49 protein-coding genes (1 of these 49 only partly in view) are annotated in these 57,293 nt (G+C 57.5%); 21 read left to right on the top strand and 28 right to left on the bottom strand.

Features of this window, described 5'->3' with window-relative positions:
- The first annotated feature begins 165 nt into the window (after nt 1–165).
- The gene (locus KO499_RS10680) at nt 166–567 is read left to right on the top strand and encodes a nuclear transport factor 2 family protein (protein ID WP_215983724.1); all 402 of its coding nucleotides are present in this window, start codon (nt 166–168) and stop codon (nt 565–567) included.
- A gap of 71 nt (nt 568–638) precedes the next feature.
- On the opposite strand, the gene KO499_RS10685 is transcribed toward KO499_RS10680, so the two are convergent.
- From KO499_RS10685 to KO499_RS10695, 3 genes are all read right to left on the bottom strand, one after another.
- Complete coding sequence (locus KO499_RS10685; protein WP_215983725.1) at nt 639–1,619, bottom strand: isopenicillin N synthase family dioxygenase; 981 nt, start codon at nt 1,617–1,619, stop codon at nt 639–641.
- Between the two features lie 27 nt (nt 1,620–1,646).
- Nucleotides 1,647–2,357 (bottom strand): SDR family oxidoreductase, encoded by a 711-nt coding sequence (locus KO499_RS10690; protein WP_215983900.1) that lies wholly within the window; start codon nt 2,355–2,357, stop codon nt 1,647–1,649.
- Nucleotides 2,358–2,444: 87 nt separating this feature from the next.
- Nucleotides 2,445–3,164, bottom strand: a complete 720-nt coding sequence (locus tag KO499_RS10695; protein WP_215983726.1) for a GntR family transcriptional regulator — start codon at nt 3,162–3,164, stop codon at nt 2,445–2,447.
- Between the two features lie 228 nt (nt 3,165–3,392).
- On the opposite strand from KO499_RS10695, the gene KO499_RS10700 reads away from it, so the two are divergent.
- The gene (locus KO499_RS10700; RefSeq protein WP_215983727.1) at nt 3,393–4,145 is read left to right on the top strand and encodes a GntR family transcriptional regulator; all 753 of its coding nucleotides are present in this window, start codon (nt 3,393–3,395) and stop codon (nt 4,143–4,145) included.
- A 94-nt stretch (nt 4,146–4,239) separates the two neighbouring features.
- Here the strand turns inward: KO499_RS10700 and KO499_RS10705 are convergent, their stop codons facing one another.
- The gene (locus tag KO499_RS10705) at nt 4,240–5,610 is read right to left on the bottom strand and encodes an NCS1 family transporter (RefSeq protein WP_228339873.1); all 1,371 of its coding nucleotides are present in this window, start codon (nt 5,608–5,610) and stop codon (nt 4,240–4,242) included.
- Nucleotides 5,611–5,734: 124 nt separating this feature from the next.
- The gene (locus tag KO499_RS10710; protein ID WP_215983729.1) at nt 5,735–6,484 is read right to left on the bottom strand and encodes an aspartate/glutamate racemase family protein; all 750 of its coding nucleotides are present in this window, start codon (nt 6,482–6,484) and stop codon (nt 5,735–5,737) included.
- Nucleotides 6,485–6,772: 288 nt separating this feature from the next.
- On the opposite strand from KO499_RS10710, the gene puuE reads away from it, so the two are divergent.
- Genes puuE through KO499_RS10725 form a run of 3 tightly spaced genes read left to right on the top strand, consistent with a single transcriptional unit; the run spans nt 6,773 to nt 9,066 of the window.
- Nucleotides 6,773–7,705, top strand: coding sequence for an allantoinase PuuE (gene puuE, locus KO499_RS10715; protein ID WP_416240390.1), 933 nt, complete (start codon nt 6,773–6,775; stop codon nt 7,703–7,705).
- The gene (locus KO499_RS10720; protein ID WP_215983731.1) at nt 7,705–8,553 is read left to right on the top strand and encodes a bifunctional allantoicase/(S)-ureidoglycine aminohydrolase; all 849 of its coding nucleotides are present in this window, start codon (nt 7,705–7,707) and stop codon (nt 8,551–8,553) included. The genes puuE and KO499_RS10720 overlap by 1 nt, the downstream gene beginning before the upstream one ends.
- Nucleotides 8,554–8,574: 21 nt before the next feature.
- Nucleotides 8,575–9,066: an ureidoglycolate lyase gene (locus KO499_RS10725; protein ID WP_215983732.1), complete on the top strand. Its 492-nt coding sequence runs from the start codon at nt 8,575–8,577 to the stop codon at nt 9,064–9,066.
- On the opposite strand, the gene KO499_RS10730 is transcribed toward KO499_RS10725, so the two are convergent.
- From KO499_RS10730 to KO499_RS10765, 8 genes are all read right to left on the bottom strand, one after another.
- Nucleotides 9,067–10,755, bottom strand: a complete 1,689-nt coding sequence (locus tag KO499_RS10730; RefSeq protein ID WP_215983733.1) for an AMP-binding protein — start codon at nt 10,753–10,755, stop codon at nt 9,067–9,069. It lies immediately after the preceding gene.
- A 53-nt stretch (nt 10,756–10,808) separates the two neighbouring features.
- Nucleotides 10,809–11,384, bottom strand: a complete 576-nt coding sequence (locus tag KO499_RS10735; RefSeq protein WP_215983734.1) for a peroxidase-related enzyme — start codon at nt 11,382–11,384, stop codon at nt 10,809–10,811.
- Between the two features lie 60 nt (nt 11,385–11,444).
- Nucleotides 11,445–12,353, bottom strand: a complete 909-nt coding sequence (locus tag KO499_RS10740) for a hydroxymethylglutaryl-CoA lyase (RefSeq protein WP_215983735.1) — start codon at nt 12,351–12,353, stop codon at nt 11,445–11,447.
- Nucleotides 12,353–14,347: an acetyl/propionyl/methylcrotonyl-CoA carboxylase subunit alpha gene (locus KO499_RS10745; protein ID WP_215983736.1), complete on the bottom strand. Its 1,995-nt coding sequence runs from the start codon at nt 14,345–14,347 to the stop codon at nt 12,353–12,355. The genes KO499_RS10740 and KO499_RS10745 overlap by 1 nt, the downstream gene beginning before the upstream one ends.
- A gap of 5 nt (nt 14,348–14,352) precedes the next feature.
- Nucleotides 14,353–15,156 (bottom strand): enoyl-CoA hydratase-related protein, encoded by an 804-nt coding sequence (locus tag KO499_RS10750; protein WP_215983737.1) that lies wholly within the window; start codon nt 15,154–15,156, stop codon nt 14,353–14,355.
- 14 nt (nt 15,157–15,170) lie between these two features.
- On the bottom strand, nt 15,171–16,778 hold the full coding sequence (locus KO499_RS10755) for a carboxyl transferase domain-containing protein (protein ID WP_215983738.1): 1,608 nt from the start codon (nt 16,776–16,778) through the stop codon (nt 15,171–15,173).
- 207 nt (nt 16,779–16,985) lie between these two features.
- Complete coding sequence (locus KO499_RS10760; protein WP_215983739.1) at nt 16,986–18,152, bottom strand: isovaleryl-CoA dehydrogenase; 1,167 nt, start codon at nt 18,150–18,152, stop codon at nt 16,986–16,988.
- Nucleotides 18,153–18,177: 25 nt separating this feature from the next.
- The gene (locus tag KO499_RS10765; protein ID WP_215983740.1) at nt 18,178–18,621 is read right to left on the bottom strand and encodes a MerR family transcriptional regulator; all 444 of its coding nucleotides are present in this window, start codon (nt 18,619–18,621) and stop codon (nt 18,178–18,180) included.
- Between the two features lie 104 nt (nt 18,622–18,725).
- Between KO499_RS10765 and KO499_RS10770 the strand changes: the two genes are divergently transcribed.
- From KO499_RS10770 to KO499_RS10780, 3 genes are read left to right on the top strand one after another with little or no spacing between them, the layout of a single operon-like run.
- A complete protein-coding gene (locus KO499_RS10770) occupies nt 18,726–19,487 on the top strand; it encodes a 3-hydroxyacyl-CoA dehydrogenase (RefSeq protein ID WP_215983741.1) in 762 nt (253 codons plus the stop codon).
- A gap of 24 nt (nt 19,488–19,511) precedes the next feature.
- The gene (locus tag KO499_RS10775) at nt 19,512–20,663 is read left to right on the top strand and encodes an acyl-CoA dehydrogenase family protein (protein WP_215983742.1); all 1,152 of its coding nucleotides are present in this window, start codon (nt 19,512–19,514) and stop codon (nt 20,661–20,663) included.
- Nucleotides 20,664–20,679: 16 nt separating this feature from the next.
- Nucleotides 20,680–21,861: a thiolase family protein gene (locus KO499_RS10780; RefSeq protein WP_215983743.1), complete on the top strand. Its 1,182-nt coding sequence runs from the start codon at nt 20,680–20,682 to the stop codon at nt 21,859–21,861.
- A 95-nt stretch (nt 21,862–21,956) separates the two neighbouring features.
- Here KO499_RS10780 and KO499_RS10785 read toward each other — a convergent pair whose 3' ends face one another.
- From KO499_RS10785 to KO499_RS10815, 7 genes are read right to left on the bottom strand one after another with little or no spacing between them, the layout of a single operon-like run.
- Entirely contained in the window at nt 21,957–22,748 is a 792-nt protein-coding gene (locus KO499_RS10785; protein ID WP_215983744.1) for a sulfite exporter TauE/SafE family protein, read from the bottom strand.
- A 49-nt stretch (nt 22,749–22,797) separates the two neighbouring features.
- Entirely contained in the window at nt 22,798–24,372 is a 1,575-nt protein-coding gene (locus tag KO499_RS10790; protein ID WP_215983745.1) for a gamma-glutamyltransferase family protein, read from the bottom strand.
- Nucleotides 24,369–25,094, bottom strand: coding sequence for a GntR family transcriptional regulator (locus KO499_RS10795; RefSeq protein WP_215983746.1), 726 nt, complete (start codon nt 25,092–25,094; stop codon nt 24,369–24,371). Before KO499_RS10795 ends, KO499_RS10790 begins: the two co-directional genes overlap by 4 nt.
- Nucleotides 25,091–26,788: a dipeptide ABC transporter ATP-binding protein gene (locus KO499_RS10800; RefSeq protein ID WP_215983747.1), complete on the bottom strand. Its 1,698-nt coding sequence runs from the start codon at nt 26,786–26,788 to the stop codon at nt 25,091–25,093. Before KO499_RS10800 ends, KO499_RS10795 begins: the two co-directional genes overlap by 4 nt.
- A gap of 33 nt (nt 26,789–26,821) precedes the next feature.
- Nucleotides 26,822–27,715, bottom strand: coding sequence for an ABC transporter permease (locus KO499_RS10805; RefSeq protein WP_215983748.1), 894 nt, complete (start codon nt 27,713–27,715; stop codon nt 26,822–26,824).
- A 1-nt stretch (nt 27,716) separates the two neighbouring features.
- The gene (locus KO499_RS10810; protein WP_215983749.1) at nt 27,717–28,745 is read right to left on the bottom strand and encodes an ABC transporter permease; all 1,029 of its coding nucleotides are present in this window, start codon (nt 28,743–28,745) and stop codon (nt 27,717–27,719) included.
- 22 nt (nt 28,746–28,767) lie between these two features.
- Nucleotides 28,768–30,387, bottom strand: a complete 1,620-nt coding sequence (locus KO499_RS10815; RefSeq protein ID WP_215983750.1) for an ABC transporter substrate-binding protein — start codon at nt 30,385–30,387, stop codon at nt 28,768–28,770.
- Nucleotides 30,388–30,679: 292 nt separating this feature from the next.
- On the opposite strand from KO499_RS10815, the gene KO499_RS10820 reads away from it, so the two are divergent.
- Complete coding sequence (locus KO499_RS10820; protein WP_215983751.1) at nt 30,680–32,017, top strand: sodium-dependent transporter; 1,338 nt, start codon at nt 30,680–30,682, stop codon at nt 32,015–32,017.
- On the opposite strand, the gene KO499_RS10825 is transcribed toward KO499_RS10820, so the two are convergent.
- Nucleotides 32,004–33,920 carry a sigma 54-interacting transcriptional regulator gene (locus tag KO499_RS10825; RefSeq protein WP_215983752.1) on the bottom strand — a complete coding sequence of 639 codons (1,917 nt, stop codon included), beginning with the start codon at nt 33,918–33,920 and terminating at the stop codon, nt 32,004–32,006. The genes KO499_RS10820 and KO499_RS10825 overlap by 14 nt on opposite strands.
- A gap of 299 nt (nt 33,921–34,219) precedes the next feature.
- Between KO499_RS10825 and KO499_RS10830 the strand changes: the two genes are divergently transcribed.
- From KO499_RS10830 to cynS, 4 genes are read left to right on the top strand one after another with little or no spacing between them, the layout of a single operon-like run.
- Entirely contained in the window at nt 34,220–35,641 is a 1,422-nt protein-coding gene (locus KO499_RS10830) for an ABC transporter substrate-binding protein (RefSeq protein WP_215983753.1), read from the top strand.
- A 2-nt stretch (nt 35,642–35,643) separates the two neighbouring features.
- Entirely contained in the window at nt 35,644–36,471 is an 828-nt protein-coding gene (gene ntrB, locus KO499_RS10835) for a nitrate ABC transporter permease (protein WP_215983754.1), read from the top strand.
- Between the two features lie 55 nt (nt 36,472–36,526).
- On the top strand, nt 36,527–37,423 hold the full coding sequence (locus tag KO499_RS10840) for an ABC transporter ATP-binding protein (RefSeq protein WP_215983755.1): 897 nt from the start codon (nt 36,527–36,529) through the stop codon (nt 37,421–37,423).
- Between the two features lie 27 nt (nt 37,424–37,450).
- Nucleotides 37,451–37,894 carry a cyanase gene (cynS, locus tag KO499_RS10845; RefSeq protein WP_215983756.1) on the top strand — a complete coding sequence of 148 codons (444 nt, stop codon included), beginning with the start codon at nt 37,451–37,453 and terminating at the stop codon, nt 37,892–37,894.
- Nucleotides 37,895–38,006: 112 nt separating this feature from the next.
- Here cynS and KO499_RS10850 read toward each other — a convergent pair whose 3' ends face one another.
- Complete coding sequence (locus KO499_RS10850; RefSeq protein ID WP_215983757.1) at nt 38,007–38,285, bottom strand: ACT domain-containing protein; 279 nt, start codon at nt 38,283–38,285, stop codon at nt 38,007–38,009.
- A complete protein-coding gene (gene ilvG / locus KO499_RS10855; RefSeq protein ID WP_215983758.1) occupies nt 38,282–39,982 on the bottom strand; it encodes an acetolactate synthase 2 catalytic subunit in 1,701 nt (566 codons plus the stop codon). Before ilvG ends, KO499_RS10850 begins: the two co-directional genes overlap by 4 nt.
- Before the next feature lie 312 nt (nt 39,983–40,294).
- Here ilvG and KO499_RS10860 point away from each other — a divergent pair, with 312 nt between their 5' ends.
- Both KO499_RS10860 and KO499_RS10865 read left to right on the top strand, forming a co-directional pair.
- The gene (locus KO499_RS10860; protein ID WP_215983759.1) at nt 40,295–41,377 is read left to right on the top strand and encodes an efflux RND transporter periplasmic adaptor subunit; all 1,083 of its coding nucleotides are present in this window, start codon (nt 40,295–40,297) and stop codon (nt 41,375–41,377) included.
- A gap of 5 nt (nt 41,378–41,382) precedes the next feature.
- A complete protein-coding gene (locus KO499_RS10865; protein ID WP_215983760.1) occupies nt 41,383–44,466 on the top strand; it encodes an efflux RND transporter permease subunit in 3,084 nt (1,027 codons plus the stop codon).
- On the opposite strand, the gene KO499_RS10870 is transcribed toward KO499_RS10865, so the two are convergent.
- Nucleotides 44,463–46,088, bottom strand: a complete 1,626-nt coding sequence (locus KO499_RS10870) for a methyl-accepting chemotaxis protein (protein WP_215983761.1) — start codon at nt 46,086–46,088, stop codon at nt 44,463–44,465. The two genes, KO499_RS10865 and KO499_RS10870, sit on opposite strands and share 4 nt — an antisense overlap.
- Before the next feature lie 142 nt (nt 46,089–46,230).
- On the opposite strand from KO499_RS10870, the gene KO499_RS10875 reads away from it, so the two are divergent.
- Entirely contained in the window at nt 46,231–46,974 is a 744-nt protein-coding gene (locus KO499_RS10875) for a pseudouridine synthase (protein WP_215983901.1), read from the top strand.
- Here the strand turns inward: KO499_RS10875 and KO499_RS10880 are convergent.
- Nucleotides 46,959–48,815: a sensor domain-containing phosphodiesterase gene (locus KO499_RS10880; protein ID WP_215983762.1), complete on the bottom strand. Its 1,857-nt coding sequence runs from the start codon at nt 48,813–48,815 to the stop codon at nt 46,959–46,961. The genes KO499_RS10875 and KO499_RS10880 overlap by 16 nt on opposite strands.
- 273 nt (nt 48,816–49,088) lie before the next feature.
- On the opposite strand from KO499_RS10880, the gene KO499_RS10885 reads away from it, so the two are divergent.
- On the top strand, nt 49,089–49,697 hold the full coding sequence (locus tag KO499_RS10885) for a methyltransferase family protein (RefSeq protein ID WP_215983763.1): 609 nt from the start codon (nt 49,089–49,091) through the stop codon (nt 49,695–49,697).
- Between the two features lie 21 nt (nt 49,698–49,718).
- Here the strand turns inward: KO499_RS10885 and djlA are convergent, their stop codons facing one another.
- Nucleotides 49,719–50,498, bottom strand: a complete 780-nt coding sequence (gene djlA / locus KO499_RS10890; protein ID WP_215983764.1) for a co-chaperone DjlA — start codon at nt 50,496–50,498, stop codon at nt 49,719–49,721.
- Nucleotides 50,499–50,640: 142 nt separating this feature from the next.
- Here djlA and alkB point away from each other — a divergent pair, with 142 nt between their 5' ends.
- Nucleotides 50,641–51,291, top strand: a complete 651-nt coding sequence (gene alkB / locus KO499_RS10895) for a DNA oxidative demethylase AlkB (protein ID WP_215983765.1) — start codon at nt 50,641–50,643, stop codon at nt 51,289–51,291.
- 6 nt (nt 51,292–51,297) lie between these two features.
- On the opposite strand, the gene KO499_RS10900 is transcribed toward alkB, so the two are convergent.
- The gene (locus KO499_RS10900; RefSeq protein ID WP_215983766.1) at nt 51,298–52,578 is read right to left on the bottom strand and encodes an MgtC/SapB family protein; all 1,281 of its coding nucleotides are present in this window, start codon (nt 52,576–52,578) and stop codon (nt 51,298–51,300) included.
- 165 nt (nt 52,579–52,743) lie between these two features.
- Here KO499_RS10900 and KO499_RS10905 point away from each other — a divergent pair, with 165 nt between their 5' ends.
- From KO499_RS10905 to KO499_RS10915, 3 genes are read left to right on the top strand one after another with little or no spacing between them, the layout of a single operon-like run.
- The gene (locus KO499_RS10905) at nt 52,744–54,231 is read left to right on the top strand and encodes a SulP family inorganic anion transporter (RefSeq protein WP_215983767.1); all 1,488 of its coding nucleotides are present in this window, start codon (nt 52,744–52,746) and stop codon (nt 54,229–54,231) included.
- Between the two features lies 1 nt (nt 54,232).
- Complete coding sequence (locus tag KO499_RS10910; protein ID WP_215983768.1) at nt 54,233–55,159, top strand: universal stress protein; 927 nt, start codon at nt 54,233–54,235, stop codon at nt 55,157–55,159.
- A gap of 7 nt (nt 55,160–55,166) precedes the next feature.
- Nucleotides 55,167–56,720: a phospholipase D family protein gene (locus KO499_RS10915; RefSeq protein WP_215983769.1), complete on the top strand. Its 1,554-nt coding sequence runs from the start codon at nt 55,167–55,169 to the stop codon at nt 56,718–56,720.
- Nucleotides 56,721–56,726: 6 nt separating this feature from the next.
- Here the strand turns inward: KO499_RS10915 and KO499_RS10920 are convergent, their stop codons facing one another.
- Nucleotides 56,727–57,293 carry the 3' portion of a GntR family transcriptional regulator gene (locus tag KO499_RS10920; protein ID WP_215983770.1) on the bottom strand. Its footprint extends 108 nt past the window's final position, so the window shows 567 of its 675 coding nt (coding positions 109–675); its start codon lies off the right edge, out of view — the gene reads right to left on this strand; it ends in the stop codon at nt 56,727–56,729.

Here is a 57,293-nt window from a genome sequence, read left to right on the forward strand (position 1 = left end):
CTTGAGTATGTATAAATATTGCTAGCAACATGGGTGCCACTATAATGTGTCAGTTATTCAGAGAAATTTAGTTTTTTGGCACTAAAAAAGCGCTTTATGGATATTTTTGCCCCGAAATAGAGCGGATATTGTTTAGAGAATGATCATCAAACAGGAGAGTTGAGAATGTCAGCTAAAGATGAAGCAATTAAGATTGTTAGCAATTTTCTTGAGGCGTCTATGGCGCCGGATCCGGAGCGCGCAGCTACCTTTATGGCGCCGGATGTGAGCATCACCTTCACCGGAGGGCGCGCCATGGAAAGTACCCGGGCCATTACTGAGTTCAACGGTGGGCGCTATGCCTGGGTCAAGAAGGAGTTGGGATCGTTCGACTGGACTGAGCACGTCGACCACACGGTGGTTTATTCCAACGGCACGCTTTATGGCGAATGGCCCGACGGTCGCCCGTTTGCTGGCAACCGTTATTTAGACCGTTTTGAGGTTCGTGATGGCCAGATCACTCGAATGGACGTATGGAATGACAGTGCCGAGTGGTTGCTGACGCCGGATTTGAATCGGGAATCCTAAAGCGTCTGAGCGGGCACTTCCCGGAGACCGGCTCCTTCTATGGCCGGTCTCCGGTTTCCCCAACGGGGGTGCTATTTGTTTTGAGTTGCCACATACAGGGCGCGCAGGTGGTCCCCGGAGGTGGTGGGAGGGTATTTTGCAGTTGTGTCCGGTATCAGATTGCTGATCGTAGCGTCGTAGTTCGGATTGTGGAAAAACACCAGTGACTGGCGCCGGGTCTCGGGGCCAGAGTTTGCGGGCGGGTTCACTACGCGATGCAGAGTTGAAACCCAGGTGTCGTTGGTCCAGCGAGCCAGCAGGTCGCCGATGTTTATGATGAAACAGTCGGGGATAATGGGAACGTCGACCCATTCGCCTTCGGCGTTGCAAACTTGCAGGCCTCCGGGGCGGTCCTCAGTGGCGAGAATAGTGAGGCTGCCATAGTCCGAGTGAGCGCCCGCACGAATCTGCCCCGGGGTGGGCTCCGTCAGTTGCGCCGGGTAATTACGCACGCGCAGACGGCTGATATGCCGGTCTATCAGAGCATCAAAGTGGTCTTCCGGAAGCTTCAGTGCCAGAGCAAAAACCCGCATCAGCAAGGCGGCAAGCTGCCCCATTTCCCGGTAGTAAAGAGTCCAGACCTCTTTGAGTTCAGCTGGCTGTTCAGGCCATATGTTGGGGGCAAAATGTTTGCCGGCGGCAGGGGCGTTAGCGTAGTCAGGGCCCGGTGTGTCGACAGGACCGATCATGAAGCTTTCGTTCAGATCGCTACCGGTTGCGTTCGGGTCCCGGGAGCGGGCAAGCGATTCCTCATCCACGCCTGTATAGCCCCGGGTGACGTCCATCGATGGCCTTGCGACCTTTTTCTTTTCTGAAAGTGGAAGATCAAAGAATTCACGGGATACCTTGCGGGCGCGGGCAATGAGCTCGGGACTGATGCCGTGGCCTCGGATGACCAGAAATCCGATATCACGGCAGGCCTGGTCGACGGCCTCAGCAACCTGCTTTTTATCGGCTTCGCTGCCGAGACGGAAAGGCTCCAGATCAATGACGGGTACGTTTAACAGTTTCATGGGAAGCTCCTGATGATTAATGAGGTGCTAGACCAGTGCATCGCCACCATCCACCAGCACGGTTGAGCCGGTGGTGGAGGGATTGGTCGCGACAAACAAGATGGCGTGGGCAATATCGTCGGCCGCGGCTACCTGCCCGGTGAGCAGTCGCTGGCGCATAGAAGTGAACTTCGCTTCGCGGCCCTCCGGGCCCAGGCGATCCCAGAGGGGCGTGGCGGTGGTGCTCGGTGACACGGCATTAACACGGATTCCCGCCGGTGCCAGTTCAAGGGCAAGTCCTCGCATAAGCCCTTCGACTGCCGCGTTGAGAGCGCCCTGGAGCACCGCATTGACGTTCGGTCTCTGGGCATAAACGCCGGAGACAAAGGTCAGTGAGCCACCCTTGCATATGAGTGCGCTGCGACCGACATGGTAGGCGCCCCAGAACTTGCTTTGTGTGCCGTCCTGAGCCTGATCAAGAGGAAGCGACTTGACGGTGCCGACCTGAGTGGAGGATCCCGCCAGAATAACGTGATTCCATGGCGCATGGCTTTTAAAGAAGCTGTCGACTTCGGATGCTGACCGGACGTCCAGTTCCTGTGTCAGGACGCCTGGTGGCAGACGTTGCAGGGCGGAGTTAAGGCGCTCGGGTGTGCGCGAGGCAATGGTTACTGCTGCGCCTGCATTGGCTGCACGGAGGGCGGTGGCCTCGCCAATACCCGAGCTGCCTCCTATGACCAGTACGCGTTGGTTTTTGATGACGTTGTCCTCACTGTAACGTTAGCAAAATATATAAATATTGCTAGCAAATAAAGTGCCACGTCTCAGTATGAGGGATCAGGAAGGTTATGCAGGTGTTTTTGCGTTTTCCAGGGCCAAAGCTTCACAGAGGTCTATAGCGGGTTTGCCCTCGTCTTCGAACTGCAGTTCACTTTCCAGATGGTTCAGATGGTCAAGCATCAGCTCGGCAGCCTTGCCGTTATCCCCCGCTTCCAGGGCGGCGAGGATTTCCCGATGCTCGGTGTGTTGGCAGGCCGGGATATCGTTGCGTTGATACAGAGCAACAATGAGCGAACTCCTGAGCATCAGGTTCTCAAGGATGCTGGAGAGCACCTGGTTTTCGGAAGCTTTTCCGAGTACTCGGTGAAAGTTGCACAGCTCACGAATGATTGCGCGCCGATCGTTGCCTGCCGTAGCTCCATGCTCCGATTGCATGTGTGCTTCGAGAATTTTCGCATGGCGCTTCATTTTTTCTGGCGTGATGCTTTCTACAAGGCCCCGTTCCACCGCCCTTCTGGCTTCGAACACATCCCGTGCTTCCTGTACCGAGGGCTCGGAGACGTGAGCGCCGCGATTTGGCTCAATGGTCACGATGCTTTGAAGTGCCAGCCGCTGGATGGCCGCCTGAACATGGTTTCGGTTGGCCCTTAGAGCCTTGACAATCTCTGCCTCAACCAGGCGGGTGCCCGGAGGAAGTGAATGACGGGCAATGGCGTTTGATAGTGCATCAAAAATTCGCTGAACTTCCTGTTGTTTGCTGGTATTTCTTTTTGAAGACGTTCCCATCAGATTGAGGTCACCATTGCTAGCACTGGAGAAGATTTACCGCAATTCTAGCACTTAAATTGAGCAGCCTGTCTAGTATCGGTGCGCACGCCAATGATCTGATGGTGCCCGCTCTCCAGATTCTCCCATTTTAGGTTTCCTGGCAGTTATTGATTACCCGGTCGCCGTGGCGCAGACATAACGTATACAATAACCGACAGAATTGGATCAGTAGCCGGGGAAAGCGTAATGAGTGGTAGCGGTCAGATGGCGGAATCGACCTCTGGTGACCAGAAGCAAGCGTCCGTTTCTGGGGGGAAGAAATCGGGGGATAAAGGCTTGGATGCTATCTATCAGTCTGTCTCTGACGCCATCATTGAGCACAGGCTCAAGCCCGGAGCCCGTTTGCGGGAGGATGCACTTGCTGATGTTTTTGGTGTCAGTCGCACCGGTATCCGCAAGGTCCTGCAACGGCTGGCACTTGAGCAACTGGTTACTCTAACTCCCCGCCGGGGCGCCAGTGTTACCCGTCCTTCGGTGGATGAGGCGAAAGATGTGTTCGAAGCGCGCCTGCTGGTGGAGTGTGCATTGATGGAAGCGGCGGCGAAACGCATAACTGAAGCTGATGTCGAGGATCTGCGCAACATGGCGAGCCAGGAGCAGAAAGCGCTCCGTAATCGTGAACAGCAGACGGCTATCAAACTCTCGGCTGCTTTCCATGCCCGCCTTGCCGAACTGTCCGGCAACCGCACTCTGGCGGGATTTGTCAGCCAGTTATGCTCACGTTCGTCCCTGATTCTGGCGGTTTACGGTCATTCCGGGCATCTGGGTTGTGAGTCTCACGATCATGAAAACCTGATTGATCTGCTGGCGACCGGAGAGGGTGTCAGAGCCGGTGAGTTTATGGCGCGACACCTGAAGTCGATTGAGTCGTCGTTGTCGATCTTTGAGGAGCCGGAGGAAACTCCGGATCTGAGGGATATCTTTGCGCTCAATGACTGATCGTTGACGTTGAGCGCCCCCACTGGCAAGCGTGGGGGCGTCGAATGGACACGGTGTCAGCGTGGTTTGTCTTTCACTTCTGACACCGCTGTGGTCAGTCGCAGAAGCGCTGACAGGCCGGCCAGTATTTCATCAGCAGATAGTAGCTCAGACCGGCGGGAATGAGACTGGCGTACCAGGACACTGCCGAGAAGCTCAGAGCAACGATAACCCCCAGAACGGTAGCCACCAGCGCTGCGTAGTTTACGCCCCGGTAGGGCCCTTGCGGGTTGTACAGGTGGTTCAGGTTCAGCTCCCGACCGCGGATCAGGTAATAGTCCACAACCAGTACGGCGAAGATCGGGCCAAGGAATGCCGAGTAGGTCTGCACGAAAATCTGCAGGCCCGCCGCGGATCCGTCTTTCACCAGTTCCCAGGGGAAGGTGGCGAATGCCAGAAGACCTACAATGATCGTTGCCTTTCGGAAACTCAGCTTGAAGACATCCATCAGTACGTAGGTTGGCGGCACCACGTTGTTGAGAACGTTAGTGGTAACCTGGGCGAAAGCAATAAACATCAGAGTGGTCATCAGCAGTGGTGTGTTGTCGACTGCGTTGGCGAAGACCTGAATCGGGTCGGCAACACCGGTGGCCTCGGAAACCATATAGCCGATCAGGCCCATGAACAGGGTGCATGGCAGGATGGACATGGAGTAGATGGTGGTCAGCAGGCCCGGGCCGGTGCCGTGCTTGTGTTCGCGGGCGTAGTCGCTGACGTTCAGGATCATGGTGCTGTAAATACCAAGGAACAGCATGGTTGCGCCCCAGAACGGCAGGCCCCAGGAGCCTTCCATCGTCAAAAGGTTGGCCGACAGGGTGTCACCGTAGCGTTGAACCGTGCTGTAGAACATGTACACGAGCGACGCGAGAATAAAAGCACTGCCCACGTTCTCCAGCCATTTGATGCCCTGGAAGCCGGTGACTGACAGGGCAATCTGCAGAAACTGGAACGCAATAAAGAAGAACACCAGGTTGTCGAAACCGAACAGGGTGGTGGACACCATATTCAGTGCTCCGGCACCAATCCAGCTCTGGAAACCATACCAGACAATGGCGGGAACGGCTCGCACGAGGCCGGGCAGGCGGGTGCCGGCGAAGCCGAACGAGCTTCTCGCCTGAACCATGAAGGGGATGCCATACTTGTAGCCGGCGGCTCCGTTCAGGGCCAGGGCTGTGCCGATGATGAAGCAGCCGATGGCGATGGCGAGAGTAGCCTGTAGAAGGTTCAGGGTGCCAACCACGCTGGAACCCATGGTAAAGGTGCCAATGGAAACGCAGCCGCCGAACCAGGCCAGCAGATAGGACAGTCGTCCCATGATGCGGGTGTTCTGGGGCGCCAGTGATTCCTCCCCGAGTGCCTTGGTGTCCACGTCGGATACTTCCTGATAGGAAGCGTGAAATTGGGTCTGTGTTTGAGGGTTGCTCATGCTAGGCCTCGTTGTGCATGCAGTGTCGTTGCCCACTCCGTACATCAGAGCAGATGTGGATGCCCCGGTGTGAGGGGCTTTATAGTTAGTTCTGCATCAGATCTATTGTTGTGTAGGTCTTGTTTTATTGGGTGTTCAGGTCAGAGAAACTCTCAAAGCGTCCGACAAACTGCTTCGGGCGCGGGAACGCCAGGTCACCGTGTTTGCTGGTGCCCAGGTTCAGGCCAGCCAGGGCTTCCGATAGCTTTACGGCTGCAGTAACGCCTTCAATGACGGGAAGGCCGACCGCCTCGGTCAGGTAATCCGTGAGATCCGCCATGCCGCCACAGCCCAGCACGATGGCGCCGATGTTGTCTTCTTCTTTTGCCCTGCGGCACTCCTCCACCAAGCGCTGTACCGCCAGGTCTGCATTGTCTTCCAGGTCCAGCACCGGTATTTCCGCAGCCCGCACTTTGCGACAGTGATGACGGAATCCGTAACTCTCGAGAAGGTGCTCGGCGATGATGCCGGTGCGCCCGAGCGTGGTCACGATGGAAAACCGGGTGCTGATCATGGTGGCAACGTGGAATGCTGCTTCCGCTATGCCAAGTACGGGGGCACGTGTGAGTTCACGGGCTGCCAGCAGGCCCGGGTCACCAAAGCAGGCAACCACGTAGGCGTCGACGGGGTCGTCGCCGCGCTCCCCTGCCAGGACTTCCTCTGCAACACCGACGGCGCTGATGGCTTCATCGAAATGACTTTCGATGGAAACCGGGCCACTGGCAGGTTGAGTGGCGCTGATGCGGGTGCCCGGAGATGCCACCTTTTCTGCCGCTGTGCCGATGGTCTCGGTCATGGAGCGGGTGGTGTTCGGGTTGATGATTCGGATATGCATGGTGCACCTGTTTGATAATTGTGGTGAACAAAACAATAAGTAATTGTACACAATTTAAAACCAGGTTCAGAGGAACTGCAAGTTTTCAACGCAGAAATACTGGCGTAAAGGTGTCTGTGCAGCAGTTGGGTTTCAAACTTAGGCGGTGTATTGGCCTGGCAGCAGCGATTGCGCTTGCATGATTGGTACAAAAAAATATATTTTCGTATACAATAAATTTTAACTTTGAATCGACTTACCTGCGTAATCCGCTCCCCCGGATTCTATTGAGGACGCGATGCTATGAGTATGACGCCGGAGTATCCCCGCGACCTGGTTGGCTATGGCCGCGCATTGCCAGAGGTCCGTTGGCCAGGGCAGGCCCGGGTGGCCGTTCAGTTCGTGCTCAACTATGAAGAGGGTGGTGAGAACTGTGTGTTACACGGAGACAGCCACTCGGAACGTTTCCTTTCCGAGATCGTTGGGGCCGAGGCTTTTCCAGACCGGCACATGAGCATGGAGTCCATCTACGAATACGGTTCCCGGGCCGGAGTGTGGCGTCTGTTGAGAGAGTTTGAGCGTCGTGGTCTGCCGTTAACGGTGTTCGGTGTGGCGATGGCTCTCCAGCGTAACCCGGAAGTGGCGCAGGCGTTCAGGGAGCTGGGTCATGAAGTGGCCTGCCATGGCTGGCGCTGGATCCACTACCAGGATATCCCCGAGGAGATTGAGCGCGAACACATGCAGCGTGCAATCGAGATCTTCCAGACGTTATATGGCGAGAAGCCGCTTGGCTGGTACACCGGTCGCGACAGCCCGAACACACGCCGGTTGCTGTTGGATGAGGGCAGCTTCCTCTATGACAGCGACTATTACGGTGACGACCTGCCGTTCTGGGTCCGCCAGAATGACTCCAGTGGCGAACCCCACAATCACCTTGTTGTGCCCTATACCCTGGATACCAATGACATGCGCTTTGCCACTCCGCAAGGATTCAACACCGGAGACCACTTCTTCGAGTATCTGCGGGATGCCTTTGATGTGCTGTATGAAGAAGGCAAGGATACGCCTAAGATGCTCTCTGTCGGATTGCACTGCAGGCTGATTGGTCGTCCTGGGCGTTTCAGGGGATTGCAGCGCTTTCTTGATCATATCGAATCCCGCGATCGTGTCTGGGTGACACGGCGTGTGGATATTGCCCAGCACTGGGCCAGTCACCATCCTTTTGATTCCGGAGCACTCTGATGACCAACAGGCAAACGCATTCTCCTTACTACGCGCCAACCGGCGGGCATCCGCCTCAGACGCAGCTGTTGACCGACCGCGCCGTGTTCACCGAGGCCTACGCAGTGATTCCCAAGGGCGTGATGCGGGACATTGTTGTGAGCCATCTGCCGTTCTGGGACAAGACCCGCCTTTGGGTTCTGTCGCGTCCGTTGTCGGGATTTTCGGAAACCTTTTCCCAATACATCATGGAAGTGGCGCCAGGTGGTGGAAGTGAACGTCCGGAAATCGATCCGGGTGCCGAGGGTGTGCTGTTTGTCGTGGAGGGTGAGCTGACCCTGACCCTGGCCGGAAAGACCTACGACATGACGCCAGGCGGATACGCCTTCATTCCGCCGGGCAGTGACTGGCAGGTGCGTAATACATCCGCTTCAGAGGTGCGCTTCCACTGGATCCGTAAGGCCTATGAGGTCGTCGATGGGGTTGATCTGCCAGAGCCATTCGTGACTAACGAAGCGGATGTCGAGCCTATCGAAATGCCGGATACCAACGGTTGCTGGGCAACAACCCGCTTTGTGGATCAAAGCGATATGCGCCATGACATGCACGTGAATATCGTGACCTTCCAGCCGGGCGGCGTTATTCCCTTTGCGGAAACCCATGTGATGGAGCATGGCCTGTATGTTCTGGAGGGCAAGGCCGTGTACCTGCTTAACAAGGACTGGGTAGAGGTGGAAGCCGGTGATTACATGTGGCTTCGCGCTTTCTGCCCTCAGGCTTGTTACGCCGGTGGCCCGGGACGCTTTCGCTACCTGTTGTACAAAGACGTGAACCGCCATATGAAACTTAATGGCTTTGGTAGCCGCTGAGTCCGTCTGAGGAAAATAAATATGCTGAAGCTGACTGCCCAGCCCCTGACCCCTGAGGCTTTTGAGCCTTTTGGGGACGTAATCGACAGCCGGAGCGCTGATAACTCATTCCCGATCAATGGCGGAAGGACGCGACGCTGCCATGACCTGGCGGATGTTGAGATTCTGGGTGAGGGTGGCCGAGCCCTGATCAGCATCTTTGTCAGCCAGCCAATCCGGGTACCCCTGGCCGTGGCCTGCATGGAGCGCCATCCACTGGGGAGCCAGGCTTTTATCCCGATGCACGGCGAGCGTTTTCTGATTGTTGTGGCTCCCCCCGGAGATGTCATCGATCCGCAAAGCGTGCGGTCATTCATCACCGATGGTCATCAGGGTATCAACTACCGGGCAGGCACCTGGCATGCGGTGCATTCGGTGCTGGATCAAGAGGGAGAGTTTCTGGTGGTAGATCGTGGCGGGCCAGGGCACAACTGCGATGAGCACCCCGTAGAGGTGCTCATCAGCATCGACTGATTATTGCTTCAGCCCCATCTCCTCAATGGAGATTTCCCGCATCTTGAATTTCTGGATTTTCCCGGTGACGGTCATCGGGAACTCATCCACGAACTTGTAGTTCTTCGGGATCTTGAAGTGGGCGATCTTGCCTTTGCAGAACGCCTGCAGATCCTCTGCCGTAACCGGCGCCGCATCGGGTGCCAGTTTGACCCAGGCGATCAGTTCTTCACCGTATCTGTCATCGGGGATTCCGGTTACCTGTACTTCCTCGATGGCCGGATGGGTGTAGAGGAACTCTTCAATCTCTTTCGGGTAAATGTTCTCCCCGCCGCGGATCACCATGTCCTTGATGCGGCCAACAATCTGAACGTAGCCGTCTTCGTCCATGGTGGCCAGGTCGCCGGTGTGCATCCAGCCGGCACTGTCGATGGCTTCTCGGGTTTTCTCTTCATTGTTCCAGTACTTGAGCATGACGCTATAGCCGCGGGTGCACAGTTCGCCGATCTCGCCACGCGGAACCACATTGCCCGTGCCCGGATCGACAATCTTTGTTTCCAGATGGGGTTGGGTGCGACCCACGGTGGTGACCTGCTTCTCGAACGGGTCGAGGGAGCTGGTCTGGGTGGAGACCGGGCTGGTTTCGGTCATGCCGTAGGCAATCTGAACCTCTTTCATATTCATTTTGCCATTGACCTTTTTCATTACCTCCGCGGGACAGATGGAGCCAGCCATAATGCCGGTGCGCAGGGTGGATAGGTCGTAGGTTTCGAAGTCCGGATCAGCCAGTTCGGCGATGAACATGGTAGGCACGCCGTAGAGTGCAGTGGCCTTTTCCTGATGCACGGCCTGGAGCACGGATTTCGGTTCGAAGCCTTCATCCGGATAGATCATGGTAGAGCCATGGGTGATGCAGCCCAGGTTGCCCATGACCATGCCGAAGCAGTGGTACAGCGGGACGGGGATAACCAGGCGGTCCTTTTCGGTGAACAGCTGGCTTTCGGCCACAAAATACCCGTTGTTGAGGATGTTGTGGTGAGTGAGGGTAGCGCCCTTCGGATTACCGGTGGTGCCGGAGGTAAACTGGATGTTGATGGGGTCATCAAACTGCAGCTCGCCCTGACGCTTTTCCAGATCCGCTTCGGACACATCGCTGGCGAAGCCGACGAACTCTTTCCAGGTCCACATACCGTCGTGTTTGTCTTCGTGCACGTTGATAACGGCACGCAGGTCCGGCACATGGTCGGCTTTGAGCTTGCCCGGGGCGCTGCGCTTCAGCTCGGGGGCGAGCTCGTAGATCATCTCGCGGTAGTTGGAGGCCTTGAAGCTGTCCGCCGTTACCAGCACGGTGATGCCGGCCAGGTTCAGCGCGTACTGAAGTTCGTGTACACCGTAGGCCGGGTTGATGTTGACGAGGATAGCGCCGACTTTTGCAGTAGCGAACTGGGTAACAGTCCACTCATAGCGGTTGGGGGACCAGATGCCTACCCGGTCGCCGCGCTTGACGCCGATGGCCATGAAGGCACGGGCGGCTTCATCAACCTTTTCAACGAATTCCCTGTAGGTCCAGCGAATGTCCTGGTGCAGACACACCAGGGCTTCGGTGTCGGGGTATTTTTCTGCGGTGCGGTCGAGCATATCGCCGATGGTCATGCCCAACAGGGGCACTTCGGCGGTTCCGCTGGTATAGCTTGGTAGAGTCTTGCTCATTTCTCTGCCTCCATTGTTTTTGTATTCGAGGGCGAGCAGGGTTGTTTGGCCTGCTAGCGACTCTGGCTGTGATACTCGGGGTTAGGTTGCATATCGCTGGCAATCGCCACGCGATTGGACATGTTGTAGAAACCAACCAGGTTGCTCAGATCCCAGATGCCGCGGTCGCTGAGCCCGGCATCCCGCAGGGCCTGGATGTCGTCTTCGGTGACGGTGGCCGGTGAACGGGTCAGATGCGATGCAAAATCCAGCATGGCCCGCTGGCGCTGGTCGAGTCTGGCGCTGCGGTAGTTCATCACCATGTGTTCTCCCAGCTGGGGGTCGCCGCTCAGTACACGCACGGCGGCACCGTGGGCGACCAGGCAGTAGAAGCATTTGTTTTCCGAGGAGACCACCACGGCTACCATTTCCCGCTCCAGTTTGGAGAGTTCCCCTTCGCCGAGCATGAGCTCGTTGTAGAGGCGGGTGAAGCCTTCCAGTTGTTTGAGGTTCTGGCTGTAGGCGGTGAGTACGTTCGGGATCATGCCGAGTTTTTCCTGGCAGATCCGGAAGTACTTCTGAGTGTCTTCCGGCATGTCTTTGATCTCCGGGATGGGGAGATCCAGGGCCACTACATTTTTATTGTTCATTCTTGGTTTCCAGTCTTCTTGTTTGGTGCTTTGGCGGACGGGTCCCGCCCGCCAATTCAATTATTGGCAGTTTCCGCCCAATGCCTGGCCTACTTTTGATCCGTTGTGACGGTTCAGCTGGCCGCTGATCCAGTCGCCGGTCGCGACAAGTTTATTCAGATCAACCCCGGTTTCTATGCCCAGACCGTTCAGCAGGTATAGCACGTCTTCGGTGGCGACGTTGCCCGAGGCGCCCTTGGCGTAGGGGCAGCCACCGAGGCCGGCGACGGATGCGTCGATCACACTGACACCTTCTTCAAGCACCGCGTAGAGGTTAGCCAATGCCTGGCCGTAGGTGTCGTGGAAATGCGCAGCCAAAAGTTCCATCGGCACATGGGCGGCGACGGCTTCGATCATGCGCTTGGCTTTGATCGGCGTGCCGACGCCGATGGTGTCGCCCAGGGAGATCTCGTGGCAGCCCATGTCGTACAGGGCCCTGGCCACGTGAGCTACCTGCTCGGGGGCGATGTCACCTTCGTAGGGACAGCCCATGACGGTGGAGACATAGCCGCGCACGGGAATGCCGTGCTTGCGGGCTTCTTCGACCACCGGAGCAAAGCGTTCCAGGCTTTCGGCAATGGTGCAGTTGATGTTCTTTTTGCTGAAGGATTCGGACGCCGCGCCGAACACCGCAACCTCGTCGACCTTCGCAGCCAGGGCACCTTCAAACCCTCTCAGGTTCGGGGTGAGGGCAGAGTAGCGAACGCCCGCCTTGCGGTTAATGCCAGCCATGACTTCGGCGGCGTCACCCATCTGTGGCACCCATTTCGGGGACACAAAGCTGGCGGCCTCGATGTGGCTCAGGCCGCTGTCGGCCAGACGGTCGATCAGCCCGGTCTTTATGGCGGTGGGGATGACGGCGCCCGGCTCGTTCTGGAGCCCGTCCCGGGGGCTCATCTCAACCAGGCGAACCTGTTTTGGAAAGGCCATCAACCTGCCTCCTCTTCACTGACTTCAATGGCAATAAGCTCTGCACCTTCGGAAACCTGATCGCCTTCGGCAAAGAAAATTTCTGTGACCACACCGTTGGCCGGAGCCTTGATGGCGTGCTCCATTTTCATGGCTTCCATGATCACCAGACTCTGTCCGGCGTTAACCTTGTCGCCGACTTTTGCTTGCACGGCCACAATGGCGCCGTTCATGGGTGCGGCCAGGCTGCCTTCTCCGGCCAGTTCCTCGAAGCCGTAGCTTTCCTTGTACACGGAGCAGTTAAAGGTGTCGCCCTCGTAGAACAAGACCAGCTGATCGTTATACAGATTTCCGTGGATGCTGATTCGGTGCCCGTTGATCACGGCCTGCAGGTAGTCGTCATCCAGTCGGGCCGTGAGGTTATACACGCTATCGCCCACGTACACCTGGTAGCGGTCATCCCGCTCCAGCACCTTGAGGTCGTGAATCTCCTCACCCACCTGCAGTTGCAGCGGCTGAGCGTATTCAGAATTCATGCGCCAGCTGTTCTGGCGACCGAACGGAGACCAGGGGTCAGTGCTGACTACTTCCCGTGACTTGCGTTGCTCCAGAACAAAGCCGGCAGCCAGAACCAGGGCTTTGTGGGCATCCAGTCTGGATTTCGGGAACAGCAGCTCCCGGTGATCCTCGATAAAGCCGGTGGTCAGTTCGGCTTCCCGGAACGGCTGGGCATCAGCCAGTGCGTGCAGGAACCGGATGTTGGTTCTCACCCCTGCGATGCGGTAATGCTCCAGTGCCTGAACCATGCGGTTGATGGCCTGGTCGCGGGTTTCATCCCACACGATCAGTTTGGCGATCATAGGGTCGTAATGAATGCTGATGTCGTCGCCTTCGGTGACGCCGGTGTCCACTCTTACATGGGCGCTTTCATCCGGTGTGCTCAGGTAACGCAGGTGGCCGGTGGCCGGCAGGAAGTCCTGGTCCGGGTCTTCAGCGTAGATGCGCGCTTCCAGAGCGTGGCCCCGGGTTTTTACCTGGGACTGTTCCAGTGGCAGGGGCTCACCCCAGGCCACTTTCAGTTGCCATTCCACCAGATCCTGGCCAGTGACCATCTCAGTGACGGGGTGTTCTACCTGCAGACGGGTGTTCATTTCCATGAAGAAGAAGGAGCCGTCCACGTCGTACAGGAACTCAACAGTACCAGCGCCCACGTAGTTGATGGCCTGGGCGGCTTTGACCGCTGCTTCACCCATGGCTTTGCGGGTCTGCTCGCTCAGTCCCGGCGCCGGAGCCTCTTCGAGCACTTTCTGGTGGCGGCGCTGAACGGAGCAGTCGCGCTCGGCCAGGTACACACCCTTGCCGTCCTGATCGCAGAAGACCTGGATCTCTACGTGCCGTGGTTGGGTCAGGTAGCGCTCAATCAGCATGTCCGGGTTGCCGAAGGCGTTCTGGGCCTCACGTTTCGCGGCCGCCAGGGCATCGTCAAATTCGGATATCTGTTCGACCACCCGCATGCCTTTGCCACCACCGCCGGCTACGGCCTTGAGCAATAGCGGGAAGCCGCATTTCCCGGCTTCGGCACGCAGGGTTTCTGCCGATTGGTCGTCGCCGTGGTAACCGGGCACCAGGGGCACGCCGGCTTTTTCCATGATGGCTTTGGCGGCGGACTTGGAACCCATGGCCGCAATGGCCGAGGAGGGTGGTCCGATGAACACCAGATCGTTGGCTTCGCAGGCTTCGGCAAAACCGGTGTTTTCTGAGAGAAAACCGTAACCCGGGTGAATGGCCTGGGCACCGCTCTGTTTGGCAATCTCGATGATTTTCTCGGCCCGAAGGTAGCTCTCGGAGCTGGGGGCGGGGCCGATGTGGAAGGCTTCGTCGGCCATGGCCACGTGCCGGGCATTGGCGTCAGCTTCTGAGTAGACAGCGACGCAGCGGATGCCCATGCGGTGGGCGGTTTGTATGATCCGGCAGGCGATTTCGCCCCGGTTGGCGATCAGAATCTTGCTGAACATTGTTGTTATTCCTCCGGAACCCAGTTGGCCTTGCGCTTGTTCAGGAAGGCGCTGAGCCCTTCCTGCCCTTCTTCACCCACCCGGATGTCCGCGATGCGGTGTGCCGTATCGTCAATCACATCGTCGCTGATGGGCTTGTGGCTGACAGCGAAGATCAGCTCCTTGGCGGCTTTCATGGCGTTGGGCCCGTTCATGGCCAGTTGCTGAAGCATGTCGTTACAGCGGGCTTCCATGGTCTCGACATCGTCGCAGACGATGTGCACAAGACCGTATTCCAGTGCCTGTGTTGCTGTGAATATCTCAGCTGAGATGAAGTATCGTCTCGCCTGGCGTTCGCCGATGGCCCTTACCACGTAGGGGCTGATCACCGCCGGAATCAGGCCGAGTTTCACTTCACTCAGGCAGAAACTGGAAGTTTCGGTGGCAATGACGATGTCACAGCAGGCGGCAAGGCCCACTGCACCGCCGAAAGCAGCGCCCTGAACCAGGCCGATCACCGGCTTGGACAGGTGGTTGAGCACGTTCATCAGCCGAGCCAGTTCCCGGGAATCATCCAGGTTTTCCTGGCGGCTGTTCTCGGCCATGCGGCGCATCCAGCCAAGGTCGGCCCCGGCGGAGAAGTGCTTGCCTTCGGAGCGCAGGATGACGACCTTCACGCTGTCGTTGGCATTCACCTCGGTGAGGGTGCTGATCAGCTGCTGGATGATCACGTCGTCGAAGGCGTTGCGCTTGTCCGGGCGGTTGAGAACCACCTCGGCAATGCCTTCGGAACGGTGTCTGAGCAGAACTGCGGATTCGTTGTCTGTCATATCAGTCTCCCCGATCACATCCGGAACACGCCGAAGCGTGTTGGCTTGGCAGGTCGGTTAAGGGTGGCAGACAGGCTCAGGGCAACCACTTCCCGGGTCTGGGCCGGGTCGATAACACCGTCGTCCCACAGGCGGGCACTGGCATAGTAGGGGTGGCCCTGGTGTTCGTAGGTGTCGATGATCGGTTTCTTGAACTCAGTCTCTTCTTCGGCGCTCCATTCCTGGCCTTTACGCTCCATACCCTCCCGGCGAACGGTGGCCATGACGCCGGCGGCCTGTTCGCCACCCATTACGGAGATCCGGGCGTTCGGCCACATCCACAGGAAGTCCGGGCTGTAGGCCCGGCCACACATGCCGTAGTTGCCTGCGCCGAAACTGCCACCAATCAGCACGGTGATTTTGGGTACGTTGGCACAGGCCACGGCCATAACCATCTTGGCGCCGTGCTTGGCAATGCCCTCGGATTCGTATTTCTGGCCCACCATGAAACCGGTGATGTTCTGCAGGAACAGCAGCGGGATGTTGCGCTGACAGCAAAGCTCCACAAAGTGGGCGCCTTTCTGCGCAGACTCACCGAACAGGATGCCGTTGTTGGCAATAATGCCCACCGGATAGCCGTGGATATGGGCAAAGCCGGTCACCAGGGTCTGGCCGTAGTAGCGTTTGAATTCGTCGAACTCGGAGCTGTCAACGATGCGGGCAATCACATCACGCACGTCAAATTGTTTGCGCAGGTCGGTGCCGACGATGCCGTAAATTTCGTCAGCGTCGTACAGAGGTGCCGTGGGCTTGCGGATTTCCACATCCGTTGGCTTGCGACGATTCAGGTTTGAGACGCTGCGGCGCGCGATTTCAAGGGCGTGGGCGTCGTTCTCGGCGTAATGGTCGGCTACACCGGAGATTTTGCAGTGTACGTCGGCACCACCGAGGTCTTCAGCGCTGACCACTTCACCGGTGGCGGCTTTTACCAGCGGCGGGCCGGCCAGGAAGATGGTGCCCTGGTTGCGTACGATAATGGATTCGTCAGCCATGGCAGGCACGTAAGCGCCACCGGCGGTACACAGGCCCATGACAACGGCGATCTGGGGGATATCGTCGGCGGACATGCGAGCCTGGTTATAGAATATGCGGCCAAAGTGGTCGCGGTCCGGGAAGACTTCGTCCTGCCGTGGCAGGTTGGCGCCGCCAGAGTCGACCAGGTAGATGCAGGGCAGACGATTCTGCAGGGCGATTTCCTGAGCGCGCAGGTGTTTTTTTACCGTCAACGGGTAGTAACTGCCGCCTTTAACGGTAGCGTCGTTGGCGATGATCATGCATTCGGTGCCGGAAACCCGACCCACGCCGGCGATAACGCCTGCTGCGGGGACGTCTTCACCGTAGACGTTGTAGGCGGCGAACTGGCCGATTTCCAGAAACGGGGAACCGTCGTCCAGGAGGCGATTAATGCGCTCCCTGGGCAGTAGTTTGCCCCGGGCAATGTGGCGCTCCTGATAGGAAGGGCCGCCGCCTTGCTGGATGGTGGAAACTTTGTCACGCAGGTCCGCTACGGCCTGGGCCATGGCTTCCTGGTTGGCCTGGAACTCTTCGGACCTGGGGTTAATCTTGCTTTGAAGTATTGTCATTTTATCGGGCCTCGAGGTTCGGGGCGGCGGGACTGGCGGACTGTCTTTCCGGGAACCGCTACGAGCACATCCTTGTGCACTTGACTGTGGCCATCCATGGCCACAGACATTCCCGGAAAGACACTCCGCCAGTCCCTCGTCTTACTTTGGGTGCAGGCCGTCCTGCGATCTTCCTGCTGTGGACGGCCTCTGGCTTGAAGCTGGGCTTTACTTGTTCAGATACAACTCGCGGCCAATGAGCATTCGGCGGATTTCAGAAGTTCCGGCACCGATTTCATACAGTTTGGCGTCACGCAGCAGGCGGCCTGTCGGGTATTCATTGATGTAGCCGTTGCCGCCCAGAAGCTGGATGGCGTCCAGGGCCAGTTTGGTGGCCATTTCGGCGGAGTAGAGGATGGCGCCTGCGGCGTCTTTGCGGGTGGTTTCACCGCGGTCGGCCGACATGGCGACCATGTAGACGTAAGACTTGGCGGTGTTCATCCAGGTGTACATGTCGGCGACCTTGCCCTGGACCAGTTCAAATTCACCGATGGCCTGGCCGAACTGTTTGCGTTCACGGATGTAGGGAACGACAACGTCCATGGCTGCCTGCATGATGCCCAGTGGGCCGCCCGAAAGAACCAGCCGCTCGTAGTCGAGACCGCTCATGAGGACTTTGGCGCCGTTACCCACCCCACCCAGGACGTTTTCCTTGGGTACTTTGCAGTCTACGAAGACCAGCTCACAGGTGTTGGAGCCGCGCATGCCGAGCTTGTCGAGTTTCTGATGGCGGCTGAAGCCCGGAGCATCGCGTTCTACGATGAAGGCGGTAACGCCCTTGGAGCCGGCCTGGGTATCGGTCTTGGCGTAGATGACGTAGGTGTTTGCGTCCGGGCCGTTGGTGATCCACATCTTGTTGCCATTCAGGATGTAGTGGTCACCGGCATCCTTGGCGCTCAGTTTCATGGAGATGACGTCGGAGCCGGCATTGGGCTCGGACATGGCGAGGGCGCCAATGTGTTCGCCGCTGACGAGTTTCGGCAGGTATTTCTGTTTCTGTTCTTCGGTGCCGTTGCGGTGAATCTGGTTCACGCACAGGTTGGAGTGGGCACCGTAGGAGAGGCCAACGGAGGCGGAGGCACGGCTGATTTCTTCCATGGCGATGACGTGCGCCAGGTAGCCCATGTCGGAGCCGCCGTATTCTTCGCTCACGGTGATACCCAGCAAGCCCATGTCGCCCATTTTTCGCCACAGGTCCATGGGGAACTCGTTGTTGCGGTCGATTTCCTCGGCACGGGGTGCGATTTCAGACGCAGCAAAGCCGTTGATCTGCTCGCGGAGCATATCCAGGGTTTCGCCGAGGCCGAAGTTGAGCTCTGAGTATTGTGATTTCATCGTTGGCTACCTTTGATTTCTGTTATTAGTTTTCAGCGGCCTGCCTGTTTTCATCGTTCGCAGGCGCTTGCTGTTTCTTTTTCTTTTGCAGTTCTGCCAGGGCTTCCCGACACCGGGCCTCGGCTGTATCCATTTCCATTTCTGCCTGGGCGATGTCGTTTTTCTGTTGTTCCAGTTGCGCCCGTTTGTTGCTCAGAATGGTCAGCATCTTGAGCAACTGTTTCTCATTGCCGCTGAGAGTCTCGTCCCACAGGTCAAACAGCTCTTTGGTTTCCGCGAGGGAGAAGCCCATGCGCTTGCCCCGGAGGATCAGTTTTAGCCGTACACGATCTTTCGAGCTGAAGATCCGCGTCTGCCCGCGCCGTGACGGCTTGAGCAGTTCCTGATCTTCATAGAAACGAATGCTCCGGGTTGTCACGTCGAACTCTTTTGCGAGCTCGCTGATGCTGTATGTCTGTTTAATGTCCATTGGGATTTCCTTTTTAGACTTAGGTTAGATAAAGTTTACGTAAACGTAAAGTAGTTTTAGGGTCCGATTTCTAACAAACAGAATCCTGAAAAGAGGGGTGAACGATGGAATTCAATAATGTGGCAGCCATTGTAACAGGCGGGGCTTCCGGACTGGGCGAGGGTGCGGCACGGGCGTTGGCTGCGTCTGGCTGCAAGGTTGCGGTGCTTGATTTGCAGCAAGAGCAGGGTGAGAAGGTGGCCGCAGACATCGGCGGCATTTTCCTGAAATGCGATGTGAGTTCCCCGGACAGTGCTGAAGCGGCTATTAATGCGGCGCGTGAGGTGCATGGCCCGTGCGGGATTGCGGTCAACTGTGCCGGCATTGCCACGGCCTCCAAGATTCTGGGGCGTGAGGGTGTGATGCCACTGGAGAGCTTCAGCAAGGTTATTCAGGTCAATCTCATCGGCACCTTTAACATTCTGCGCCTGGCGGCGGCGGATATGGCCCAGCGTGAGCCAAATGCCGACGGCGAACGAGGTGTCATCATCAATACGGCGTCGGTGGCGGCCTATGAAGGGCAGATTGGTCAGGCCGCGTACAGTGCCTCCAAGGGTGGCGTGGTTTCACTTACCCTGCAGTCAGCCCGTGAGCTGGCCCGGGAGGGCATCCGTGTAAATACGATTGCACCGGGCCTGTTCATGACACCCATGATGGCGGGTATGCCCGAGGAAGTTCAGGAGAGCCTGGCAGCCACGCTGCCTTTCCCCAAGCGCCTCGGCAAGCCGGAAGAGTTTGGGATGATGGTGGACCAGATGGTGCGCAATCCGATTCTCAATGGCGAAGTGATTCGTCTGGACTGCGCGCTTCGCATGGCGCCCAAGTGAAGCAATTAATTGCAGGAGGCATACATGACCATGTCTGTTGATAAAGAAGAACTGGCGATGTTCCGGGATTCCGTCGTCAAAGTCCTGGAAAAGGAAGTGACGCCGCACTACGAGACCTGGGAAAAGTCCGGGCTGGTGCCCCGCGAACTCTGGAACACGCTGGGCGATGCCGGGATGCTGTGTGTGGATGTGCCCGAAGAGTGGGGTGGTATCGGTGCGCCTTTCCAGTTCTCAGTGGTGGTGGGCGAAGAGCTTGCCCGAATGGGATTTGGCGCGCTGTCTACCAACGTGATGGTCCATTCGGACATTGTTGCGCCTTATCTGAGCCACATGGGTAACGACGAGCAGAGGCAGCAGTGGTTGCCCCGGCTGGTTTCGGGGGAGGCCGTTGGTGCTATTGCCATGACCGAGCCTGGTGCCGGCAGTGATTTGCAGGCGATCCGCACCAGTGCCGTGAAAGATGGCGATGAGTACATTCTGAACGGCTCCAAGACCTTCATTACCAACGGTCAGCATGCCGATATGGTGATTGTGGCCGCCAAAACCGATCCGAAAGCCGGTGCCCGTGGCATCAGCCTGTTTCTGGTGGACACCTCGCTGCCAGGTTTCAGCAAAGGGCGCAATCTGGACAAAATCGGCCAGCACTCCGGAGACACCTCCGAGCTGTTCTTCTCGGACATGCGCATTCCGGCGTCCGCGCTGCTGGGTGAGGAAGGCCAGGGATTTATCTACCTGATGCGCGAACTGCCCCGTGAACGTCTGGTGATTGGCGCTCTCGGGGTTGCTGCAGCCAGAGGCTCCCTGGATCTCACTATTGCCTACGCCCAGGAGCGGGAACTGTTTGGCCAGAAGCTGGCGCAGCTGCAGAACACCCGTTTTGAAATTGCCCGTATGGAAACCGACTACCGGATTAACAAGGCGTTTGTGGACCAGTGCATCGACCAGTACGACATGGGCGAACTCGATGCCCCGACGGCGTCCATGGCCAAGTACAGCGCCACCGAAATGCAGTGCCGGGTGGCCGATGGCTGCCTGCAGCTGTTTGGCGGTTACGGTTACACCACCGAATACCCGATTTCCCGGGCCTTTATCGACGCGAGGGTGCAACGCATTTATGGCGGCACCTCGGAAGTCATGAAAGAAATTATTGCCCGCTCTGTGCTGGGTAAAGCCTGATTAAGTGAGGAAAATCATGAGTAACAACGACGTAGTTATTGCAGGATCCGCGCGTACCCCGATGGGTGGCATGATGGGCTCTCTCAGCTCTGTGCGCTCCCCGGATCTTGGCGCCATCTCCATCAAGGCTGCGATTGAGCGCTCCGGCCTGCAGCCGGCGGATGTCCAGGAAGTGATCATGGGCTGCGTATTGCCCGCCGGTCTCGGACAGGCTCCGGCACGACAGGCTTCCCGCGCCTCAGGTGTTCCGGATAGCTCAGGTTGTACCACCGTTAACAAGATGTGTGGCTCCGGTATGCAGGCGGTCATTATGGCCCATGACCAGATCAAGGCGGGCACCAACAACATCATGATTGCCGGCGGCATGGAAAACATGAGTCAGGCGCCGTACCTGTTGCCCAAGGCTCGTAGCGGCATGCGCATGGGCCACGGTCAGGTGATGGACAGCATGTTCCTTGATGGTCTGGAAGATGCCTACGAGGGTGGCCTGATGGGTGTGTTCGCCCAGCGCACCGCCGACAAGTACGACATCAGTCGCCAGGCTATGGACGAGTTCGCTATCGGTTCGCTGCAGAAATCACTGGCGGCTATAGAGAACGGCTGGTTCCGTGACGAGATTGTTCCGGTCACCGTGCCCGGTCGTGGGGGAGACACCGAGGTTGACACCGACGAGCAGCCGGGCAATGCCAAGCCAGAGAAAATCCCGAACCTGAAACCGGCCTTCGCCAAAGACGGATCGGTCACCGCCGCCAACTCAAGCTCTATCAGCGACGGCGCCTCTGCCCTGGTACTGGCATCGGCTGCCGAAGCCGACGCCCGCGGCCTGACGCCTCAGGCGCGCATCGTGGCCCACGCAACCCACGCTCGATTGCCGTCCGAGTTCACCCTGGCGCCCATAGGTGCCATCGAGAAGGTTCTGGTGAAAGCCGGTTGGAGCAAAGACGACGTCGATCTGTTTGAAATCAACGAAGCCTTTGCTGTGGTGACGCTGGCAGCCATTAATGAGTTGGGACTGGCGCCCGAGAAAGTGAATGTTCACGGCGGCGCCTGTGCACTCGGTCATCCCATTGGTTCTTCAGGCTCACGAATCCTGATCACCCTGATCAACGCCCTGAAGCAGCGCGGCCTGAAGCGTGGTGTGGCATCGCTCTGCATTGGTGGCGGTGAAGGCACTGCAGTGGCCATCGAACTGATCTGATTCAATCAGACTGGTTTTTGAGGTCCGTCACGCTGCGAACGTTGGCGGACCTCATCTCTTCCATCCTTTTATGCTTTCAGCTTTCCTTGTTGAGCCTAAAGCGCATTAAACAGCATTCGTCCGGCAATAATCAGCAAGAACGCGCCAAAGCCACGTTTGAGCGTTGCCGCGGGAATGCGATGACTGAGGGCGACACCCAGGGGTGCGGTGATGACAGTAAAGACGGCAATACACGCCGCGGCAGGCAGGTAGACATAGCCGAACGACCATTCTGTGATATTGGCACCCCAGCCTGAGATGGCGTAACCAATGGTACCGACCAGCGCCAGCGGGAAACCCAGGGTGCTCGAGGTGGCTACCGCACGCTGCATGGGCACATTGAAGAACACCATCAGCGGCACCATCACATTACCGCCACCAATTCCTGCAAGACCAGACAGCGTGCCGCTGAACAGTCCTAATCCGGCGGTGCCGGCCTTGCCCGGCATGGTCCTGGACGGATCCGGCACCCAGCGACTGAGCATGATGAGCGAAACCACCAGCAGGAAGCAGGCGATGCCGATTTCCAGGGCCATGGTTGGAAGGCGTGCGGCAATAAAACCGGACAGAAAGCTGCCCAGCACGACGGTAAGAGACCAGCGCTTGAAGATATCCCAGTCCACGGCTTGCCGTTTGATTTGCGATCTGGCGGCCGATATGGAGGTAAAGATGATGGTGCAGAGTGAGGTTGCAACGGCTGTTATTACAATAGACTCTGCGGGGAAATCCTGAATGCCAAGGATGATGATCAGAGCCGGCACAATAACCACTCCGCCGCCAATGCCAAGCATGCCGGCAAGAATACCGGCAACAACGCCGAGGGCGGAACAGGCGATAATAATGTCCATAAACAAGTCCTGAAGAAATGGTTTTTATGATTTCGAATGTCGCGGCCGACTAGTTCAGCCCTCTGGCGGTGCCTTGTCCCCGTGGGTCGTGCATCGCCTCTTTGACCCCGTCGGCTGAGACCAGAAGAGCCCCGGCCTGGCCGGTCAACGGGCTTAATTCCGGAATGGTTTCAACCTGGTGTCCCCGTGCTGAAAGCTCTTCTCTGACCCAATCGGGCACTGATTTTTCCAGCTTGAGATTCTCACTGCTGCCAAAGAAACTTCGGCCAAGCAGAAATCGGGGAGCCTGGAGCGCAGTATCGATTGAGCAATGGTAGTCGATTAGCTGGGTTGCCAGCACCATTTGTGTCTGGGGCTGGCCGTCTCCGCCCTGGCTGCCAAAATACCATTGGTCGCCGTCATCCGCGAGATAGCATGAGGGATTGAGCGTGTGTGCGGGGATCTTTCCTGGCGCCCAGCTATTGGGATGCCGGTCATCGGCACGAAAGCTCGCGGCCCGGTTCGACCACAGAACACCGGTATTCCCGACCATGCAGCCAGAGCCAAAGTCGTGAAACAGGCTTTGCATCAGGCAGGCGGTGCGTCCCTGGCCATCCGAGGCGGCCATCCAGATGGTGTCTGCCGGCTGTCCCTGCTCCTTCCAGGGCGCAGCTCGTGCAAGATCAATGTGTTCAAAGTTCTGCCGGGCTGCGGCTTCAGATAAGCGTTCCTGCAGCGGAAGGGGGAAGTACCGGGGGTCGGCAAGCTCCTGGTTGCGAATGGCCAGCTGGTTTTTGATGGCCTCGACCAGACAGTGGTAATAGTCGGCACTGCCGTTCTCTGCCTTTGACAGTGGCATCTGATTCAGTGCTGCGAGTGCGCTGAGCGTATAGATGCCTTGAGTCGGTGGTGGGAAATTGTAGAGGAAGCCGTTCCGGTATCGGACCCGCAGCGGATCACCAACACTGGCACGGGTTCTGGCAAGATCATCGGCCGTCAGGCCATTGCCCATTTCTCTGAATCCCCGGGCAAGTTCCTGAGCAATGTCACCCTGATAAAAATCCTCGATTCCGGCCCGAGCCAGCTGTTCGAGGGTATTGCCCAGCTCTTGTTGATACAGTGTGCTTCCTTCAGGACGAAGTTGGCCATGAGCGTCGCAGCAGAGTCGTTGGAGGTCCGGTAGTTCTGAGATCAGCGTCTCTCTCTGGTGTTGCCAGAAGGCCTGGGATTGCGAGAGGGGGGTGCCCTGACGTGCGCGCTCGATGGCGGGCGCGAGTAATGTGGGCCAGGTCAGATTCGACCCCCAGGGCCCCTCGCTGATCGATTTGGCTTGCTGCCAAGCACGTAATGCGCCGGCGGTTGTTGCTGCCGAGGCCGGCCCCCGTTCCTTGATCTGCCCACCTTCGGGCAGGACCTGTCCGGCTTGTCCCAGCCCCATGATCACCTTGACGCCGTGGCCGTCGTTGATCATCAGCAAGGCATCGCCGCCGATGCCGGTCATGTGGGGGTAGCAGGCGGCCAGAGTCGCGCTGGCGGCCAGCACGGCATCAATGGCCGTGCCTCCGGCCTGAAGAATGTCGAGGCCGGTATCTGTTGCGGAAGCGTGTGGCGTACAGATGACGCCGCTGCGGGAACTCGCTTTCATATATCCATTCCTTGTTCTGCCGGTGCGCCAATGCTTACCTCCGCGGGACGTTGCTGATGTTCCGCAATGAACTCGGCCGACATGGCGCTGACAGTCTGGACGTGGGCGCGCATCAACCGGGCGACACCGTCCCCGTCACCCGCGATAATGGCGCGCACGATGGCGTCGTGTTCCTCCCAGGATTTACTCAACCGGTTGCTGAGTCGGAACTGCGCTCGTCGGAACGGGGCCAGACGGCTACGGGTGGTTTCGGCCAGCTGCTGCAGCTGAGGGCTGCGGGCAGCCTCAAAAATCAGGGTGTGGAAGGTATGATTGAACCGATCGTATTCGTCAGATGTACCATCCCGCACCAGGTGTATGGACTCGCCGTGAAGGTGTTCCAGCGCCTCACGCTGGCGGCTGTTCATCCGCAATGCCGCGAGCCTGGCCAGCGACGCTTCGAGTTCGGCCATGGCTTCGTATAAATCGGCCAGAGATTCCGGCGACTGGGTGGCCACGACCACACCACGATTGGGGCGGTGAGTGACCAGTCCCATGGCCGTGAGATGCCCGAATGTCTCCCGGATTGGTGTCCTGGAAACCCCGAAGCGCTCGGCGATCGTCTTGGCATCCAGTTTCGTACCGGGTGCCAGGCGGCCACTGACGATGTCGTCAGCCAGGTTCTGAACGATGGAGTCGACCACCGTGCCTTTGCGCGGGCTCACGGTTGCAGTGTCGCTCATGAGGCTCCGTCCTGTACCAGGGCTGTTGTTTCAGACGCTGAAGCATCTGGCGCCGGCGGGTGTGGAATAGCCGCCAGCAGGCTGCGGGTGTAGTCGGTTTTCGGGGCGTCCATGATCTCGTGGGCATGCCCCTCCTCAACGATTTCACCCTGCTGCATGACAATGATTCGATCGCACAGCAGCCGGACCACGTTGAGGTCATGGCTGATGAACAGATAGCTCATTCCAAGCCGGTGCTTGAGATCCTCCAGCAAATTCAGGACGACAGCCTGCACGGAGACGTCGAGCGCTGCAGTGGGCTCATCCAGAATCAGCAGTTCCGGCTCCATGGCGACGGCCCGGGCAATACCCACCCGGGCTTTTTGTCCGCCTGACAGCTGGTGCGGGAAACGGTTCAGCAATTCAACCGGCAGCCCCACCAGGGTGGCCAGTTCAAGAATCCGGGCCTGTCGATCAGCGTCGGTCATATCGGGTGAGAGGCGCAGTAGCGGGTCGGCAATGGAGCGCTCGGCACTCCAGCGCGGGTTCAGGCTGTCGGTCGGATCCTGAAACACCATTTGCAACTTTCCACGCAGAGCGTGACGGGCAAACTGCTTGGCCGGTATGGCGGCAATGTCCTGGCCAAGAAACTCGATCGAGCCTTCAGTGGTGTCCAGCAGGCGCATAATCATGGAGGAGGTTGTGGATTTGCCGCAGCCACTTTCACCTACTAATCCGAGGCTTTCGCCTTTGCGAATGTCGAAGGACAGGTCTCGCACTGCGATGTGATGATTACCGCTGCCGGGCTTGCCAAACTCTTTCTTCAATGACTTTACCGAGAGCAGGGCGGCTCCGGGTTCGGTGGAAGCCGGCAGAGCCAGGGCCTGGGCTTGCTGTTCCGGAGTCAGCAGGTCGCGCACGTAGGAGTCGCGGTGCGGTGTGGCATTCAGGAGTTGCTTTGTATAGGCCTTTTGAGGTGCATTGAACAGGGCCTGCGACGTGTTCTGTTCAACCACGTGACCTTTTTCCATCACCACCAGTCGGTCGCAATAGGCGGCGGCCAGCCCCAGATCATGGGTGATCAGAATCGTGGACATATTGAACCTGGCTGTCAGTTCAGAAATCAGGTCCATGACGGCTTTCTGAGTGGTTACATCCAGCCCGGTCGTGGGTTCGTCGGCGATCAGCAATTGCGGTTTGCAGGCCAGGGCCATGGCGATTACAACGCGTTGGCACATGCCGCCGGACAGTTCGAACGGATAGGCTTCGAAGCGCTTCTCGGCATCCTTGATTTTCACTGCGAGGAGCATCTCGATGGCTTTGTCCCGAGCCGTCGACCGGGTCGCCTGGTTGTGTTGCACCAGCACATCGGCGATTTGCTGGCCAACTTTGCGAATCGGATTCAACGCGGCGCGGGGATTCTGGAAAATCATCGAGATCTCGCGGCCGCGGATGTCCCGCATATCCCGCTCCGAGATCTTGTGCATCGACATGCCGCCGTAGGATATTTTTCCGCCTGCGATCTTGCCGGCGCGATCCAGAATGTTCATCACCGCATAAGAGGTCACCGATTTTCCGGATCCGGATTCGCCCACGATTCCAAGGGTCTCGCCTTTGGCAACAGACAGGGAGATGGAATCAATCGCCCGAACAGTGCCCCGCCGGGTGGCAAAATCGACACTCAGGCGCTGGATATCAAGTAAAGGGGGAGTCATGGTGGTTCCTTAACAATGTCCTGAAGGTTTGCCTTAGGTCCGACGCTGCGGATCGACCAGGTCCCGGAGGCCATCGCCGATAAGGTTGAAGGTGAATACCGCCAGCATCAGTGCCAGGCCAGGGAAGACCACAAGCCACCATTCGCCAGAAATAATGAAATTGGCGCCTTCTGCTACCAGAATGCCCCACTCCGGCATGGGGGGCTGAACACCCAGCCCGATGAAGGACAGCCCGGCCGCATTCAGGATGGCCCAGCCCATATTGAGAGAAATCTGAACCATCATCGGCGGCAGGGTATTCGGGAAAATATGGCCGAACAGTACCCGCAGTTCGGAATTGCCCGACAGCCTGGCCGCCTGTACAAAGCCCGCATTCCGGCGAATGCTCACTTCGGCTCGAGCCATCCGGGCGTAGAAAGGCAGGTTGATGATGGCAGTTGCGTAGACAATGTTTTCGATGGAGTTACCAGCGGCCGCCACGATTCCCATGGCCAGAACGAAGAGGGGAAAGGCCATGATCGTATCCATCAGCCGTCCGGAGATTCTGTCCGTCCAGCCCCCGAAATAGCCGGCGAAGCATCCGATGATCGAACCAAAAACGAAGGACAGCGCCACCGCGGAGACGGAGATCAGAAGATCCAGCCGGGTTGCCACGACAACGCGTGAAAACACGTCCCGGCCCAGGTGGTCGGTGCCAAACCAGTGGTTGACCCCGGGCGGCTGCAGCGCAGGCCCAACTCCGGTGGCCACCGGATCGAAAGGCACCAGGTAGGGGCCAAATATCGCGACGGCAATGAGGCCAAAGAACAGGCCAAAGGAGACCCCGGTCAGCGGGTTTTCGGCCATGATGTAACGCAGGTGATGCCAGTAGCCCTCGCGGGATTGAGCGCGCTGACTGGTGGACGGGGTGATTGCCAGATTGCTCATATTAGCTGTCCTCGCCAACGCGCGGGTCGATCAGGGTGTAGGTCACGTCGATCAGCAGATTGAGTGCCACGAACAACAGCGCCATGGAAAGCACAAAACCCTGAACCGCGGCGTAATCTGAGACCACCAGTGCTTCAACCGCAAATGAGCCGATGCCTGGCCATGCGAATACTTTCTCGACCAGCACATTAGCGCCAAGTACGAATGAAAAGACCATGCCCAGGGTGGTGATCACCGGCAGCAGTGCGTTTCGGAATGCGTAGGTGATCAGTACCCTGCGACGGCTCAGCCCGGCAGCCCGGGCCGTGCGCACGTAGTCGCTGGCCAGGGTTTGCAGCATGGCCGCCCGGGTCATACGGGCAATGGGCGCCAGAGTGAACAGGGCAAGGGTGATCAGCGGCAAGGCCATCTGTGCAAGGGATGCCTTGAGCAGAGCCCAGTCACCGGCAATCACTGAATCAATGGTGTAAAACCCGGTTATCGGTTCAGGCGGTAAAAACATCATGTCGAGCCGGCCCATGGGTGGCGGTGCCCAGCCCAGCAGGTAGTAGAAGACATACAGCAATGCCAGACCGGTAAAGAAGGTTGGCAGGGAGACCCCCGCTGTTACCAGGAAGCGGCAGAGGTGGTCCACCCAGGAGTTTGGCCGGGTTGCAGCCAGAACGCCCAGAGGGACGGCGATGATAAGGGCAAGGAGTAGTGCCCCCAGGGTCAGTTCCAGTGAAGCAGGAAGTCGCTTGGCCAGCTCCTGGGTTACCGTTTGGCCGGTCGAGATGGCAACGCCCAGATCGCCTTGCAGCAGATCACCTACGTAGGTGACAAACTGCATCGGCATGGGCTGATCCAGGCCAAGGTTTTCCCGGACCTGCTCAATCGATTCTGCATCGGCCATATCCCCGGCGAAGTAGGCGGCCGGATCCCCGGGCAATGCCCGGGTCAGGATGAAGCACACGACCAATATACCGAAGATCGTAGGTATGGCCTGCAGCACACGGGTAAGAACCCGTTTGGATTTAACACCCAGAGACACAGTGAACTCCTTGTTTAATGGATCAGGCAGGCTTCAACGGACGGATATCCATCTGACGGTGGAACCAGTATTCGTAGCCTTCCACTCCGTCTTTAAACGCCACGTTCAGGGTCGGCTGCCAGAGCGGAATACGTGGAATGTCGTCGAAGGCGATCTCGATCATCCGGGTCACGTTCGGAGCGTAATCCGGGTGAGATACGGCCATGTCGAGCGTATCGTCGATCAGTTTGGCCATCTCGGGATTGTCGTAGTTGTAGGAGTTGAACAGGTTGCCCTTGATGTAGGCCCAGAAGAAGTAATAGTCCGGTGTGTTCAGCCAGCCGCCGAAGTTCTCCAGGTGCAGGGGCAGCTTCTTCTCAACCAGGGCAATGGTGCGCCAGTTGGCGCCCGGAATTTTCTCGATATTGGCCTTGATGCCAATCTCCGCGAGACCTTGCTGGATCAGCAGGGCTGTGGGCTCGGCCCAATCGGCTACCGACAGGTTAAATGACAGGGGCACCTCGAAGCCGTCTTTGTAGTCGGTCTGTGCCATCAGCGCACGCGCTTTCTCCAGGTTTTGCTCATAGGGCGATTTCTGCGGCCAGGCAATGCTGCTCACCTGATCTTCTCCGCCCCACATTGGCACGCCCTGGCCATAGGCGGCCTGTTCAAAGATCTTTTCATAGGGAATGGACCAGGCTACGGCCTGACGCACCCGCTTGTCTTTGAACGGCTCAAAGTCGAGGTTGGTGCAGAGGGAGTAAATGCAGTTCTCGATCGGTGTACTGACAACTTTTACCCCGGGCTTCTCAGCGAGTTCCTTGGCGTCTTTGTTGGGGATGTCCTGGGATGCGGAGACACTGCCACGCTCGATCAGTGCCCGTCGGGTGGACTGTGCCGGCACTTCTCTCAGCATGACGCGCTGGTAGCCGGGGAGAGGGCCGCAGGCCCAGTTGTCGTTGCGTTCGTAAACCAGCTGCTCGCCGGCGTTCCAGCGTAAAACCTTGAACGCACCGGAGCCTGCGGGGTTGCGGTGCAGATACTCGGTTGCCCATGGATCGTCTGCCGTGGCATTGGCTTTGGCCACTTCGGAGTTGATCACAATCGGGATCGGAGTTGCCAGATCAGGCAATGCCAGTTTTGAGGGGAACGGCAGCGTGATCTGGAAGGTATGATCATCAATTGCCTTGAACTGATCCGGAGACTCAAGCCGGCCCGCCTTCATCTGGACCGTCGGAAAGCCTCCGAGGGAAACCGCGCGGTCCAGGGACCATTTGACGTCGTGGGCGGTCACCGGCTTGCCGTCCCAGAAGGTAGCGTTTTTGCGGATTTTGAAAGTCATCACGGTGCCGTCTTCGCTGGTCTCCCAGGATTCGGCCAGTTCAGGCTGAACGTTGCTGTAGTCGTAGCTGAGAGAGCCATCGCCAGTGGCCTTGGTGCCAAAGCTGACTAGGCGGTCGTAACAGTTGATCGCAACCTGGTAACTCGCGCGATTGGTGCCGGAGCGATGAATGTCGAGACTGTTGATGGTGCCCCCGAAAACCACAACTGCGGTCTCGTTGGAGGCCGCTTGCGCAGCTCTTGGCAGCAATTGGCTGAGGGGTAAAAGGCTGGCACTGACAGATAGGGTAGTGGCGCTTTTAAGGAAATCACGACGATTCATGTTGCATGCTCCATAGGGTCGAAGATGCTTCAAGAACAGCAGTTACTGTGCCACTTTGGTCTTTTAGAAAAAAATGCAATAAAAACAATCAGGTTGTATTTTTCAGGAGAAGTGAAGGCAAAATCTGGACTAAATATCGAATTTTGCATGCACATAAATGGTTCGATATTGCGCTCGTGGCACCAAGACAATGCTCTGCCCAAAAACCTGGTTTGATTCTGGTCAAACGAGTCGCCCCATGATTTGTTAGCCTTCACCCCATTGAAAGCCCCGGTTATGGAGAGGGAGCACCGTGCCAAAGCATCACGAATTTATAGAGGAATCGAGAAAACAATGGAGCTCAGAGCCTGCGTTTGTAGCCTCTATGGCTGCAGCAGCCGTGGGGCTGGGGAACCTGTGGCGGTTTCCTTACATGGTCGGGGAGAACGGTGGTGGCGCTTTTGTGGTGGCGTATCTGCTGGCGCTGATTGTGGTGGTTTTGCCCATCATGATTCTGGAAGTGTCTGCAGGTCGGCTCTCCAAGGGAAGTACGGTCCAGACCTACCGGCAGGTGAACCGCTTCGGGATGATGTACGGCTGGTTTGTGGTGCTGATTACCATGGCCATTACCAGCTATTATCTGGTGATTACCGGCTGGACCCTTGGCTATGCCGTGGATGCTGCGACAAACAATCTTCGGGTATTTGGCGACTTTACCGAAGGGTATAACTCGCTCTGGTACTTCTTCGCTGTCACCGTGTTAGGGGCGATCATCCTTGCCAAGGATGTGACCGCCATTGAGCTGATGTCGAAGATCCTCATGCCGGTGTTGATCATTGTGATGATCGGGTTGGTGATCTTTGCCAGTCGCACACCTGGTTGGGAGCAGACCAAGATTTTCTTTTTTCAGGTGGATTGGAGCCGGCTGGCCGACGGCAAGCTTTGGGCATTTGCCTTCGGGCAGGCGTTCTACACTCTGGCGATTGGTCAGGGGTATCTGGTGACCTATGGCAGTTTTATCCCGCGACAGACCCATGTGCCCCGGGCTTGTCTGATTGTTGCAGGTACAGAGACGAGTGTGGCGTTGCTGGCCGGCTGGATGATTTTCCCGTTTGTGTTCAGCCTTGGCATGGAGCCTACGGAGGGCAGCCAGCTGGCGTTTGTGACCATGCCCCGGGTGTTCGAGGGTATGGTTGGCGGTTACTGGGTAGGTACGCTGTTTTTCAGTCTGTTCTTTATGGCTGCATTCAGTTCGAGTCTGGCGGGGCTGAAGGTAATGATTGCGGCTGTGGCGGAGGAATTCCGGCTGAGCAATGGCCGGGCTGTCAGTCTTGTTACCCTGGTCATGTTATTGCTGGGTACGGCATCTGCGCTGAGTTTTACGCCGCTGGAATGGACTATTGCCGGGGAGCCCGTGCTGGATGTAATTGATCGGGTGGCCGGTGGGAATGTCATTATATTCTCAGGCGTGTTGGGCGCCGCCATGTTTTGCTGGTTTATTCCGCCCGAAAAGATCCGGACAGTGCTGGGCACCGAGAGCCGTTGGTGGGAGTGGCGGATGTACCTGGTTGGCCGCTACCTGCCGCTGGTGATGTTGCTGTGGATTGCGCTGACCTATGCCCTTAACCAGCTGGGAGTCACCCCGGCCTGACCTGGAATTCTCTGGCTTCGATTTTCAGTTTCTTCAGCCGAGAAGTGAGGGTGGTTGGTTTTATGCCGAGCATGGCCGCGGCGCCATCGTCGCCGAATACTCTGCCTCCGCTCATCTCCAGAGCTCGGGTAAGGTTCTGCTTTTCCAGTGCTCTGAGCTCCTGTTCGGTCATCAGTTTGTCGTTAAAATGACGGGCCGGAATGGTCTGGTCAGAGGAGGGTCTGGCGATGGCTTCCGGGCCGGGCAGGTCAAGATCGAGTCGGCCATCGGCAGTGATGACCTGTCGCTCAATGACGTTCTCCAGTTCACGTACATTGCCTGGCCAGTGATAGGCCTTGAGAACTTCAACGTCCCGTTCTCGTAGCGCCAGTGTCGGCCGATTGAACTTCTGGCAGGCCCGGTTCAGGAACTCCCGGGCGAGGATTGGGATGTCTTCCAGACGCTGGCGCAGAGGGACGGACTCGATGGGAAAGACGTTCAGGCGGAAGTAGAGGTCTTCCCGGAACGTTTTTTCCTGGACTTCTGAGTTCAGATCCCGGTTGGTAGCCGCAATCACCCGAACATCTACAGCCCGGGTGCGGTTTTCGCCCACTCGTTCGAATTGCTGATCCTGCAGAACACGAAGCAGCTTGCCTTGAAGCTCTATAGGAATTTCACCGACCTCGTCCAGAAACAGGGTGCCGCCGTCAGCCAGTTCAAAGCGACCGACCCGGTCGTTGATGGCTCCGGTAAAGGCGCCTTTGATGTGGCCGAAAAACTCGCTCTCGAACAGGTCTTTCGGGATAGCGGCGCAGTTTACCCGAATGAGAGGTCGGTCCCGTCGGCTGCTGGACTGATGAATGGCACGGGCAATCAGTTCTTTGCCTGTACCGGACTCTCCGGTGATCAGGACGTTGGCATCGGTGGGTGCCACCATGCCTATCCGCCGTACAATCGCCTGGATAGCTTCGCTCTGGCCGAAGATTTCGTGGAAGTGATATTCGGCGCTGATTTCTTCCTGAAGATAAGCGTTCTCCATTTCCAGGCGGTGTTTGAGGCTTTCCACTTCCTCCAGCGCTTTCTGTAATTTTTTCTGGGCCTCCAGGCGAGCCGAGATGTCCCGAAAGACCACAACCGCGCCTACTGGATGCCCGTTATCCATGATGGGTGTGCTGGTGTACTCCACCGGAAAGCCTGTGCCATCCTTCCGCCAGAACCAGTCTTCGCCCACGCGTTTCACACTGGCGTCGCGAAATGCGGCGTAGATAGGGCAATCGTTCAGGGGGTAAAGGCTGCCATCTTCATGTGAATGGTGAACCACCCGGTGAATGACCCGCCCCATCAATTCATCAATGCGCCAGCCCAGCATTCGTTCTGCGGCTGGATTGGCAAAGGTGGTTCGACCCTCCGCATCCACCCCATAGATGCCTTCCCCGACCGCATGCAGAATCAGTTGATTCTCCCGTTCCATGTCTTTGAACAGCTCTTCAACCCTGCGCCACTCCAATAGCCCGCCCCGATGATAGTAGTTGGCGTCGTGGCGTTCCCGCAGGGAGCGCAACTGGCGGCGGTCCCTTAGCAACAGCAGCACATTCTGGGATTCCGCCTCGCCGACCCTGGAAGAAGAGATTTCCAGCTCTACGCTATGGCCGTCCCGGTGCTGAAGCATGAAGTCGCGGCTCCAGCCCTGACTCCGAAACAGCGTCTCTTCTGTGAATGCAATCAGTTGCGGTCGCTGGTCAGCAAACAGGTGCGTACAGGGTGTGCCCGTAATGGATTGTCTGTCCGTCCCGATCATCCGTGCCATGGCGCTATTGGCGGCGAGAATCAGATCCCGGCCGGCGTCCACCAGCAGGGCAGCTTCTGGGAGATGAGCGATCCAGTTTCCGGGGGTTTCGGGGTTCACGATCGTTTTTGAGGGCATGGCAGTGTCCTGAGTCATTCCTGAAACGATGAAACAAGCCTTGTGCCAACTACGAAAAATCGAAGTTAAAACTACGAAAAATCGTGAATTACGAAATATCGTAGTCGTTTCTGTCCTAGGTTGTTGGAAAATAATTCAATAAAAACAATTAATTAATGATTTTTAAAACTTGGCACAAACCCTGCGATAGCTCCTTAAGAACGCGTAGCCGACCCGACCGTTTTCAACCTCGGGCCCGAGCCGCACCTTTGTTGCACAGCAAGAGTGCAGAAATAACCCGTAACCCAGGAGAGTGCCCCATGACTACGAAAAGCCTCGGTAATCCGTTTAATGGAGACAAGTCTTTGATCCACTCCAAGACCTGTGGCTGTCATGAATGCAAGTCCGGAGAGAGTGCAACGTCCATTTCGCTGGACCTGAAACCGACTGACAGCCAGCAGGCCGCGTCCGACGAGCACCTGGATTCAGAGGCGATGATGGATCGGGCTATTGAGAGCGCGGTGGTCCGCTCGGTGTTCGGTCATAACGACCATAGTCGGCGTAGTTTCATGAAAATGATGGGCGCCGGCACAGCGGCTGCGGTTCTGGGCAGTGTGTTCCCGATGGAGAAGGCCAAGGCGGCGGTGAAGGAATCTCTGGGCAAGCTGGAGAAAACCAAGCTTAACGTCGGCTTTGTTCCGATTACCTGCGCCACTCCGATCATCATGGCACACCCCATGGGTTTCTATGAGCGTTACGGCCTGGATGTGACCGTGACCAAGACAGCCGGTTGGGCGGTGGCCCGGGACAAATCCCTGGCGGGCGAATACGACGCTTCCCATATGCTGACGCCCATGCCTCTGGCCATGACCATGGGGGCCGGCTCTACCCCGGAGCCGTTCATCATGCCGGCAGTTGAAAACATCAATGGCCAGGCGATTGTTCTGCATGTGGATCACAAGGACAAGCGGGACCCGAAACAGTGGAAAGGCTTCAAGTTCGGCGTGCCGTTCGAGTATTCCATGCATAACTTCCTGTTGCGGTACTACCTGGCCGAGAACGGTATCGACCCGGACAAGGATGTGCAGATCCGCGTGGTACCGCCACCCGAGATGGTGGCAAACCTGCGTGCCGGCAACCTGGATGGATACCTGTCTCCAGATCCGTTCAACCAGCGAGCAGTGTGGGAGAAAGTCGGGTTTATCCATATGCTTACCAAGGACATCTGGGAAGGCCATCCATGCTGTGCTTTTGCCTGCAGCCAGCAGTTCGCAACTCAGAACCCGAATACTTACGGAGCCATGCTGCGCGCCATCATTGACGCCACCCAGTACTCCAATGATCCGGATAACCGGAAAGAAATCTCCGAAGCTATTGCGCCGAAAAACTACCTGAATCAGCCGGTACCGGTTATCCAGCAGGTGCTTACCGGGTACTACGCCGACGGTCTCGGCGAGGTCAAAGATGTGCCGGATCGCATCGATTTCGATCCGTTCCCGTGGCACTCCATGGGGGTCTGGATTCTTACCCAGATGAAGCGTTGGGGTTACATCGAAGGCGAGGTGGATTACAAAGGTATCGCCGAGCAGGTATATCTGGCGGGAGAGACCGGCAAAATCATGGAGGAGCTCGGTTACTCCGCTCCGGATCGTACCTACAAGACTCACACCATCATGGGCAAGACCTTTGATTCTGATCATGCGGAAGAATACGCGCGCAGCTTCGAGATCGGGAGGGTGTAACCATGGCTTCTCTGAACGTTCGGGCAGCACTGCTGTCGGTGTCGTTCCTGATTCTGGCCCTGGGGCTCTGGGAAATGGCAACCCAGCCTCCAGAGGCCCTGACCGGATTGACCGAATACGAAATGCTGATGGGTGGTGTGGAACAGGAATCCCGGGTGCCGCCACCTTCGGCGGTTATCAAACTGGCCTGGGAGGAGCTGTCGAACCCTTTCTATGACGCCGGGGCCAACGATAAGGGCATCGGCATTCAGCTGGCTTACTCTGTGTACCGGGTGCTGACCGGCTATCTGGCGGCCATGGCTATTGCTTTACCAGTGGGATTCCTGATCGGCATGTCACCGCTGATGTACAAGGCTCTCAATCCGTACATCCAGCTCCTGCGACCGATCTCGCCCCTTGCCTGGATGCCGCTGGCTCTGTTCATCATTCAGGACTCCGATGCCTCGGCGATCTTCGTGATTTTCATCTGTTCGATATGGCCGATGTTGCTGAACACTGCCTTCGGCGTTGCCAATGTCCGGCAGGACTGGGTGAACGTGGCCCGCACCCACGAACTCGGGCCCCTGCGTACCGCCATTACGGTGATCCTTCCTGCTGCCGCTCCGACGATTCTGACCGGTATGCGGATTTCCATTGGTATTGCCTGGCTGGTCATTGTAGCTGCTGAAATGCTCGTCGGCGGCACTGGCATTGGCTACTACGTGTGGAACGAGTGGAACAACCTGGATCTGGCCAGTGTGATCTTCTCAATCCTGATGATCGGGGTGGTGGGCATGCTACTGGACCTGGCGTTGGGTAAAGCCCAGAAGCTGGTGGAATACAAAGAATGAGTGGTCCGGCCCCGGTCACCGGCGCCGGCCTCAACCCTCCGAATGGAGACCCGTTATGAGTAAATCATTCCTGGAAGTAGATGGTCTGTCCAAAGTCTATCCGGACGGCCAGGGCGGCGAGCTGACCGTCTTCGAGGATATCCGCTTTGCCCTGGAGAAAGGCGAATTCGTGTGCATTATCGGCCACTCCGGTTGCGGTAAATCCACCATCCTGAACGTGCTGGCGGGTCTGGACGAAGCCAGCGCCGGCAACGTGGTGATGAATGGCAAGGAAGTCAAAGGCCCCGGCCTTGAACGCGGTGTGGTGTTCCAGAACTACAGCCTGCTGCCCTGGAAAACCACCCTGAATAACATCGTCTTCGCCGTACGCGCCCGCTGGCCCAACTGGTCCAAGGAGAAGGTGAAAGAGCACAGTGAACGTTATCTCAAGATGGTGGGGCTGGAGCACGCTCTCAATCGTAAGCCATCTCAGCTATCCGGGGGGATGCGCCAACGGGTCAGTATCGCCAGGGCCTTTGCCACTCAGCCGGAACTTCTGTTGCTGGACGAACCCTTCGGTGCGCTGGATGCACTGACCCGGGGGGTGATCCAGGACGAGCTGGTCAAAATTTGGGAAGAAACCCGACAGACGGTGTTCATGATCACCCACGATGTGGACGAGGCGATTCTGCTCTCGGACCGTATTTTCCTGATGTCCAACGGCCCCAACGCCCGCATCGCCGAGAGCGTAAAGGTGGATATCCCGCATCCGCGAGCACGTGCCACGATCTTCCAGAATCCGGCCTATCACAAGACCCGGGACTATCTGGTCGACTTCCTGGTTAACCGAAGCGGTTCGGCGCTGCCCGAAGAAGACGGTAGTCCAAGACTCGTCGAGCCCGCCAAAGGCGCCGCTGAGGCATCGTCTGCGACTACCGAATCCGAAACTGCCGCTCGTGCGGTAAATGCCTGATGTGAAAACCCAAGAGAGGAAAAAGTCATGATGAACAAAGAACTGATGACTGCGAAGATTCTGGAGGCCAAGGTCTCCAAGGCGTTGACCTGGGAATCCATCGCCGAAACCATCGGCATGTCCCCGGTGTTCACCACCTCGGCGGCGCTGGGTATGAACCGGCTTACCGAAGACAAGGCGTTCGCCCTGTGTGAAGTCCTCGGCCTCGACAAGCCAGTGGCCGAAGCGCTCCAGGTTTGCCCGAAAAAAGCCTGGGACGGCGCCGTTCCGCAGGACCCGCTGATCTATCGATTGTATGAAGTTGTAGGTGTCTACGGCGACACTTTGAAGGAACTCATTCACGAGAAGTTCGGCGACGGCATCATGAGTGCTATTGATTTCACCATGGAGATCGACAAGGAGGAGAATCCGAAGGGCGACCGCGTTGTGGTTACCATGAATGGTAAATTCCTGCCCTACAAAGCCTGGTAATCTCAGAGCTTTAGCTTCGGAGTTTCAGCTCTTTTAGCCTTTGAGTTGAGGGGCGGGCCTACGGGGTCGCAGGCCCGCCAAACCTAAGGCTACCGAAGACAATCTCCAAGATTCAGGCCGAACGAGACCGGGCCACAGATCCAGCCGCGAGGGCAACCTCGGCAACCGTATGAAGCTTCTCCAGTTGCGCCTGCAACATGGTAATAGGCCGAGTGCCCTCCAAAGTCAGGGCGATATCCAGATGTTCGCCGGCGGTTTCCACGGCCATGGTGGCAATGCGGAATCCTCGGATGCGAACCACCTGGCAGAGCCGCTCCAGGGCGGCGGCTTCCTGGGTCATTCGGCAGTTGATGGTGTAGCTGGGCGTTGAAGGCTGACTTTTCGGGTTCATGCAACTTGCTCCTTGGCGGCTTTGGTCGTGCGTGCTGTTTCGTCGATCATTTCCCGATTGCTGGCGCCGGGTTTTACGATGGGCCAGACGTTTTCTTCACGGCTGATGGCTACATGCAGCAACATCGGGCCGTTGAAGGCCAGGATGGTTTCGATGCCGCGGCGGATCTGGTCAGTGCGTTCAATATGCAGGGCTGGAATGTCGAAGGCTCTTGCCATGGCCACAAAGTCGGGATTGTCGTCCAGGTTTATCTGGCTTTCCCGGTTGTTGTAGAACAGTTCTTGCTGCTGGCGAACCATGCCCAGACACTGGTTATCCATGACGATGAGTTTTACCGGCAGGTTGTAGCGGCGAATGGTCGCCAGTTCCTGTGCGTTCATCATGAACGAGCCATCGCCGGTGACGTTGATGACTGTGCTGTTGCGATCGGCAAACTGGGCACCGATGGCCGCCGGGAGCCCGAAGCCCATAGTGCCCAGTCCGCCGCTGGTGAGGTGGTGTCGTGGGTGGTCGAAGACGTAGTGCTGGGCTACCCACATCTGGTGCTGGCCAACGTCGCAGGCAATCACGGTCTCATCGGGGGCAACGCGGGAGAGCTGACGGATGAACGCCGGGCCGGTGATCGGTGCCAGTGGTTCTTCATTGTCGGCTGCGTGGAAACCTCCGGTGGTGTGCCATGTACGGCATTGCTTCTGCCAGTCGCTGATAGCCAGAGGGGCATCCTGCAAGGCCGCGGTCAGTGATGTAAGAATGGCCTTCAGATCTCCGCGGATAGCCAGATCAGCCGAGCGCAGCTTGTTGATCTCGGCGGCATCGGCGTCGATATGGATCATTGTCGCGTTGGGAGCGAAGCCGTCCAGTTTGCCGGTGGCCCGGTCGTCGAGGCGAGCGCCAATGACCAGCAGCAGGTCGCACTCGTCTACCGCCTTGTTGGCCGCCCTTGAGCCGTGCATACCCAGCATGCCGAGGTTGAAGGGGTTGTGTTTGCCCGGATTGCCAATGCCCTTGAGAGTAACAACCGCAGGCATTGCACAGGTTTCGGCGAACGTCCGGAAGCTGTCCTCGGCATGGGCCAGGCTAATACCTCCACCGCTGTAGAGTAATGGCTTACGGGCGGCGCGCAGCATCGACAGCGCCTTTGTCAGGTCGGGCGCGGCCGTTTCACAAGGCGCAGATTGAGGGAAGGGCGCATCGACTACTTCAGTCAGCAACAGGTCTTTCGGGATATCAATCCACACCGGTCCCGGCCGGCCGCTCTCGGCCAGCTGGATGGCCTCTTCCATGATTGTCGGCAGACTGTCCGCGTCGTCGATCAGGTAACTGTGTTTGACGATGCCCAGGGTCATGCCCAGTACATCGGTTTCCTGGAAGGCGTCAGTGCCGATCAGGCTCGAAGGTACCTGGCCCGTGATGACCAGCATGGGGATAGAATCCCGATGGGCATTGGCAACGCCGGTAATCAGGTTGGTTGCGCCGGGGCCAGAGGTGGCAATGCATACGCCGAGCCTGCCGCTTGCCCTGGCGTACCCGTCGGCGGCCAGGGCGCATCCCTGTTCGTGCCGGCACAGCACATGTTCCACACCCACGTCGTCTACCAGCGCATCGTAGAGCGGCATGATGCAACCGCCCGGGTAACCGAAGACGGTGCTGATGTTGTGGCGATGGAATGCGTCAAGAATGTGCTGTGCGCCGTTCATGGTCGTTTTTCCTTTTTCTTTTGCCGTAAAAAAAGAAACCCCCGGGACCTTTCGGTGCCGGGGGCTTCTGGTGTCTTGTCAGGTTTGTCGCTATCTCACCCGCTTGTCCACGCAAAAGCCCCCGGACGGTACCACGACCACCAGGATGAGCTTCACAAGGACAATCACTGCGTTGAGTTTCATAAAATCGACAGTCTGTTCTGAATTCGTAAAAACTTTATGTGTAGAATCTAACCCACGATTTTAACCGGATGCAACCGTTATTTGCCGGTTTTTTCTGTCAGCCCTTGATTCAGGAACAGCGAGCATTCAATGACGAAAGCAAAATGGGGTTCTGTGGGACTGTCACTTCTGATTGTGATTGTTCTGGCGATATGGATGGCGACCGGCGAGGTGAAGGTGGCCAATGACGAGGCACCGGAGCGCCAGGAGAGCGGCGAAGACCAGCTGACAAGTGTGCAGGTGGAAACCCTGACGGCAAGTTTGTACGAGCCTGGTCTTTTGTTGCAGGGCCAGCTGGAACCGTGGAATTCGGTGCTGTTGAGTGCTCAGGTTTCCGGGCGGGTAGAATCCCTTGCCGTGGATCTTGGAGAGCAGGTCAGCCAGGGCCAGAAGTTACTTGTTCTATCGGATGAGGGACGCAGCGCGGAAGTTTTGCGCTGGCAGTCCCGTGTAAGGAAGCTGGAAGCTGATCTCGCTGCGGCCCGCCAGCTGCGGGCCAACAATCTGGCTTCGGAATCCGAGGTGCTGAATCTGGAAAGCGAGATTGCCGCAGCCAACGCTGAACTGGCCAGTGCCCGACAGGCAATCAGTCATCTGGCACCCGAAGCGCCCTTTAACGGTGTCATCAACAGTAAATCGGTCGAGGCCGGAGACCTGGTTCAGGTCGGCTCACCCCTGTTTCAATTGGTAAGGGTGGATCGACTGAAAGCCACAGCGCAGGTTCCCCAGCAATCGGTGGGAGATGTGGCGCCTGGCCAGACCGTTCGTCTGGATCTGCTGGATGGTAGTCGTCTTTTCGGGGAGGTGACCTTTGTGGCCAGTGCAGCTTCCCCGGAAACCCGGAGTTTTGCCGTAGAGATTGCCGTGGAGAACCCGGATCGCAAACGGGTGGCTGGCGGTAGTGCCAGTCTGAGAGTGGCGTTGCCGGAGGTAAGGGCGATGTTCCTGTCTCCCGCTTACCTGTCCCTTGGCGATGATGGCCGCCCTGGCGTGAAGTATGTGAATAGTGAGAACCGGGTGGAGTTCGGTCATGTAACACTGTTGAGTGTCACTACTGACGGAGCCTGGGTTGCCGGTTTGCCGGATGAAATCCGCCTCATTACCCGCGGTGGTGGTTTTGTCAGTACCGGTGACCAGGTTGTACCGGTAGACACCGCCGAAGACGGGGGCTAGCCCGCATGCGTGCACTGATCTTTGCCGCCATTGATCGCAGCCGTACAACCTTGCTGACCCTGCTTTTCCTGATTCTGGGGGGGGTCGCTGCATTTCAGACTATTCCGAAGGAAGCGAACCCCGACATTACCATTCCGATGATCTATGTCTCCATGACCCTGGATGGTATCAGCCCGGAGGACGCCGAGCGCCTGTTGGTAAGGCCCATGGAACAGGAGCTGCGATCGCTCGAGGGTGTCAAGGAAATGCGGGGCACGGCCTCCGAAGGGCATGCCTCAGTCATGCTGGAATTTGATGCAGGATTTGATTCGGACAAGGCTCTGCAGGATGTTCGGGAGAAGGTGGATACCGCCCGTACCAAGTTGCCCCAGGAAGCGGATGAGCCAAGGGTAAACGAGATCAATGTCTCTCTGTTCCCTGTTCTTTCCGTTGGTCTGTCCGGCCCCTTGTCGGAGCGGGAACTGATTACCATTGCCCGGCGGTTTCAGGATGCCATCGAGTCTATCCCGGAGGTTCTGGAGGTGGACATTGGTGGCGATCGGGAGGACCTTCTGGAAATTGTGGTCGATCCCCAGGTTCTGGAGAGCTACGGCATCGATTTTGATCAGTTGGCTTCCCTGGTAACCCGCAATAACCAGTTGGTGGCTGCAGGTTCCCTGGATACGGGCAACGGCCGCATGGCACTGAAGGTGCCCGGGGTGATCGAGACCATTGAGGATGTGATGTCCATGCCGATCAAGGTCGATGGCGACACAGTGGTCACGTTCGGTGATGTGGCCATGCTGCAACGCACGTTCAAGGATCCTGATGGCTTTGCCCGCATCAACGGTGAACCCGCCCTGGTACTGGAAGTGTCCAAACGTTCGGGTGCGAATATTATCGAAACCATCGCCCGGGTTCGGGAGCTGATCGAGCAGGCGAGACCACAGTTGCCGGACTCCCTGGAAATCCGCTACATCATGGATCAGTCCGGGGAAGTGCGGGACATCCTCAGCGACCTTTTGAACAATGTGCTCACGGCCATCGTGCTGGTTCTGATCGTGGTGATTGCCGCCATGGGGCCACGCTCCGCGGTGATGGTCGGGCTGACGATCCCCGGTGCCTTCCTTGCCGGCATTCTGGTGATCTGGAGCATGGGCCTTACCCTCAATATTGTCGTGCTTTTCAGCCTGATTCTGGTGGCGGGTATGCTGGTTGATGGCGCCATTGTGGTGTCGGAGCTGGCAGACCGGAACCTGTCCGAGGGGCTGACGGTAAAGCATGCCTGGGCCGAGGCGGCCAGCCGCATGGCCTGGCCTATTATAGCCTCGACAGCGACCACCCTGGCGGTGTTCATGCCTTTATTGTTCTGGCCCGGCGTGGTTGGAGAGTTCATGAAGTTCCTGCCGCTGACGGTAATCATCTGCCTGATTGCTTCCCTGGCCATGGCGCTGATTTTCCTGCCGGTACTGGGGAGTGTGAGTGGCGGCCAGAGAGCGCGGCAGGGGCCATCGGCGGGTCGTCTGATGCATGGCTACCGGCAGCTACTGGCACTGTTGTTAAGGTCACCCGGACTGACGTTGATCGGCGTGCTCTGCGTAATCGCAGTGATCTATGCCGCCTACGCCCGCTTCAATCACGGGGTGGAGTTCTTCCCCAGTGTGGAGCCCGATTCTGCCCAGGTGCAGATCAGGGCCAGAGGTGACCTTTCGGTATGGGAAAGGGACGCGATTGTGCGTGAGGTGGAGCAGCGTCTGCAGGACATGCCTGAAGTGAAGGCCCTGTATGCCCGTTCGATGGTCAGTGCCGGTTCCCAGCTGGCACCCGACGTGATTGGTGTTCTTCAGTTTCAGTTTACCGACTGGTTCGATCGGCGTCCGGCCAGTGCGATTCTGGGGGAATTCCGTGACATGACCGCCAACATTCCGGGCATCGAGCTTGAATTCCGCAAGCAGGAAGGTGGCCCCGCCGAAGGCAAGCCGATAGAACTGCAGGTGAGTAGCCGGGAGGCGGACAGTCTCAACGGCTATGTGGACGAAATCAAAGATCGCATGCGTGAGTTGGGTGGCTTCGTGGACATTGAAGATGACCGGAGCCTGCCGGGTATTGAGTGGCGGCTGCAGGTTGACCGGGAGGCTGCGGCCCGTTTTGGTACCGATGTTTTGGGTGTCGGAAGTGCCGTGCGCCTGGTTACCAATGGTTTGAAACTGGCTACCTACCGCCCGGAAGACGTGCGGGACGAGGTCGATATTGTGGTGCGTGTGCCCAATAACTGGCGGGAACTGGATCATCTGCAACGCCAGACCATTCATACGTCCCGGGGTCAGGTTCCGCTTTCGGAATTCGTCGACCTTCGCCCCGGTGACAAGACCAACAGTATCGTTCGGGTGGATGGCCAGCGTACAGTGACCATCAAATCCGAGCTGGCCCAGGGGCGCCGTGTGGATGAGCTGCTCAAATCGCTGCAAGCCGAGATGCCAGAGCCACCCGAGGGCATTTCGGTGACGTTTGCCGGCGAGAACGAGGATCAGCAGCAGGCGTCGAACTTCCTTGCCACAGCCTTTCTTGTGGCTATCGGTCTGATGCTGCTGATACTGGTGACCCAGTTCAACTCCCTGTACCAGACCTTCCTTATCCTCTCTGCGATCGTGCTGTCGACGGCCGGAGTACTTCTGGGGCTGTTGGTGAATAATCAGTCGTTTGGCATTGTGATGGTGGGCATGGGGACCATTGCTCTGGCGGGCATTGTGGTGAATAACAACATCATTCTTATTGATACCTACAACCAGATGCGTCGGGAGGGCCTCTCGTCCTACGAGGCCGCTCTGGAAACCGGCTGCCTGCGTCTGCGCCCCGTGCTGTTAACGGCAATAACAACTGTTCTGGGGCTGATGCCCATGGTGCTTGGTGTCAACGTGGATCTGCTGACCCCCTCTTTGGGCTTTGGAGCGCCATCCACACAATGGTGGACCCAGTTATCCAGCGCTATTGCCGGAGGGCTGGCGTTCGCTACCGTGCTGACGCTATTGCTGACGCCTGCAATGCTGGTACTGGGTGACCGGGCCGATCAGGCCTTCGGCAGGCTGATCGACCGGTTGCGGACTTCCTAGTATTTGATCCGATTCGCGAGTTCCTGAGCCCGGATTGCCATGGATTCGAGTTCGGGAACCGTGCGAAGGTTGTTTTCGGCGGCCCGGTGCATGGTCTCTGAGATTTCGGCCACGTCCGTTACGTTACGATTGATATCCTCACAAACACTGGTCTGCTCTTCAGCAGCGGTGGCTACCTGGGTGGCTGCATCATTGATGCTGCTCATGCGTCGGTTGATCTCTACCAGGGTATAGCGCACTGCCTCAACCGCCTCGCTACTTTCCTGAGCGACAACGCCTGAGGCCTGCATAAACTCGGTCGCATCCTTTGACGCGCCGCTGATAGCGCCGATAATCTGGTCAATTTCCACAGTCGCTTCCTGAGTTTTGGCCGCCAGATTTCGGACCTCATCGGCGACAACGGCAAAGCCACGACCGGCCTCACCTGCACGAGCCGCCTCAATGGCTGCGTTCAGCGCCAGCAGGTTGGTCTGGTCAGCAATCTCCCTGATAACCTGCATAACATCACCTACTTTCTTGCCATCACTAGCGAGTTGGTCGACGGTTTCGGTGGAGTGTCGGATCTGATCAGTTAGCCGGTGCATGCTGTCTACGGCCTTATTGATCTGTGTGTCGGCAGTGGAAGTTTCCCCCGACGTCTGGGTAACTTCAGTGGCGACCGAGGCTGCGTGACTTGCCACATCCTCTGCGGTTGCCGACATCTCGTTCATGGCGGTAGCAATTTGTTCGATTCGGTGGTGGGCCATTTCGGACTGGCTGACAACACGATCTGCGTTCTGACGGATCAGCTCCCCCGTATCGTTTAACTGTCCGGCATTTGCACTCAGCTGGGCTCCGGTATCGCTGAGGAACCGGTGCAGACTTCGAGCCGCGTCAGCCAGTTGTCCTAGCTCGTCGGAGCGCTGCATGGTGACGGGATCCGAAAGGTCTCCGTCGCCCAGCCGGGAAACCTGTAAGGTGAGTTTCTGAGAGGGTCTGATCACACTCGACAATAGTATCGTGATCAGTGCGATTGTCCCCAGAACAATGGCGGCGATCAGAAGCCCGGCCACCAGCCAGCTGCGCTCGGTTACAACCATATTCAGGGTTTCGGCGCTCAGAATACTGTCTTCCCGAACTGTGGTCGCGGCATTTTCAATCAGTCTGGCGGGTTCACGGTCGATCCCCTGAACTGCGGCATCACCTGTGCCGGGATCAAAACCGGAGCGGGTGAATGCCTCGAAGCCCTGGCGATAGGCCCTTCCCATCGTCCGGTGTGCCTGCTTGAAATCAGACAGCAAGGCTTTTGCTTCTGGCTCCTTTATGCGCGGAATCAGCTTTTCAAGCTGGCTCTGGATGGACGCTTCACGCTCTTGAAAGCGGCCCCAGTATTTGTCCAGCATTTCTGGATTTGATCCCCTGATAAGAACGTTCTTCCACTCCTGAACCTGAGTTTGGAATCCAGAGAGTACATCTTGTGCTTCCAGAGCATTAACCATTCTGGTATTGACGAGATCGTTGAAGTCATTTTTGACTTTTAGTGAGAAATTCATGTACACAACCGCCACCGCTGCAACAATCAAGTTTGCAGTGAGAACTACCAGGAGAACCCGGTTGAGAATGCTTTTGGAATACCAACTCATCGATACTTTCCGCTCAGGTTTTAGGTGCCAGACAACTTGCCGTGGCGTTTTTCAGTCGTTGCCAATTATTTTGGCTGCATCGGGATTGACCGCATTTGAATTCGTTTCAAACCGCTGATGAACTTTTTGTAATAGGTCTATGATGGGCAACCCGCTGAGTGTTCTCTATCGGGACGATTACCTATTGGTGGTCCATAAACCGGCCGGGCTGCTGGTACACCGGAGCCCCATTGACAAGCACGAGACCGAGTTTGCGCTGCAATACGCACGGGCATTGAATGGTGGCCAACATGTTTACCCGGTGCACCGGCTGGATCGGCCCACTTCGGGCATTCTGGTGTTTGCCCGGGACAGCGAGACCGCCCGTTCGCTGGGTTTGGCCATGATGGCCGGGGAGGTCACGAAAACCTACCTGGCGATGGTGCGAGGCTGGCCGCCGGAGTTCGGAGAGATTGATTATCCATTACGGGAAGAGCCCGAGGATCGGCGCCTGAAGGGTGTCGAGCAACCGGTGCGGGACGCATTCACCCGGTACCGGAGACTGGCGATTACCGAACTACCGGTCAAGATCGAGAAGTACCCAACCAGTCGCTATGCAATGGTTGAATTGTGCCCGAAAACCGGCCGCAAGCATCAGCTAAGGCGGCACATGAAGCACATCAGTCACCCGATTATTGGCGATGCCAATCACGGTCGGGGTCGGCACAATCGTTATTTTGCCGACCGGTTTGGCCATGGACGTTTGATGCTGGCAGCCACCGGCATGGCTTTTCTTCACCCTGCTACGGGTGAGTCGCTAACGATCAGTGCTCCGCCAGAGCAGAGCTTTCTTGAGGTTCTATCCATTTTTCCGGGGTTTGAATTGCCGGATCAGTCTGAAAAATAGCAGCTGAGGAACTCGGGGTAGGGAAGCGGTTTGCTGTATCGGTAGCCCTGAAGGTAGTCACAGCCTTTATCGAAGAGCCAGGCCTCGTGAGCATCGTTCTCTACACCTTCGGCTACAACCGACAACCCGAGGCCCCTGGCCAGACCGATGATTGACAGGGTAATGGCGCAATCGTTTTCGTCATCGGGCAGGTTATTGATGAACGAGCGGTCAATCTTGATTCGGGAAAAGGGCAGGCTTTTTAGCCGGGACAGGGATGAATAGCCAGTACCAAAATCGTCAATAGCAAGCTCGGCGCCAGCCTCAACCAATTGCTCCAGTATCCGGCTGATGATGCTGAAGTCGCCCTGAATCGAATCTTCGGTAACCTCGAACTGAAGGGCACTGACGGGCATGCTCTGGTGGTGGCATATCTGCTGTACCAGTTCGGGTAGTTCCGGCATCAGCACCTGCTCGGATGACAGATTCACGGACATGGTGGGCAGTAGAATATTCCGGTCTTTCGCATCGCGCCAGTGTGCGCACACCCTCTTCAGAACACAGGCCCCCAGCTCGTACATGAGTCCGGCACCGCGCGCTATGTCGAGAAACTCGATCGGAGACAGCCAGCCACGCTCCGGATGCTGCCAGCGAACCAGGGCTTCCATACTCTCCAGCTGCGTTCCGGTGCGGTCCATGATTGGCTGATAGAATACATCCAGGCCATCGACTTTCAGTACTTCCCGCAGCTCGTTTTCCAGAGCGAAGCGGGAGCGCGCGGTCATCTGGATCTCCGAATCGAACAGTGTCGATCGGTCCCGGCCCTGCCGTTTGGCATGGTACATGGCGGCCTCGGCGCCCCGAAGAAGCTCTTCCGGTTCCTGGCAGTCGCCCGGGAAGTGGCATACACCTATGCTGGTGCTGACGTTCAGATTCTGGCCGGACACCCGGATTGGCTGGCGAATCCGATGCTGGATATCCTGGATGGCCTCATCCAGGAAGTCGGGCAGGGTGTAATTGCGGATAACCAGAGCGAACTCGTCCCCGCCGATCCGGGCCAGGAGGTCTTTACCTGCGAGCTGCATCTCTTTGAGCCGCTGGCCGATTTCGGCAATAACGTCGTCTCCGGCCTGAGGACCCAGGCCGTCGTTGATGGTTTTCAGGCGGTCGACATCAATCCAGAGCAGTACCAGGCTGCCGGTATTCCGGCGTGTGATCTTGCGCACCAGGTGACCCAGCCGGTCTCGCAGGGACTCCATATTGGCGAGGCCGGTGAGCGAATCGTAGTGTCTGACGTATTCCAGCGCCCGCTTGGACCTGAGCCAGGCCTCGTGGGTATTCATCAGGCTGATGGTGTCAGCGATGGCCGCGGCTAATGAAATATCCGGCACTGACCAGTCCCGGCGCACATCGGACTCAAGGCAAACGACACCACTCAGATGCTCGCCGTCAAAAATCGGTGCGTCGAGCATGGAGTGAATATTCTGAACCGACAGATAATCCCGGTCGAAAGAGCGGGTGCGGATATCATTGCGGGCATCGTTCACGGCAACTACCCGTTCTTCGCTAATGGCCCTAAAGTACTCGGGGTGGTCCGAGCGAAACAGATTGAATTCAGAATCCTTCTGAGAAATGCAGCTATTGCGATCTGGTTGTTCCTCGTCGTGTAACCATTCGCATCTGATACGATCTCTCTCGGGAGGGAACAGCCAGACACTTGCTCGCTTTAACCCCAATAGTCGGGTACACAACTCCACGAGCGCTGCCAGCTTTCGGGGGCGCGGCAATTCAATAAAGCTGGCGTTATGGCTCAACTCCATCAGTGCCTTGTGGTGGGTCACCAGGATTTCAGTGTCACGCATGGCCGGGCTCAATATGGGGTCCTTTTACTTGAAATGCGAACGGCCTTGAATCGAAGCTCGGCGCAGAGGTCAGTTCATCTCTGAGCTTCCTACACAATATGGCATCTGTTTCTATGTGTGTCCAACCGCCGAACGATCTGACCGGGGAGTTCTGACCGTTGCGGTTTTTGTTTGAGGCCGGCTTTGGCCATCCGAACGGCGGTGCAAATCGCTTTCCACAAGGGTTTACAGGTAATAAGCTAGGCGGCCTTAACACTGTTTTAAGCGATCCAGATGGAATCTATTGAACCCTTAGTACGCTACTCGCTCGGTCTTTTTTTCCTGATGATCGGCCTGCAGTTCAGCGGCCGGAGTCTTGGCCTCTTTCAGCGTATGCACTTTTCGCACATCAATTATGGTAAGCGCGGAAGTGCGCCCTGGTGGCACCGTCATATCTTCAACGTGTTCCGGGCGTTCATTCTGGGTGTCTGCCTGGTGCGGATTTTTGCCGACATAGACGGCTGGCTGGGTCTCTTTGGCTGGCTCTATCACTGGCCGGTGTTGCTGGTTGGCATGCTGTTGCTGTTGGCCTCTTTCACCGCCGCGAATTATCTGCAGGCCTACATGCATGAGGAGTGGCGCTCTGGCATTGACCCACGCAAGGATCAGCGAAAGCTTCTGACAAGCGGTCCTTTCAGTCACTCCCGGAACCCCTTGTTCCTGGCCGTGATGATGGGGCAGTTCGGGTTCTTCCTGGCTCTGCCCAGTGTCTTTTCCCTGGTGTGCCTGGTGGCCGGAGTGTTGGTAATTACCCGCCAGGCCCGGGAGGAAGAAAAGGCGCTGGCGGTCATGTTTGGTGAGGACTATGAGCGTTATCGGGTCAGCGTGCCCCGCTGGTTCTGATTCGGCAGCGGGGTTGGGGTATTACGCAGATTTCTTCCGGGCTTCCTTGATGACATCGTACGCATGACTGATCTCCCGAGTGCGTTCCTCTGCCATTTCCCGCATGCTCTCGGGTAGCCCCCGACCCGCAAGTTTATCCGGGTGATTCTCGCTCATCAGTTTGCGATAGGCTTTCTTGAGTTCTGCATCACTGGCCGAAGGTGACACGCCAAGAACCTTGTAGGCATCGCTGATCTGATCTTCTGACGAGGGCTGGCCTGCACCGGCTCTATTGGTATGAGCGCCCCGGAGCATGGCTTCCAGTTGGTCGACCTGGCTGTCGGGCAGACCAAGGCCGCGGGCAATACGTACCAGCATTTCGTGCTCGGACGGATGGACAACGCCATCCGCAGCCACGGCTGATACCTGAACCTGAAGGAACATCTGGAGAAACGCAGGCTGGCGGCCACTGGCCTGCAAGAAACGATTCAGCTCGGCATCAAGATCAAAGTCCGGCTCCTTGCCCCGGTTGAAGGCGGCCTTGGCTTTGGCTTTCTGTTCCTCGTTCAGGCGAAAGCGCACAAACATGGCTTCCGCCATCTGGATCTCATCCTGGGAAATGACGCCGTCTGCCTTGCAAAGGGCGCCCATCACCGCGAAGACCGATTCAATAAAACCGGATTGGATACTCTGTAGCTTACCTATCAGCCGGCGTTTGAGGCGGTTGAGAAGAAAGGCACCAATCGCGGCACCCACCAGAAAACCCGGGAATTTGCCAAAGGCATAGCCAATCAGACCGCCAACGATGATTGCAAACAGCATTAATGAGTCCTTAATAAGGTATGAATCAGCCCATAGAATATACGTGTTTTTCCGTCCGGCTTCATGAACAGGCTTTCATCGACGGCGGCAAATTTAGCGTAAGATTCCATTTTACCGGTTCTCGCAGGAGAATAAGCACACTATGACCCTGGACCTGTTTGGAGAGTTGCCACCTCAAATGACCATCGAGCATCTGATGGACGGCGCCTTGGTGTTACGCCAGTTTGCGCTTGCGGATTCGGAGGCGTTAGTGGCTGAGATTGACCAGGTTGCCGCCGTAAGCCCCTTCCGAAATATGACTACACCTGGTGGCCATGCCATGTCAGCGGCGATGAGTTGTTGCGGTAATCTTGGCTGGGTCACAGACGCCAGCGGTTACCGGTATCAGTCTGAAGACCCGGAATCCGGAAGGCCGTGGCCGGCCATGCCGTCGATTTTTCAAAAGCTGGCGTGCCGGGCAGCGCAAACTGCCGGCTATCAAGGATTTGAACCAGATGCCTGTCTGATAAACCGTTATCAGCCCGGGGCCAGGATGGGCCTTCACCAGGACAAGAACGAACAGGACGTTACTCAGCCGATTGTGTCGGTGTCCCTTGGTCTGCCTATTGTGTTCCAGTTTGGTGGCCTGGTGCGTAACGAGCGCCCGATGCGCGTTCCACTTGCTCACGGTGACGTGGTGGTATGGGGCGGGGCGTCCCGGCTGCGCTATCACGGGGTACTGACTCTCAAGGCCGGAGATCATCCCGTCACTGGTGCCTGTCGTTACAATCTGACTTTCCGGCGCGCCCGGTAGGGGGGATTACTGTAGCCAGGCGACCAGCAGCCCGGCGGCCAGAGACAGTGTCATCGGCCCGCCCACCAGAATCCCGGTCTGACGATTTCCCACAAACCCTGCGAGCCCAGACTTCATCAGGTTGTTGGCAGCGGCGGCGATAACAATGCCAATGACTGCGGTGTTCATTGCCAGGTCGTTGTTGGACATTCGGGTGAGCGACAGGGTGATCGCGTCCACATCCGCGATACCGGAGATTGCCGCCAGAATATAGATGCCGGTATCGCCCAGCCAGTTACCCAGAAACTCGCTCAGTAGCAGGATCGCTGTTAGCAACGCGCCAAAGACCAGAGCCGACGTCAGGTCCAGCGGATTCTGACTCAGCGTTGGCTGGCTGATCTGCAGCTCCCGGGAGTTCTGGCGCCAGATAATCCAGGCCGGGCCGTACAGCAGAACGGTCATGACGATGACGGGCCAGATCAGGCTTGGCAAAAGATCCGGATTGATCACCACGCAGTAAACCAGTATCCGTGGGAACATGGTGCCGCAGGCGATCAGAATTCCGCTTGCGAACTGAGCACTGAGCTGCGGGTTGTGCGACGCCTGTCGGGAATAGTGCAGGGTCAGCGCGGTGGATGAACTCAACCCGGCAAAGAGACTGGTGAACAGGATGCCTTTGCGGGTACCTGCGACCCGGATCGAGAAATAGCCGACGAAGGAAATCGAGGCGATCATCACCACCATCCACCAGATTTCCCTGGGGTTGAGGACGCCACCGGGCCCCATTTTTTCATTGGGTAGCAGAGGCAGCATGACCACGGAAATGAGCAGCAACTTAAGCGCTGCATCCAGTTCGTGTTCTTTGAGCCTGTGAACCCAGCCGTGGATCTCTTCCTTGTTGTCGAGAATGATTGCCGTCACAACGGCCGCCGCAATGGCGATTACCGGGTCAACTGCGACTGCGACTGCACCGAAGCAGAAGGTCAGCACCATGCCAACCATGCCGGTGATGCTGAAGTTGCGAATATGCTCCAGTCGCTCGCTGTAGGCCACGATGGCCATGGCGACAACACTGATCAGCAAAACCGGGAATGCCCATTCAGTAATTTCCTGGGCCAGCAGGGCCGAGATGCCGCCAAGAAGTCCCACCAGTGCAAAGGTGCGGATGCCGGCAATCCGCTCGCCGGATTTCTGATCCCGGGCGTCCCAGCCCCGTTCCAGACCGATGATGGCACCCAGAAGAAGTGCCACGGCGAGATTCAGGGTGATCTGGTTTCCCACCAGAAACCGGGACGCGACGTCATCCATGAGTTGGTGCAACCTCCTGTTAATCAATGGATGTGCTGATAATAGCAGCCCCGGCTGGAAGCCGTTAGATGTCTACGAAGATACCGCTAGCGACCTTACTTTCCTGTAATGGGGCTGATAAGCTTCGCCACCTTTGACTTAGTAGCAAACCGGAAATCCGAAATCATGGTGAATTCCCTAAAGGCCAGCTGGCTTTCGAACGTTCGTGGCGATGTGCTCGCCGGTATTGTGGTGGCGCTGGCGCTGATCCCGGAGGCCATCGCTTTCTCGATCATTGCCGGTGTTGATCCCAAAGTGGGGCTGTATGCATCCTTCTGTATCGCGGTGATCATTGCCTTTGTGGGCGGCCGCCCCGGCATGATTTCCGCGGCAACCGCGGCGATGGCGGTATTGATGGTGACGCTTGTTAAAGAGCATGGCCTGCAATACCTGCTTGCGGCGACCCTGTTGACGGGGGTCTTGCAGTTGGTCGCCGGCTACCTGAAGCTTGGCAGCCTGATGCGTTTCGTGTCCCGCTCGGTAGTGACCGGCTTCGTAAATGCCCTGGCAATTCTCATTTTCATGGCCCAGCTGCCAGAGCTGACAAACGTAACCTGGCATGTCTACGCCATGACAGCGGCCGGTCTCGGTATCATCTACCTGTTTCCTCTGGTGCCCGTGGTCGGCAAGGTTCTGCCTTCTCCTCTGGTGTGTATTGTCGTGCTCACGGCTGTTGCGGTTGCCATGGGGCTTGATATCCGTACCGTAGGCGACATGGGGGATCTGCCCGATACCCTGCCGGTGTTCCTGTGGCCGGATGTGCCGCTGACCCTGGAAACCCTGATGATTATCCTGCCGTACTCGATTCCGCTGGCCATCGTTGGTCTGCTTGAATCCATGATGACGGCGACCATTGTTGATGATCTGACGGATACGACCAGCGACCGCAACCGGGAATGCAAGGGTCAGGGCATTGCCAATATCGGCTCCGGCCTGATTGGTGGTATGGCCGGTTGCGCCATGATCGGCCAGTCCATCATCAACGTGAAATCCGGTGGCCGTACCCGTCTCTCGACCCTGACAGCCGGGGTCTTCCTGCTGATCATGGTGCTTCTGCTGGATAACGTACTGGTGCAGATCCCCATGGCAGCCCTGGTGGCGGTTATGATCATGGTTTCCATCGGTACCTTCTCCTGGGACTCCATCCGCAATCTTCGCAAGCACCCGCTCTCCACCAACATCGTGATGCTGGTCACCGTCGTGGTGGTGGTGGCCACGCATAACCTGGCCTTCGGCGTGCTGGCAGGTGTCCTTCTGGCGGCGCTGTTCTTTGCGAACAAAGTGGGTCACTACATGCTGGTGACCTCGGTGCTGGACGAAGCTTCCGGCACCCGTACCTACCGGGTCGTGGGTCAGGTGTTTTTCAGTTCGTCGGAAAAATTCATGGAATCCTTTGATTTCAAGGAAGCAGTCGATAATGTGGTGATTGATCTGAGCCGCGCGCACTTCTGGGATATCACCGCGGTTGGCGCGCTGGACAAGGCTGTGATCAAGTTCCGCCGGGAAGGCGCTGAGGTTGAGGTTATCGGGCTGAACGAAGCCAGTGCAACGATCGTTGACCGTTTTGGTGTGCACGACAAGCCGGAAGCCGTCGATCAGCTGATGGGGCACTGACATGACTCAGAGCCGTGATTCCGACAGCAGTCGCAGTCAGAATAACAATCACAAGGATCATGAAGGCGAGGTTAAGATGTTACAAGTAGTTGCCTGTATTGATGGCTCTCAGGCCGCTCCTGCGGTATGCGATTACGCTGCCTGGGCCAGCAAGCACATGGAAACGCCCATGATGTTGCTGCATGTGCTGGACAAAGAGCGTTATCCGACCGAGCCGGATCTTGCCGGAAGCATTGGTCTTGGTAGCCGTGAACAGTTGCTTGAAGACCTTGCCGGCCTGGACCGGAAACGTGCCAAGCTGGCCCTTGAACACGGCCACTATATGCTGGATGAAGCAGAAAAGCGGGTCAGTGAAGCCGGAGTGAGCAACGTTGTTCAGCGCCAGCGCCACGGTGACCTGACCGAATCCCTGCTGGCACTGGAGAATCAGACCCGTTTGCTGGTTATGGGGCTGCATGGTGAGAGCAGCTCGGAACGAGAGAGTCACATCGGCAGTCAGCTCGAGACGGTCATTCGCAGTATGCACCGCCCGATTCTTCTGGTGCCGGACGAGTACACTCAGCCGCGCAGCGCCATGTTGGCCTTCGATGGCAGCGCCACGGCCTTCAAGGGTGTGGAATTGCTGGCTGGCAGCCCGGTCCTCAAGGGCATGCCGCTGCATCTGGTTATGATTGGCGCAGACACCAGTGACCGGTGGGAACAGCTCAAGAAGGCCGAGAACATGCTTTCGGGCCTGGAATCCGAGATCACTCTGGCGATACGGGCCGGCGATGTAGAGCCTGCATTACACGCCTACCAGGAAGAGCACGATATCGACATCCTGGTGATGGGCGCATATGGGCATTCTCGCATTCGCCAGTTCCTGGTGGGCAGTACCACAACCACCATGCTCAAGACTGCACAAAAACCGCTGGTCATTCTCAGGTAGAGATCAGATGCTGCCCATCCACGGCTGGTCAACCAGGATACTGTGGCAGGGTCTTCGGACCCTGATGCTCGTCAGTGTCCTTGCTGGCTGTGCAGCGGATATCAAACCCGTCCGGCATGGGCCTGCGATGACCCTAACGTCACCGCCGGACGCCTTTCTGCAGGCCCAGAGTCAGGCTCGTGAAAGCACCGGACTGCCCAGCGTAACATTGTTGAATACGGGGCAGGAGGCTTTCATGGCCAGGGCCGCGCTGATTGAAACCGCCAACCAGCGAATCGATGCCCAGTATTATATCTGGAACGACGACGCCTCGGGTCGGTATCTTGCCAGTCGGCTGGTCGCCGCGGCCGATCGCGGGGTTGTGGTTCGTCTGCTGCTGGATGATATTAATATCGCTGGCAAGGAGTCGTTGTTCGTTCTGCTAAATGCCCATCCCAATGTTCGCGTGCGTATCTTCAACCCCTCCAGATCCCGGGAAGGCTTTGGCCGCTGGCTGTCCTTCATCACAGACTTTGACCGAATTAACCGGCGAATGCACAACAAGACCTTTGTGGTCGACGGAGTGGTGGGTATTGCCGGTGGCCGAAATATCGGTGATGAGTACTTCGATCAGCACCCGAGCCTGAACTTCAAGGATCGTGATGTCATGGTGCTGGGGGCGCTGGCTGGTGATATGACTGACAACTTCGGCGCCTATTGGGACAGTCCCTGGACACTGCCTCTGGAGCAGCTCTACCAGCAATCGGATGTCACGGATTCCAGGCTTTACGAGCGGGTTCAAGGCGCCGCACAGGACCGGTTAAAGGCGCTGGTTCCGGAGGATCGGCAAGCGGCCAGAGCCTATCTGGCAAAGGTGTTCGCGGAAATGATTTCGGCGCCGGCTGAACTGGTGTTCGACGCGCCGCCGGAAGATCCTGAGGCTCCGGCAGTCGAACCCAAACGTACCGCTGAAGCACTGTACCGGCTGGTGGAAGAGGCGCAGTCCGAGGTTCTGATTGAGTCTGCTTATCTGATTCTCACGGACCAACAGCTGCAAGCCATAGGTGACATGGCTGACCGCACGCTGGATATTGCAGCCCTGACCAACTCCCTGGCGACCAACGATCTGGTCACCAACCATTCCGGTTACGCCCGTTGGCGTCCGGCCATGCTGGAGCAGGGCATCGAGCTGCACGAGTTGCGCCCGGATGCACCTGCCTGCCAGCACTGGGTGGCCGTCAGTGCGGCCTGTCAGGGCGGCGAGGTGAGCCTTCATTCCAAGGCGGTGGTGCTTGACCGGAAAACCCTGTTCGTGGGCTCGTTCAACGTCAACCTGCGATCCATCTATCTCAATGGTGAAACCGCTCTGGTGATTCAAAGCCCGGAACTGGCCTCGTCTGTCGCAGAGGATATCCGTTACGCCATGGAGCCTGAGAACAGCTGGCGGGTGGAACTCGACAGCGCACAGGGCCTGGTCTGGCATTCTGAGGACGGGAATACTGACCATGAGCCCGAGGTTGGTTTCTGGCGTCGTGCAATGTCCCGTATGTTGTCGTGGCTGCCGATTGAGAAGTATCTCTAGAAGTGCTTACCCGGTAGTTTTGGAAGAACCTTCAAATGTTCTGATTTGCGATACAAAATCGCTGAAACGGGTTCCCTGGATCAGAACGTGCTCTCTCAGGTGTCGTCCGGCTGCTTCCTCATCTCCGCTTTCGATAGCTTCGAAAATCTGGCGATGCTCTGAAATGGAGTTGGCAACCCGATTTCGTGCCTGCAGCTGCAGGCGGCGGTAAGGCTTCAATCGCTGCTTCAATTGCCTCGCTTCACTGGCCAGAAAGCTGTTGTGACTGGCCATGTAAATACAACCGTGAAATTCTTCATTTTCATAGTAGTACTCATCCGGGTCGGCCATGACATCGGGATCTTCGCAGCGCTGCAGAGCGGCTCGCAAGTCCTCAAGTTCGGCGGGCTGGATTCGTCTGGCGGCCAGCCGCCCGCACATTCCCTCCAGTTCCGCCATTACCTCGAACATTTCAATCAACTGATCAAAGCCAACTTTGGCGACGAACGTGCCTTTCTTGGGTTTTACCATGACAAGGCCACTGACTACGAGCTGCTGCACCGCCTCGCGAATGGGAGTTCTCGATACGTTGTA

It is taken from the genome of Marinobacter sp. F3R08 (assembly GCF_018860425.1).
Taxonomy (GTDB): domain Bacteria; phylum Pseudomonadota; class Gammaproteobacteria; order Pseudomonadales; family Oleiphilaceae; genus Marinobacter.

What these genes read in the sequence shown, in the direction of transcription:
- KO499_RS10680 (WP_215983724.1), top strand. Translation starts at nt 166, where the DNA reads ATGTCAGCTAAAGATGAAGCAATTAAGATTGTTAGCAATTTTCTTGAG.
- KO499_RS10685 (WP_215983725.1), bottom strand. Translation starts at nt 1,619, where the DNA reads ATGAAACTGTTAAACGTACCCGTCATTGATCTGGAGCCTTTCCGTCTC.
- KO499_RS10695 (WP_215983726.1), bottom strand. Translation starts at nt 3,164, where the DNA reads ATGGGAACGTCTTCAAAAAGAAATACCAGCAAACAACAGGAAGTTCAG.
- KO499_RS10700 (WP_215983727.1), top strand. Translation starts at nt 3,393, where the DNA reads ATGAGTGGTAGCGGTCAGATGGCGGAATCGACCTCTGGTGACCAGAAG.
- KO499_RS10705 (WP_228339873.1), bottom strand. Translation starts at nt 5,610, where the DNA reads ATGAGCAACCCTCAAACACAGACCCAATTTCACGCTTCCTATCAGGAA.
- KO499_RS10710 (WP_215983729.1), bottom strand. Translation starts at nt 6,484, where the DNA reads ATGCATATCCGAATCATCAACCCGAACACCACCCGCTCCATGACCGAG.
- puuE (WP_416240390.1), top strand. Translation starts at nt 6,773, where the DNA reads ATGACGCCGGAGTATCCCCGCGACCTGGTTGGCTATGGCCGCGCATTG.
- KO499_RS10720 (WP_215983731.1), top strand. Translation starts at nt 7,705, where the DNA reads ATGACCAACAGGCAAACGCATTCTCCTTACTACGCGCCAACCGGCGGG.
- KO499_RS10725 (WP_215983732.1), top strand. Translation starts at nt 8,575, where the DNA reads ATGCTGAAGCTGACTGCCCAGCCCCTGACCCCTGAGGCTTTTGAGCCT.
- KO499_RS10730 (WP_215983733.1), bottom strand. Translation starts at nt 10,755, where the DNA reads ATGAGCAAGACTCTACCAAGCTATACCAGCGGAACCGCCGAAGTGCCC.
- KO499_RS10735 (WP_215983734.1), bottom strand. Translation starts at nt 11,384, where the DNA reads ATGAACAATAAAAATGTAGTGGCCCTGGATCTCCCCATCCCGGAGATC.
- KO499_RS10740 (WP_215983735.1), bottom strand. Translation starts at nt 12,353, where the DNA reads ATGGCCTTTCCAAAACAGGTTCGCCTGGTTGAGATGAGCCCCCGGGAC.
- KO499_RS10745 (WP_215983736.1), bottom strand. Translation starts at nt 14,347, where the DNA reads ATGTTCAGCAAGATTCTGATCGCCAACCGGGGCGAAATCGCCTGCCGG.
- KO499_RS10750 (WP_215983737.1), bottom strand. Translation starts at nt 15,156, where the DNA reads ATGACAGACAACGAATCCGCAGTTCTGCTCAGACACCGTTCCGAAGGC.
- KO499_RS10755 (WP_215983738.1), bottom strand. Translation starts at nt 16,778, where the DNA reads ATGACAATACTTCAAAGCAAGATTAACCCCAGGTCCGAAGAGTTCCAG.
- KO499_RS10760 (WP_215983739.1), bottom strand. Translation starts at nt 18,152, where the DNA reads ATGAAATCACAATACTCAGAGCTCAACTTCGGCCTCGGCGAAACCCTG.
- KO499_RS10765 (WP_215983740.1), bottom strand. Translation starts at nt 18,621, where the DNA reads ATGGACATTAAACAGACATACAGCATCAGCGAGCTCGCAAAAGAGTTC.
- KO499_RS10770 (WP_215983741.1), top strand. Translation starts at nt 18,726, where the DNA reads ATGGAATTCAATAATGTGGCAGCCATTGTAACAGGCGGGGCTTCCGGA.
- KO499_RS10775 (WP_215983742.1), top strand. Translation starts at nt 19,512, where the DNA reads ATGACCATGTCTGTTGATAAAGAAGAACTGGCGATGTTCCGGGATTCC.
- KO499_RS10780 (WP_215983743.1), top strand. Translation starts at nt 20,680, where the DNA reads ATGAGTAACAACGACGTAGTTATTGCAGGATCCGCGCGTACCCCGATG.
- KO499_RS10785 (WP_215983744.1), bottom strand. Translation starts at nt 22,748, where the DNA reads ATGGACATTATTATCGCCTGTTCCGCCCTCGGCGTTGTTGCCGGTATT.
- KO499_RS10790 (WP_215983745.1), bottom strand. Translation starts at nt 24,372, where the DNA reads ATGAAAGCGAGTTCCCGCAGCGGCGTCATCTGTACGCCACACGCTTCC.
- KO499_RS10795 (WP_215983746.1), bottom strand. Translation starts at nt 25,094, where the DNA reads ATGAGCGACACTGCAACCGTGAGCCCGCGCAAAGGCACGGTGGTCGAC.
- KO499_RS10800 (WP_215983747.1), bottom strand. Translation starts at nt 26,788, where the DNA reads ATGACTCCCCCTTTACTTGATATCCAGCGCCTGAGTGTCGATTTTGCC.
- KO499_RS10805 (WP_215983748.1), bottom strand. Translation starts at nt 27,715, where the DNA reads ATGAGCAATCTGGCAATCACCCCGTCCACCAGTCAGCGCGCTCAATCC.
- KO499_RS10815 (WP_215983750.1), bottom strand. Translation starts at nt 30,387, where the DNA reads ATGAATCGTCGTGATTTCCTTAAAAGCGCCACTACCCTATCTGTCAGT.
- KO499_RS10825 (WP_215983752.1), bottom strand. Translation starts at nt 33,920, where the DNA reads ATGCCCTCAAAAACGATCGTGAACCCCGAAACCCCCGGAAACTGGATC.
- KO499_RS10830 (WP_215983753.1), top strand. Translation starts at nt 34,220, where the DNA reads ATGACTACGAAAAGCCTCGGTAATCCGTTTAATGGAGACAAGTCTTTG.
- ntrB (WP_215983754.1), top strand. Translation starts at nt 35,644, where the DNA reads ATGGCTTCTCTGAACGTTCGGGCAGCACTGCTGTCGGTGTCGTTCCTG.
- KO499_RS10840 (WP_215983755.1), top strand. Translation starts at nt 36,527, where the DNA reads ATGAGTAAATCATTCCTGGAAGTAGATGGTCTGTCCAAAGTCTATCCG.
- cynS (WP_215983756.1), top strand. Translation starts at nt 37,451, where the DNA reads ATGATGAACAAAGAACTGATGACTGCGAAGATTCTGGAGGCCAAGGTC.
- KO499_RS10850 (WP_215983757.1), bottom strand. Translation starts at nt 38,285, where the DNA reads ATGAACCCGAAAAGTCAGCCTTCAACGCCCAGCTACACCATCAACTGC.
- ilvG (WP_215983758.1), bottom strand. Translation starts at nt 39,982, where the DNA reads ATGAACGGCGCACAGCACATTCTTGACGCATTCCATCGCCACAACATC.
- KO499_RS10860 (WP_215983759.1), top strand. Translation starts at nt 40,295, where the DNA reads ATGACGAAAGCAAAATGGGGTTCTGTGGGACTGTCACTTCTGATTGTG.
- KO499_RS10865 (WP_215983760.1), top strand. Translation starts at nt 41,383, where the DNA reads ATGCGTGCACTGATCTTTGCCGCCATTGATCGCAGCCGTACAACCTTG.
- KO499_RS10870 (WP_215983761.1), bottom strand. Translation starts at nt 46,088, where the DNA reads ATGAGTTGGTATTCCAAAAGCATTCTCAACCGGGTTCTCCTGGTAGTT.
- KO499_RS10875 (WP_215983901.1), top strand. Translation starts at nt 46,231, where the DNA reads ATGGGCAACCCGCTGAGTGTTCTCTATCGGGACGATTACCTATTGGTG.
- KO499_RS10880 (WP_215983762.1), bottom strand. Translation starts at nt 48,815, where the DNA reads ATGCGTGACACTGAAATCCTGGTGACCCACCACAAGGCACTGATGGAG.
- KO499_RS10885 (WP_215983763.1), top strand. Translation starts at nt 49,089, where the DNA reads ATGGAATCTATTGAACCCTTAGTACGCTACTCGCTCGGTCTTTTTTTC.
- djlA (WP_215983764.1), bottom strand. Translation starts at nt 50,498, where the DNA reads ATGCTGTTTGCAATCATCGTTGGCGGTCTGATTGGCTATGCCTTTGGC.
- alkB (WP_215983765.1), top strand. Translation starts at nt 50,641, where the DNA reads ATGACCCTGGACCTGTTTGGAGAGTTGCCACCTCAAATGACCATCGAG.
- KO499_RS10900 (WP_215983766.1), bottom strand. Translation starts at nt 52,578, where the DNA reads ATGGATGACGTCGCGTCCCGGTTTCTGGTGGGAAACCAGATCACCCTG.
- KO499_RS10905 (WP_215983767.1), top strand. Translation starts at nt 52,744, where the DNA reads ATGGTGAATTCCCTAAAGGCCAGCTGGCTTTCGAACGTTCGTGGCGAT.
- KO499_RS10910 (WP_215983768.1), top strand. Translation starts at nt 54,233, where the DNA reads ATGACTCAGAGCCGTGATTCCGACAGCAGTCGCAGTCAGAATAACAAT.
- KO499_RS10915 (WP_215983769.1), top strand. Translation starts at nt 55,167, where the DNA reads ATGCTGCCCATCCACGGCTGGTCAACCAGGATACTGTGGCAGGGTCTT.